Annotated in this window: 54 protein-coding genes and 1 tRNA gene (1 of these 55 running past the window's edge); 25 read left to right on the top strand and 30 right to left on the bottom strand. The window is 64.5% G+C overall.

Going from position 1 to position 55,101, the window contains the following annotated elements; genetic code table 11:
- Positions 1–202 precede the first annotated feature (202 nt).
- Positions 203–1,087 carry a bestrophin family protein gene (locus tag SPBM01_RS10885; protein WP_188065670.1) on the bottom strand — a complete coding sequence of 295 codons (885 nt, stop codon included), beginning with the start codon at positions 1,085–1,087 and terminating at the stop codon, positions 203–205.
- A gap of 195 nt (positions 1,088–1,282) precedes the next feature.
- Between SPBM01_RS10885 and SPBM01_RS10890 the strand changes: the two genes are divergently transcribed.
- Positions 1,283–1,882 carry a Pr6Pr family membrane protein gene (locus SPBM01_RS10890; protein ID WP_262504131.1) on the top strand — a complete coding sequence of 200 codons (600 nt, stop codon included), beginning with the start codon at positions 1,283–1,285 and terminating at the stop codon, positions 1,880–1,882.
- On the opposite strand, the gene SPBM01_RS10895 is transcribed toward SPBM01_RS10890, so the two are convergent.
- From SPBM01_RS10895 to SPBM01_RS10920, 6 genes are all read right to left on the bottom strand, one after another.
- Complete coding sequence (locus SPBM01_RS10895; protein ID WP_188061852.1) at positions 1,879–2,061, bottom strand: hypothetical protein; 183 nt, start codon at positions 2,059–2,061, stop codon at positions 1,879–1,881. The two genes, SPBM01_RS10890 and SPBM01_RS10895, sit on opposite strands and share 4 nt — an antisense overlap.
- Before the next feature lie 70 nt (positions 2,062–2,131).
- Positions 2,132–3,421, bottom strand: a complete 1,290-nt coding sequence (locus SPBM01_RS10900; protein ID WP_188061853.1) for an adenylosuccinate synthase — start codon at positions 3,419–3,421, stop codon at positions 2,132–2,134.
- Positions 3,422–3,772: 351 nt separating this feature from the next.
- Complete coding sequence (locus SPBM01_RS10905) at positions 3,773–4,903, bottom strand: ATP phosphoribosyltransferase regulatory subunit (protein ID WP_188061854.1); 1,131 nt, start codon at positions 4,901–4,903, stop codon at positions 3,773–3,775.
- A 3-nt stretch (positions 4,904–4,906) separates the two neighbouring features.
- The gene (locus tag SPBM01_RS10910; RefSeq protein ID WP_188061855.1) at positions 4,907–5,290 is read right to left on the bottom strand and encodes an endonuclease domain-containing protein; all 384 of its coding nucleotides are present in this window, start codon (positions 5,288–5,290) and stop codon (positions 4,907–4,909) included.
- 53 nt (positions 5,291–5,343) lie between these two features.
- A complete protein-coding gene (gene serA / locus SPBM01_RS10915; protein WP_188061856.1) occupies positions 5,344–6,924 on the bottom strand; it encodes a phosphoglycerate dehydrogenase in 1,581 nt (526 codons plus the stop codon).
- 127 nt (positions 6,925–7,051) lie between these two features.
- Positions 7,052–8,212, bottom strand: a complete 1,161-nt coding sequence (locus SPBM01_RS10920) for a phosphoserine transaminase (RefSeq protein WP_188061857.1) — start codon at positions 8,210–8,212, stop codon at positions 7,052–7,054.
- Between the two features lie 173 nt (positions 8,213–8,385).
- Here SPBM01_RS10920 and SPBM01_RS10925 point away from each other — a divergent pair, with 173 nt between their 5' ends.
- The 8 genes from SPBM01_RS10925 to SPBM01_RS10960 all read left to right on the top strand — a co-directional run bounded on the left by SPBM01_RS10925 (position 8,386) and on the right by SPBM01_RS10960 (position 15,972).
- The gene (locus SPBM01_RS10925; RefSeq protein WP_188065672.1) at positions 8,386–9,051 is read left to right on the top strand and encodes an extensin family protein; all 666 of its coding nucleotides are present in this window, start codon (positions 8,386–8,388) and stop codon (positions 9,049–9,051) included.
- Between the two features lie 193 nt (positions 9,052–9,244).
- The gene (locus SPBM01_RS10930) at positions 9,245–10,120 is read left to right on the top strand and encodes an LOG family protein (RefSeq protein WP_188061858.1); all 876 of its coding nucleotides are present in this window, start codon (positions 9,245–9,247) and stop codon (positions 10,118–10,120) included.
- A gap of 126 nt (positions 10,121–10,246) precedes the next feature.
- Positions 10,247–10,918 (top strand): pyrimidine 5'-nucleotidase, encoded by a 672-nt coding sequence (locus tag SPBM01_RS10935; RefSeq protein WP_188061859.1) that lies wholly within the window; start codon positions 10,247–10,249, stop codon positions 10,916–10,918.
- Entirely contained in the window at positions 10,915–11,751 is an 837-nt protein-coding gene (gene dapD, locus SPBM01_RS10940) for a 2,3,4,5-tetrahydropyridine-2,6-dicarboxylate N-succinyltransferase (protein WP_188061860.1), read from the top strand. The genes SPBM01_RS10935 and dapD overlap by 4 nt, the downstream gene beginning before the upstream one ends.
- A 213-nt stretch (positions 11,752–11,964) precedes the next feature.
- On the top strand, positions 11,965–13,173 hold the full coding sequence (locus SPBM01_RS10945) for a glycosyl transferase (RefSeq protein WP_262504132.1): 1,209 nt from the start codon (positions 11,965–11,967) through the stop codon (positions 13,171–13,173).
- A complete protein-coding gene (locus SPBM01_RS10950) occupies positions 13,166–14,287 on the top strand; it encodes a glycosyltransferase family 4 protein (protein WP_188061861.1) in 1,122 nt (373 codons plus the stop codon). Before SPBM01_RS10945 ends, SPBM01_RS10950 begins: the two co-directional genes overlap by 8 nt.
- 1 nt (position 14,288) lies before the next feature.
- A complete protein-coding gene (locus SPBM01_RS10955) occupies positions 14,289–15,302 on the top strand; it encodes a sulfotransferase family protein (RefSeq protein ID WP_188061862.1) in 1,014 nt (337 codons plus the stop codon).
- On the top strand, positions 15,265–15,972 hold the full coding sequence (locus SPBM01_RS10960; protein ID WP_188061863.1) for a winged helix-turn-helix domain-containing protein: 708 nt from the start codon (positions 15,265–15,267) through the stop codon (positions 15,970–15,972). The genes SPBM01_RS10955 and SPBM01_RS10960 overlap by 38 nt, the downstream gene beginning before the upstream one ends.
- Before the next feature lie 22 nt (positions 15,973–15,994).
- On the opposite strand, the gene SPBM01_RS10965 is transcribed toward SPBM01_RS10960, so the two are convergent.
- The 7 genes from SPBM01_RS10965 to SPBM01_RS10995 form a co-directional block, all read right to left on the bottom strand.
- Positions 15,995–16,903, bottom strand: coding sequence for a DUF2891 domain-containing protein (locus tag SPBM01_RS10965; RefSeq protein ID WP_188061864.1), 909 nt, complete (start codon positions 16,901–16,903; stop codon positions 15,995–15,997).
- Between the two features lie 55 nt (positions 16,904–16,958).
- Entirely contained in the window at positions 16,959–17,897 is a 939-nt protein-coding gene (locus tag SPBM01_RS10970) for a DUF979 domain-containing protein (RefSeq protein ID WP_188061865.1), read from the bottom strand.
- A complete protein-coding gene (locus SPBM01_RS10975; protein WP_188061866.1) occupies positions 17,894–18,577 on the bottom strand; it encodes a DUF969 domain-containing protein in 684 nt (227 codons plus the stop codon). Before SPBM01_RS10975 ends, SPBM01_RS10970 begins: the two co-directional genes overlap by 4 nt.
- 1 nt (position 18,578) lies before the next feature.
- Positions 18,579–19,166, bottom strand: coding sequence for a PAS domain-containing protein (locus SPBM01_RS10980; protein WP_262504133.1), 588 nt, complete (start codon positions 19,164–19,166; stop codon positions 18,579–18,581).
- Positions 19,167–19,304: 138 nt separating this feature from the next.
- The gene (locus SPBM01_RS10985) at positions 19,305–19,898 is read right to left on the bottom strand and encodes a nitroreductase family protein (protein WP_188061867.1); all 594 of its coding nucleotides are present in this window, start codon (positions 19,896–19,898) and stop codon (positions 19,305–19,307) included.
- 72 nt (positions 19,899–19,970) lie between these two features.
- Positions 19,971–20,141 (bottom strand): hypothetical protein, encoded by a 171-nt coding sequence (locus SPBM01_RS10990; RefSeq protein WP_188061868.1) that lies wholly within the window; start codon positions 20,139–20,141, stop codon positions 19,971–19,973.
- 409 nt (positions 20,142–20,550) lie between these two features.
- Positions 20,551–20,640, bottom strand: a tRNA-Ser gene (locus tag SPBM01_RS10995).
- 135 nt (positions 20,641–20,775) lie between these two features.
- Here SPBM01_RS10995 and hspQ point away from each other — a divergent pair.
- The 3 genes from hspQ to SPBM01_RS11010 are packed head-to-tail and all read left to right on the top strand — an operon-like array spanning position 20,776 to position 23,929.
- Positions 20,776–21,147 carry a heat shock protein HspQ gene (hspQ, locus tag SPBM01_RS11000; RefSeq protein ID WP_188061869.1) on the top strand — a complete coding sequence of 124 codons (372 nt, stop codon included), beginning with the start codon at positions 20,776–20,778 and terminating at the stop codon, positions 21,145–21,147.
- A complete protein-coding gene (locus SPBM01_RS11005; RefSeq protein ID WP_188061870.1) occupies positions 21,147–21,938 on the top strand; it encodes a GDSL-type esterase/lipase family protein in 792 nt (263 codons plus the stop codon). Before hspQ ends, SPBM01_RS11005 begins: the two co-directional genes overlap by 1 nt.
- 50 nt (positions 21,939–21,988) lie before the next feature.
- Entirely contained in the window at positions 21,989–23,929 is a 1,941-nt protein-coding gene (locus SPBM01_RS11010; protein ID WP_188065675.1) for an OPT family oligopeptide transporter, read from the top strand.
- Positions 23,930–23,998: 69 nt separating this feature from the next.
- On the opposite strand, the gene SPBM01_RS11015 is transcribed toward SPBM01_RS11010, so the two are convergent.
- Positions 23,999–26,788 carry a TonB-dependent receptor gene (locus SPBM01_RS11015; protein ID WP_188061871.1) on the bottom strand — a complete coding sequence of 930 codons (2,790 nt, stop codon included), beginning with the start codon at positions 26,786–26,788 and terminating at the stop codon, positions 23,999–24,001.
- A gap of 200 nt (positions 26,789–26,988) precedes the next feature.
- Here SPBM01_RS11015 and SPBM01_RS11020 point away from each other — a divergent pair, with 200 nt between their 5' ends.
- Positions 26,989–28,071: a phytase gene (locus tag SPBM01_RS11020; protein ID WP_188061872.1), complete on the top strand. Its 1,083-nt coding sequence runs from the start codon at positions 26,989–26,991 to the stop codon at positions 28,069–28,071.
- A gap of 87 nt (positions 28,072–28,158) precedes the next feature.
- Here the strand turns inward: SPBM01_RS11020 and SPBM01_RS11025 are convergent, their stop codons facing one another.
- Positions 28,159–30,810 (bottom strand): M1 family metallopeptidase, encoded by a 2,652-nt coding sequence (locus SPBM01_RS11025; RefSeq protein ID WP_188061873.1) that lies wholly within the window; start codon positions 30,808–30,810, stop codon positions 28,159–28,161.
- Positions 30,811–30,985: 175 nt separating this feature from the next.
- The gene (gene queF / locus SPBM01_RS11030; RefSeq protein WP_188061874.1) at positions 30,986–31,447 is read right to left on the bottom strand and encodes a preQ(1) synthase; all 462 of its coding nucleotides are present in this window, start codon (positions 31,445–31,447) and stop codon (positions 30,986–30,988) included.
- A gap of 90 nt (positions 31,448–31,537) precedes the next feature.
- Here queF and SPBM01_RS11035 point away from each other — a divergent pair, with 90 nt between their 5' ends.
- The 5 genes from SPBM01_RS11035 (at position 31,538) to SPBM01_RS11055 (ending at position 36,723) form a co-directional block, all read left to right on the top strand.
- Positions 31,538–32,746, top strand: coding sequence for a hypothetical protein (locus SPBM01_RS11035; RefSeq protein WP_188061875.1), 1,209 nt, complete (start codon positions 31,538–31,540; stop codon positions 32,744–32,746).
- 77 nt (positions 32,747–32,823) lie between these two features.
- Positions 32,824–33,669 carry a sulfurtransferase gene (locus SPBM01_RS11040; protein ID WP_188061876.1) on the top strand — a complete coding sequence of 282 codons (846 nt, stop codon included), beginning with the start codon at positions 32,824–32,826 and terminating at the stop codon, positions 33,667–33,669.
- Positions 33,666–34,892, top strand: a complete 1,227-nt coding sequence (metC, locus tag SPBM01_RS11045; protein WP_188061877.1) for a cystathionine beta-lyase — start codon at positions 33,666–33,668, stop codon at positions 34,890–34,892. The genes SPBM01_RS11040 and metC overlap by 4 nt, the downstream gene beginning before the upstream one ends.
- A complete protein-coding gene (locus SPBM01_RS11050) occupies positions 34,892–36,172 on the top strand; it encodes a mechanosensitive ion channel family protein (protein WP_188061878.1) in 1,281 nt (426 codons plus the stop codon). The genes metC and SPBM01_RS11050 overlap by 1 nt, the downstream gene beginning before the upstream one ends.
- A gap of 44 nt (positions 36,173–36,216) precedes the next feature.
- Positions 36,217–36,723: a sterol desaturase family protein gene (locus SPBM01_RS11055; protein WP_188061879.1), complete on the top strand. Its 507-nt coding sequence runs from the start codon at positions 36,217–36,219 to the stop codon at positions 36,721–36,723.
- 3 nt (positions 36,724–36,726) lie between these two features.
- Here SPBM01_RS11055 and SPBM01_RS11060 read toward each other — a convergent pair whose 3' ends face one another.
- A complete protein-coding gene (locus SPBM01_RS11060) occupies positions 36,727–38,058 on the bottom strand; it encodes a dihydroorotase (RefSeq protein WP_188061880.1) in 1,332 nt (443 codons plus the stop codon).
- Positions 38,059–38,209: 151 nt separating this feature from the next.
- On the opposite strand from SPBM01_RS11060, the gene SPBM01_RS11065 reads away from it, so the two are divergent.
- Together SPBM01_RS11065 and SPBM01_RS11070 are read left to right on the top strand one after the other, a co-directional pair.
- Complete coding sequence (locus SPBM01_RS11065; RefSeq protein ID WP_188061881.1) at positions 38,210–38,950, top strand: YgfZ/GcvT domain-containing protein; 741 nt, start codon at positions 38,210–38,212, stop codon at positions 38,948–38,950.
- Positions 38,947–39,690 carry a glutaminyl-peptide cyclotransferase gene (locus SPBM01_RS11070; RefSeq protein ID WP_188061882.1) on the top strand — a complete coding sequence of 248 codons (744 nt, stop codon included), beginning with the start codon at positions 38,947–38,949 and terminating at the stop codon, positions 39,688–39,690. The genes SPBM01_RS11065 and SPBM01_RS11070 overlap by 4 nt, the downstream gene beginning before the upstream one ends.
- Positions 39,691–39,825: 135 nt before the next feature.
- On the opposite strand, the gene SPBM01_RS11075 is transcribed toward SPBM01_RS11070, so the two are convergent.
- The 10 genes from SPBM01_RS11075 to coxB form a co-directional block, all read right to left on the bottom strand.
- Positions 39,826–40,695: a class I SAM-dependent methyltransferase gene (locus tag SPBM01_RS11075; protein WP_188061883.1), complete on the bottom strand. Its 870-nt coding sequence runs from the start codon at positions 40,693–40,695 to the stop codon at positions 39,826–39,828.
- A gap of 5 nt (positions 40,696–40,700) precedes the next feature.
- On the bottom strand, positions 40,701–42,101 hold the full coding sequence (gene thrC / locus SPBM01_RS11080) for a threonine synthase (RefSeq protein WP_188061884.1): 1,401 nt from the start codon (positions 42,099–42,101) through the stop codon (positions 40,701–40,703).
- 44 nt (positions 42,102–42,145) lie between these two features.
- The gene (locus SPBM01_RS11085; protein WP_188061885.1) at positions 42,146–42,781 is read right to left on the bottom strand and encodes an SURF1 family protein; all 636 of its coding nucleotides are present in this window, start codon (positions 42,779–42,781) and stop codon (positions 42,146–42,148) included.
- Positions 42,778–43,176 carry a DUF983 domain-containing protein gene (locus SPBM01_RS11090; protein WP_188061886.1) on the bottom strand — a complete coding sequence of 133 codons (399 nt, stop codon included), beginning with the start codon at positions 43,174–43,176 and terminating at the stop codon, positions 42,778–42,780. Before SPBM01_RS11090 ends, SPBM01_RS11085 begins: the two co-directional genes overlap by 4 nt.
- Before the next feature lie 88 nt (positions 43,177–43,264).
- Complete coding sequence (locus SPBM01_RS11095; RefSeq protein WP_188061887.1) at positions 43,265–44,092, bottom strand: cytochrome c oxidase subunit 3; 828 nt, start codon at positions 44,090–44,092, stop codon at positions 43,265–43,267.
- 37 nt (positions 44,093–44,129) lie between these two features.
- The gene (locus SPBM01_RS11100) at positions 44,130–44,705 is read right to left on the bottom strand and encodes a cytochrome c oxidase assembly protein (RefSeq protein WP_188061888.1); all 576 of its coding nucleotides are present in this window, start codon (positions 44,703–44,705) and stop codon (positions 44,130–44,132) included.
- A complete protein-coding gene (locus SPBM01_RS11105) occupies positions 44,705–44,842 on the bottom strand; it encodes a hypothetical protein (RefSeq protein WP_188061889.1) in 138 nt (45 codons plus the stop codon). Before SPBM01_RS11105 ends, SPBM01_RS11100 begins: the two co-directional genes overlap by 1 nt.
- Complete coding sequence (locus SPBM01_RS11110) at positions 44,839–45,747, bottom strand: heme o synthase (protein WP_262504134.1); 909 nt, start codon at positions 45,745–45,747, stop codon at positions 44,839–44,841. The genes SPBM01_RS11105 and SPBM01_RS11110 overlap by 4 nt, the downstream gene beginning before the upstream one ends.
- A gap of 88 nt (positions 45,748–45,835) precedes the next feature.
- Entirely contained in the window at positions 45,836–47,533 is a 1,698-nt protein-coding gene (gene ctaD / locus SPBM01_RS11115) for a cytochrome c oxidase subunit I (RefSeq protein WP_188061891.1), read from the bottom strand.
- Positions 47,534–47,551: 18 nt separating this feature from the next.
- On the bottom strand, positions 47,552–48,568 hold the full coding sequence (gene coxB, locus SPBM01_RS11120) for a cytochrome c oxidase subunit II (protein ID WP_188061892.1): 1,017 nt from the start codon (positions 48,566–48,568) through the stop codon (positions 47,552–47,554).
- A gap of 284 nt (positions 48,569–48,852) precedes the next feature.
- Between coxB and pyrE the strand changes: the two genes are divergently transcribed.
- The 5 genes from pyrE (at position 48,853) to SPBM01_RS11145 (ending at position 52,709) form a co-directional block, all read left to right on the top strand.
- Positions 48,853–49,431, top strand: coding sequence for an orotate phosphoribosyltransferase (pyrE, locus tag SPBM01_RS11125; RefSeq protein ID WP_188061893.1), 579 nt, complete (start codon positions 48,853–48,855; stop codon positions 49,429–49,431).
- Between the two features lie 8 nt (positions 49,432–49,439).
- The gene (locus tag SPBM01_RS11130; RefSeq protein ID WP_188061894.1) at positions 49,440–50,177 is read left to right on the top strand and encodes a pyridoxine 5'-phosphate synthase; all 738 of its coding nucleotides are present in this window, start codon (positions 49,440–49,442) and stop codon (positions 50,175–50,177) included.
- Between the two features lie 109 nt (positions 50,178–50,286).
- Complete coding sequence (acpS, locus tag SPBM01_RS11135; RefSeq protein WP_188061895.1) at positions 50,287–50,688, top strand: holo-ACP synthase; 402 nt, start codon at positions 50,287–50,289, stop codon at positions 50,686–50,688.
- A 35-nt stretch (positions 50,689–50,723) separates the two neighbouring features.
- A complete protein-coding gene (gene lepB, locus SPBM01_RS11140) occupies positions 50,724–51,599 on the top strand; it encodes a signal peptidase I (protein WP_188061896.1) in 876 nt (291 codons plus the stop codon).
- A 24-nt stretch (positions 51,600–51,623) separates the two neighbouring features.
- Positions 51,624–52,709 (top strand): AI-2E family transporter, encoded by a 1,086-nt coding sequence (locus SPBM01_RS11145; protein ID WP_188061897.1) that lies wholly within the window; start codon positions 51,624–51,626, stop codon positions 52,707–52,709.
- 9 nt (positions 52,710–52,718) lie between these two features.
- Here SPBM01_RS11145 and SPBM01_RS11150 read toward each other — a convergent pair whose 3' ends face one another.
- A complete protein-coding gene (locus SPBM01_RS11150; protein WP_188061898.1) occupies positions 52,719–53,117 on the bottom strand; it encodes an acyl-CoA thioesterase in 399 nt (132 codons plus the stop codon).
- A protein-coding gene (locus SPBM01_RS11155) for a S9 family peptidase (protein WP_188061899.1) crosses the window boundary here: on the bottom strand, positions 53,117–55,101 show its 3' portion. The gene runs 76 nt beyond the window's last position; 1,985 of the gene's 2,061 nt are visible here — the last part of the coding sequence; the start codon falls outside the window, past its right edge; the stop codon is at positions 53,117–53,119. The genes SPBM01_RS11150 and SPBM01_RS11155 overlap by 1 nt, the downstream gene beginning before the upstream one ends.

A 55,101-nucleotide genomic window follows, 5' to 3' on the forward strand; every position in this document is an offset into this window, starting at 1 on the left:
TTGCAGGGGGGGTGGCTATCGCATATGACCTTTTCTTATCCCTACAAAGTCATCCTGAATTTATTTCAGGATCCATCATGCCCAAAAAGCCGCCGTTCGCGACGAGAAATGGATGCTGAAACAAGTTCAGCATGACGATTAAAAGTAGAACAATTTCATATGCGATAGCCCTGCCTTGCAGGGGGAGGATTCTAAGCCGACTTCACCACAGCACGCCCTTGACCGGCTGAACCGGGGACGGTGCAGGGTCGCCGATGGACTGGAGCAGGTCGATTTCGATCGTGCGGCACATGGCGTTGAGCGACACGTCGTGAACGCTGTTGGCGAACGGATCGACCAGATCGTCACCGATGCGCAGGACGGCCAGGAACATGAGGCCCGCGACGGTCGAGCCAAGCGGCGTCGCCAGCCCCAGCGTTTCGACCAGCCCGATTGGCAGCAGCACGCAGAACATGTGCGTGAACAGGGTCGGCAGGAAGCGATATTGATTGGGCAGCGGCGTGTTCTTGAGCCGCTCCATGCCGCCCTGCGCATTGGCGATGTCGACCAGCACGGCTTCCATCTGCGCCTGCTGGATCGTGTCGATCCACCCTTCGCGCCGGGCGATGTCGATCCGCCGCCCGGTGCTGTCGAGCAGGCCGTTGGCCGGGTTGGTGCGGGCCAGCGCATGTTGCTTGTCCCGTTCCAGCAGAAATCCGGTGACAGCGTCGTCGATCGGCAGGCGGCGCAACTGGCAGCGCAGCGCGTTGACATAGGCGATCTGGCGCTTGACGATTTCGCGCTTGATGTCGCGGGCGTCGGGATCCGGCAGGAAGTTGCGGGTGGCGCGCGCCAGGCTGCGCGAGGCGTTGATCATCGCGCCCCACAGCACGCGCCCTTCCCACCAGCGCTGATAGGCCGAATTGGAACGGAAGCCCAGAAACAGCGCCAGCGCCGAACCGAAGATGGTCAGCGGCAGCGATGGCGCCTTGAAGGGCAGCACATAATAAGTGATCGTGACGACGCAGTCCCACACGAACAGGGCCGTCAGCGGCCGCCACACTTCGGCAGCGATCTGGCGCAGGCTGGGGACGGGTTCGACGATCATGGGCTTCTCCGAAAGGTAACGACCCCGCCAACGCAGGCCCGGCGCAAAGGCTCCACCGATGCTATAGCGAAACGACCGGCGCGGCCATGACGCAACTTGTGCGCAGGGCGGGTCGGCAGGGTCGACCGGCTGCTGGACATGCGCCACGCCGCGCGTAACGTGACCGGCGAGCGCGGCGGGCGAGGAGGCGGGCATATGGGCATGACACGGGCAGGTGCGGGAATCGTGGCGCTGGTCGCACTGGCGGGGCTGGTGGTGCAGTTTGCCGCGACGCTGGCGCAGACCGGATCGGTCGTGGAGACGGTGTGGACGCTGCTGCGCTTCTTTACCGTGCTGGCCAATATGCTGGTGGCGATGGCGTTTGGCGCAGTGGCGCTGGGCGGGGCGATCCGTCCGCGCCGGTTGGCGGGCGTGGTGCTGGCGATCCTGCTGGTCGGGATCGTCTATGGGCTGTTGTTGAACGGGCTGCTGGACCTGAGTGGTGGGGCGTTGCTGGCCGACACATTGCTGCACAAGGTGACGCCGGTGCTGGCGCCTTTGTGGTGGATCGGCTTTGCGCCACGCGGGCAGCTAGGCTGGCGCGACCCGTGGCGGTGGGCGCTGTTTCCCGCGCTCTATCTGCCCTATGCGTTGCTGCGCGGGGTGGCGGAGGGCCGCTATGCCTATCCGTTCATCAATGTGGCAAAGCTGGGCATCGGCCCGGTGCTGGTCAACGCCGCGCTGATTGCGGTGAGCTTCGTCGCGGCGGGCCATGCGCTGGTCTGGATCGACCGGCGCATGGCGCGGCGCGGTTAGCGCAATTTGGCGATGTTCAGGCCATCATCCTTGGCGCGGGCCTTGGTCGATTCCTCGGTCCGGGTCAGCGCCTTGGCAATGGATTTAAGGCCCATGCCCTTCTTGGCCAGCGTGTGCAGCTTCTGGATCTCATCCTGAGTCCAAGCTTGCTTGTGCCGTTCGAATTTTTCCTGCGCCATCACATTTCCTTTGGAAAGACCGCACCGGCCCGCTCCCGAACGGTTCAGGCCATGCCTGAACCCGACACAATCAATCCGCGAACGGATCGCGGACCAGGATGGTGTCCTCGCGTTCCGGGCTGGTGGAGACGAGGGTGACGGGGCAGCCGATCAGTTCTTCGATCCGGCGGATATATTTGATTGCCTGCGCCGGGAGTTCGGCCCAGCTGCGGGCGCCCGCCGTGGTTTCGTGCCAGCCTTCGATCGTTTCGTAGATCGGCTGTGCCTTGGCCTGATCCTGCGCATGGGCGGGCAGATAATCGTAGGTCTGGTCGCCGATCGTGTAGCCGACGCAGATGTTGAGCGTGTCGAACCCGTCCAGCACGTCCAGCTTGGTCAGCGCGATGCCGGTGACGCCCGATACCGCGATCGATTGACGCACCAGCACCGCGTCGAACCAGCCGCAGCGGCGCTTGCGCCCGGTGACGGTGCCAAATTCATGGCCGCGCTCGCCCAGCCGCTGGCCGGTGGCATCCTCCAGTTCGGTGGGGAACGGGCCGGAGCCGACGCGGGTGGTGTAAGCCTTGACGATGCCCAGCACGAAGCCCGCCGCATTGGGACCAAGGCCGGTGCCGCTGGCCGCCGTGCCAGCGACGGTGTTGGAGGAGGTGACGAAGGGATAGGTGCCATGGTCGATGTCGAGCAGGGTGCCCTGCGCCCCTTCGAACAAAATGCGCTTGCCCGCTGCCTTGGCGCGGTTGAGCGTCAGCCAGACCGGCTTGACGAAGGGCAGGATGAAACTGGCGATTTCGGTGAGTTCCGCCATCAGCGCGGCGCGGTCGATCGGCGGTTCGCCGAAACCGGCGCGCAAGGCGTCGTGATGGGCGGTCAGGCGGTCGATCTGAAGGTCGAGATCGTCGAGGTGGAACAGGTCGCACACGCGGATGGCGCGGCGGCCGACCTTATCCTCATAGGCCGGGCCGATGCCGCGCCGGGTGGTGCCGATCTTGCCCGCGCCGCTTGCATCTTCGCGCAGGCCGTCGAGGTCGCGGTGGAAGGGCAGGATGAGCGGGCAGGTTTCGGCGATCTGGAGATTGTCGGGGGTGATCGACACGCCCTGCCCTGTCAGCTTGGCCACTTCGTCGCGGAAATGCCACGGGTCCAGCACCACGCCATTGCCAATGACCGACAATGTGCCACGCACGATGCCTGAGGGAAGCAGCGAGAGTTTATAGACTTTTTCGCCGACGACGAGGGTGTGGCCGGCATTGTGGCCGCCCTGGAAGCGGGCGACGACATCGGCCCGTTCGGACAGCCAGTCGACGATCTTGCCCTTGCCTTCGTCGCCCCACTGAGCGCCGATCACGGTAACATTTGCCATGGATATAGTCCTTCGCCCCGCCGCGCGAACCGGACATGCCCTTCGACGGGACTCGACATGCCGGCGGGATAGGGTGGACACGGTGCGCCCTGTGCGAGCGGCGGTTAGCCGGGCGGGACCGGCGCGTCAAGACATGGTGGGCGCGGTAACATGGACAGCAAGATGGACATAGAGTCGCGATTTGCGCGCGTGAGGGGGCAAAATCCTATTTTTTGCGACAGTGGACCCTGCGCAAAATTCCAGAATAGCTGTTTTATATCAATATGTTATTCGATTATCGCGCGGACATGGCTTTTGGCCGCGACGGGCCACTGTAACGCGCGTTGTAGTTTTTCGTGCAAAAAGCGCGGTTCAGTAGGCGCGCGGTTCGTCGCCGTCGAGCCAGTGGGTGCAGCGTTGGGCGACGCCATCTTCCCCTGCCCCAAGCGCCGCGACGGTGTGCCAGCCTTCGGCGCGCAGCATGGCGGCGCGGGCGGGGTCGGCGGTCAGTGGCACGAACAGGCGGCGGGGGGTTTCCGCGCCGAAGCCTGCGTCGATCAGCGGGTCGGGATAGAGCGAGAAGCCCATGGCCGGTTCGTCCTGCCCGTCGGCGCGGCGAATGGCATAGCTGCCGCCGCGCCCGATTTCGCCGATGAACCCTTCGGCAAAGATCGAGAAGCCGAACCAGTTCTGATATTCGAAACCATGCCGTTCGGTGGGGTCGAGCGTCAGGGTGATGTCCCAGCCGATCGGCTTTGCGATGGCGCGCAGGCCCGCGATGCGGCTGTCGATCGCGCCGCCAAGCTGGGCGTTGAAGGCTTCGAGCCGGTCCATCGCGGCGTGAAAAGGCCCGGTCGCTTCGATCAGGGGGAGATAAGCCGCCGCTTGCGGGCCGAGGGCGACGAGCGCGCCGGCATCCTTGGCGTCCAGTTCGGTGCGGACGGATTCGACCTCATGTGACGCCAGCGGCAACGGCCCGGCGGCGAGCATGTCGATCAGGTCGGGCAGCGTGAAGTCGATGGTGAGACCCGTGACGCCCGCTGCCTGCAACGCTTCGATCGCGACATTGACTATTTCGACCGCCGCGGCGACGCTGTCCGTGCCGATCAGTTCGGCCCCGACCTGCAATTTTTCGCGTTCGGGGCGCAGCTGGTTGGCTTTCAGGCGAATCACTGGCCCGGCATAGGAGAGGCGCAGGGGGCGCGGGGCGGCGGCAAGGCGGGTGGCGGCGATGCGCCCGACCTGCGCCGTCATGTCCGGGCGCAGCGCCAGGCTGCGTTGCGAGACGGGATCGACGGCGCGGACCAGATCCTGCGCGCGCATGGATTTGAGGCGCTGGGTCAGCGTATCCTCAAACTCCGCGAGCGGGGGCATGACTCGTTCATAACCATGCGTCGCCACCGTATCAAGGACGCGGCGCGCAAGCCGGGCGGAGGCTTCGGCCTGCGGCGGCAGGCGGTCGGACAATCCTTCGGGAAGAAGGCCGGGCGGGATCATGGTCATCCTTTACTCCCTCTCCCCTTGGGGAGAGGGCTGGGGAGAGGGGGAAACGCGCAATGCTTCGGCAATCACGCTCAGCACGCCCTCCACATTCCCCGTCACATCATGATTGGCAAAACGGATCACGCGATACCCCAGCGATTCCAGAAACTCGGTTCGCCGGGCGTCATAGCGATCTTTGGCGGAATGTGTATCCCCATCGACTTCGATGATGAGGCGCGCGGCCTTTGCGGCGAAATCGACGATGTAAGGCGCGACGATCGTCTGGCGCGTCAATTGCCGGTTTTCGAAGCGGTTGGCGCGCAGCGCGAGCCAGAGTTTCTGTTCGGCGGGGGTGGGGTTGGCGCGCATATGTTTGGCGCGCTGTTTGAGCGTTGGGTCTAGCCGCATGGTTGCTCCCCCTCTCCCAACCCTCTCCCCAGTGGGGAGAGGGCTTTACAGGCTTACGCGAAGCGGAGCAGTTTCACCGTCTTCACGCCGGTCAGGTTGCAGATTTCCCAGCGGAGCGGTTCGGTGACGGTGCCGTCGACGGAGAGGAGGAGGACCGCTTCGCCGCCCTGGTTGCGGCGGCCAAGGTGGAAGGTGCCGACATTGACGTCGGCTTCGCCCAGCGTGGACCCCAGGCGACCGATGAAGCCGGGCGCGTCCTGGTTGACGATGTAGAGCATGGTGCCGTCCAGATCGGCCTCCACCTTGATGCCGAACAGTTCGACAAGGCGCGGGCTGGCCGCGCCGAACAGCGTGCCTGCGACCGATTTGTCGCCATTTTCGGTGGTGACGGTGACGCGCACCAGCGTCTGGTAATCGCCTTCGCGGTCGTGGCGCACTTCGCGCACGTCGAGGCCGCGTTCCTTGGCGAGGAAGGGGGCGTTGACCATGTTCACCGTGTCCGAATAGACGCGCATCAGGCCCGCCAGAACGGCAGCGGTGATGGGCTTCTGGTTCAGTTCGGCGGCATGGCCTTCGACTTCGACGGCTACGCCGGTGATCGCGTCGCCTTCAAGCTGGCCGATCAGGCTGCCGAGCTTTTCGGCGATCGCCATATAGGGCTTGAGCTTGGGGGCTTCTTCGGCGGACAGGCTGGGGACGTTGAGCGCATTGGTGATGCCGCCGTCGAGCAGATAGTCGGACAGCTGGTCGGCGACCTGGAGCGCGACATTGACCTGCGCTTCGTCGGTCGATGCGCCCAGATGCGGGGTGCAGATGAAGTTGGGAGTGCCGAACAGCGGCGAATCCTTGGCCGGTTCGGTCTGGAACACGTCGAGCGCGGCGCCCGCCACCTGGCCCGAATCGAGCGCGTCCTTGAGCGCGGCTTCGTCGATCAGGCCGCCACGCGCACAGTTGACGATGCGCACGCCTTTCTTGGTCTTGGCCAGATTTTCGCGGCTGAGGATATTGCGGGTCTGGTCGGTCAGCGGCGTGTGCAGCGTGATGAAGTCGGCCTTGGCCAGCAGCGTGTCGAGATCCGCCTTTTCCACGCCCATTTCGATGGCGCGTTCGGGGGTCAGGAAGGGGTCGAACGCGACGACCTTCATCTTGAGGCCCAGCGCGCGGCTGGCGACGATGGAGCCGATATTGCCCGCGCCGATCAGGCCCAGCGTCTTGCCAGTGACTTCCACGCCCATGAAGCCGTTTTTGGGCCACAGACCCTGCTGGGTTTCGGCATTCGCCTGCGGAATTTGGCGCGCGAGGGCGAACATCAAGGCGATGGCATGTTCGGCGGTGGTGATGGAGTTGCCGAACGGGGTGTTCATGACGATCACGCCCTTGGCCGAGGCATAGGGGATGTCGACATTATCGACGCCGATGCCCGCGCGACCAATGACCTTGAGGTTGGTGGCGGCGTCGAGGATCGCCTTGGTCACCTTGGTCGAGGAACGGATGGCCAGGCCGTCATAGTCGCCGATGATGGCGATCAGTTCTTCGGGGGTCTTGCCGGTGACGACGTCGACTTCGACGCCGCGTTCACGGAAGATCGCAGCGGCGCGGGGGTCCATTTTGTCGCTGATAAGAACTTTTGGCATGACGAATTGCCTTTCTGTGCAATTCGTCATCCTGACGCAGGTCAGGATCTCAGGAGGCTATGCTTGTGCCTGGAGGCCTGAGATCCCAGCCTTCGCTGGGATGACGGGTAGTGATGGGGAAGAAAGTTCAGGCGGCCTTCACGGTCGCATAGGCCCAGTCGAGCCAGGGGCCGAGCGCTTCGATATCGGCGGTGTCGACGGTCGCGCCGCACCAGATGCGCAGGCCAGCAGGGGCATCGCGATAGCCCGCGATGTCGAGCGCCGCGCCTTCCTTTTCGAGCAGGGCGGCGAACGCCTTGATAAAGGCTTCATCGGCACCCGCGACGGTCAGGCAGACGCTGGTTTTCGAGCGGGTGGCTTCATCGACCGCGAGATGGCCGAGCCAGTCGCGGTCGGCGACGATCTTGTCGAGCGCGGCGGCGTTGGCGTCCGAACGGGCGATGAGGCCTGCCGCGCCGCCGATCGACTTGCCCCATTCCAGCGCGAAGATGGCGTCTTCGACCGCCAGCATGGAGGGGGTGTTGATCGTTTCGCCCTTGAACACGCCTTCGGCCAGCTTGCCCTTCGACACCAGGCGGAAAACCTTGGGCAGGGGCCAGGCGGGGGTGTAGGTTTCGAGGCGCTCGACCGCGCGGGGACCAAGGATCAGCACGCCATGGCCGCCCTCGCCGCCCAGCACCTTCTGCCAGGAGAAGGTGGCGACGTCGATCTTCGCCCAGTCGATGTCATAGGCGAACACCGCGCTGGTCGCGTCGGCGAAGGTCAGGCCTTCGCGATCCGCCGGGATGAAATCGGCGTTGGGGACGCGCACGCCCGACGTGGTGCCGTTCCAGGTGAACAGCACGTCGTTGCTGAAATCGACGGTGGTGAGGTCGGGCAACTGGCCATAGTCGGCGCGGATGACGGTGGGGTCGAGCTTCAACTGCTTGGCCGCGTCGGTCACCCAGCCTTCGCCGAAGCTTTCCCAGGCGATCGTGGTGACGGGGCGCGCGCCCAGCATCGTCCACATCGCCATTTCGAACGCGCCGGTGTCGGAACCCGGCACGATGCCGATGCGGTGGGTGTCGGGCAGGTTCAGCAATTCGCGCATCAGGTCGATGCTGTACTGAAGGCGAGTCTTGCCGATCTTGGAACGGTGCGAGCGGCCGAGCGAGTCGGTGGCAAGCGCAGCAGCGCTCCAGCCGGGAGGCTTGGCGCAGGGACCGGACGAGAAAAAGGGACGGGCCGGAAGAGTTGCGGGCTTTACGGCAGGCGCAACGGTGGCATCAACGGCAGTCAAATCAGTCATGTAGCTTCTCCTTACAGAGAGCAGCGCGGCGTTGGGACCGCGTGGCCCGCTGGCTCCACTAAAGCGTTCAGCGGGCCTGTCAAGGATGTTGCGAAAATGGGACGAGCCGTTGCCGCTGTTAACCATGCGCAAGATTTGCCCTGTTAGGATGCGTCCCCTTGGCAAAGCGGGCGATGGACATGGTGATGTTTCGCAGCGTGGCGATGGCCGCGTTGATGGCGATGATGGTGAGTGCGTGCGCCGGCGACCTGGTGCCACGCGGACGGGTGGCGCGCGCGTCGAAGCCGGTGCGGGCTGCGCCCATTCCCACCGTCGATACGCGGCAATGTTTCGCGAAATTGCAGGCGCAATCGGTCGCCTTCACCCCCCTGCCCGACCGGACGTTCGGTGGCGGGTGCAGCGCGCTGAACAGCGTGAAGCTGCTCGACATCGGCGTGCCAGCGACCAATTTGGGGGCGATGACCTGCACATTGGCGGCGAATTTCGCGGCCTGGGCGCGCTATGGCGTGCAGCCTGCGGCGCGGGCGGTGCTGGGCGCGGAAATCGTGCGGATCGACACGTTCGGCACCTATAATTGCCGCCCGATCGCAGGCAGCGCGAAATTGTCCGAACATGCCCATAGCAATGCGATCGACATTGCCGCCTTCGTACTGGACGACGGGCGCAGGATTACGGTGGAACAGGGGTGGAGCGGCGACCGCAAGACGCAGCAATTCCTGAAAATCGTCCATGCCAGCGCGTGCAAGCGGTTCAACACCGTACTTAGCCCCGATTATAATGCGGCGCACCGCGACCATCTGCATTTCGACATGGGCGGCAAGGGGGGATTTTGTCGGTGAGGGCTGTTTGAAAAATGCGCGAAAGAGCGCATTTTTAGCCGCACCGGCCCTCTCCCCCACCCGGCCACCCACAGAATATCCTGAATGGGAGGCCGGGTGGGGGAGAGGGCCGGTGCGGCGCGAATATGCGAAAGCATATTCGTCAATCATCCAAAGCCTTGGCAATGTCGTCCGCGCCCCTTAAATCATTGCGATGACGAAAAAAGAGATTGAGGAACGCAAGTTCCGTCCGGCCCGGCAAGAGGCCGACGACGCCCGCAAGACTGTCGGCACCCCGCAAACCCGCAGCGCGGCCTATCGGCTGGCCTTTCAGGATACCGAATTCCTGTTGCGGGAAGATTTGCGCCCGGTGCGGTTCCAGCTGGAATTGCTCAAGCCCCAATTGCTGATGGACGAGGCGCAGATCGAGTCGACCTTCGTTTTCTATGGGTCAGCGCGGATTCCCGAGCCGGAACAGGCGCAGGCGCGAATCGACGCCGCGACCACGCCGCAGCAGCGCAAGATCGCCGAAAATCTGGCGGCCAAGGCGGTCTATTATGACGAAGCGCGGGCGCTGGCGCGGATTGCAGCGCAATATCCGGTGAATGCGGAAGGCGGCCGCCATTTCGTGGTCTGTTCGGGCGGTGGTCCGTCGATCATGGAAGCGGCCAATCGCGGCGCGATCGACGTCGGGCAGACGACGATCGGCATGAACATCGTGCTGCCGCACGAACAGGCACCCAACCGATTCGTGACGCCGGAACTCTCGTTCCAGTTCCATTATTTCGCGCTGCGCAAGATGCACTTCCTGCTGCGCGCGCGGGCACTGGCCGTGTTTCCCGGCGGGTTCGGCACGTTCGACGAGATGTTCGAATTGCTGACGCTGATCCAGACCGGCAAGATGAAACCCATCCCTATCCTGCTGTTCGGCAAGGATTTCTGGAACAAGGTGGTCGATTTCGAGGCGCTGGCCGACGAGGGCGTGATTTCGCACGCTGACCTCAACCTGTTGACCTGGGTGGAGACGGCGGAGGACGCCTGGCAGGCGGTGCAGGCTTTCTATCATGACAGCGAGCCGCTGGGCTGTTGAGGGTGGCGGCCCCCTCTTCCAACTTCGCCTAACCGGCTATGCCGGTAAGGCTGCGTATCCTTCTCCCCGGCGGGGAGAAGGTTTAGAGGCCTTGCCCTTCAACCCTTAGCGGATTAGGGCGCGGCCATGCTTGGCGACCTGGATCATGTCGACACCTGGATCTTCGATCTGGACAATACGCTCTACCCGGCGAAGGCGGACCTGTTCGCGTTGATCGACGTGAAGATGGGCGAGTTTATTCAGGGGTTGCTGGGGTGCGACCCGGTGATCGCTCGCGAAACGCAGAAGCGCTATTTCATGGAGCATGGCACGACATTGTCGGGGCTGATGCACCATCATGGCATCGAGCCGCACGCTTTCCTTGATTATGTCCATGATATTTCGATGGATCGGCTGGAGGTCGATACCGAATTGAACGCGCTGATCGCGACGCTGCCGGGGCGGCGGCTGATCTTTACCAATGGCGATGCGGCCTATGCCGGGCGGGTGCTGGACAGGTTGGGATTGGGCGACATGTTCGAGCTGATCCACGACATCCACGCCTGCCAATATATCCCCAAGCCCGATCCGTCGGGCTATGATGAATTATGCCGGGTGCATGATGTCGACCCGACCCGCGCGGCATTTTTCGAGGATATGGCGCGCAATTTGCGGCCCGCCAAGGCGATCGGCATGGCGACCATCTGGGTCAATAATGGATCCGAAGCGGGCAATCACGACCATCATCCCGATTTCATCGATTTCGAAACCGACCATCTACGGCCTTTTCTGGCCCGCATCCTTGGGGACAATGCATGACCGACCTGCAAAGCACGATCGACGCCGCCTGGGAGGACCGGGCCAATGTGAGCCTGAACACCCAAGGGGCCGTGCGCGATGCAGTGAACGCGGCATTGGCGCTGCTGGACAGCGGCAAGGGGCGCGTGGCCGAGCCGGTGGACGGCGGGTGGCAGGTCAATCAGTGGCTCAAGAAAGCCGTGCTGCTCTCGTTCCGGCTCAATGACAATGCGCTGATCGAAAACGGGCCGGGCGGCGGTTTCTGGTGGGACAAGGTGCCGAGCAAGTTCGCCGGATGGGGCGAGGCGGAATTCCGTGCCGCCGGTTTCCGCGCGGTGCCGGGAGCGTTCGCGCGGGCGGGCGCCCATATCGCGAAGAATGCGATTTTGATGCCCAGCTTCGTCAATATCGGCGCGTTCGTCGATGAAGGCACGATGGTCGACGCCTGGGTCACGGTGGGCAGCTGCGCCCAGATCGGCAAGAATGTCCACCTGTCGGGAGGTGTCGGCATTGGCGGCGTGCTGGAACCGTTGCAGGCCGACCCGGTGATCATCGAGGATGACTGCTTCATCGGCGCGCGGTCCGAAGTGGTGGAAGGCGTGCGCATCGGCAAGGGTTCGGTCCTGTCGATGGGCGTGTTCATTGGCCAGTCGACCAAGATCATCGACCGGGCGACCGGCGAAATCTTCATGGGCGAAGTCCCGCCCTATTCGGTGATCGTGCCGGGCAGCCTGCCGGGCAAGCCATTGCCCGACGGCACGCCGGGGCCGAGCCTCTATTGCGCGGTGATCGTCAAGCGGGTGGACGCACAGACGCGGTCCAAGACCGGGATCAACGAGTTGCTGCGGGATTGATTCGCACGGGGGGTGTCGCGCCCACGAAAGGGTGACACCCCTCCACCACCCGCTATGCGGGCGGTCCCCCTCCCCTTGCAGGGGAGGATTTTCCCTGTGCCTGCCCCCATGTCCGGTTTGTTGCAGTCGTGCGTCGCGGGTGTCGCATGGTGAAATTCGGTCGCGACAATGGTTGCGCATGTCTTCGTTCGGGTCTGTCGAACGGAGAATATCATGGGACGTGCCTGGTTCGTTCATCGGGACATGCCGCCGCAGCCGTTGCGTCCGGCGCAGCGTGTCTGCTTCTTCTTCAATGCGCAGATCCACCAACTGCTCCATGCGTTGCCGATCGCCATCGCACTGTCGCGCGACCCGGCATTCGCCATCGACGTGATGGCGGCGGCGCAGGGTGCGGGGCCGATCCGGTTTGTGCGCTGCGGCGGGCGCTGGCTGGACGGGCTGGCCCGGCTGAACGGCGGAGCGACGCCGCCCAAGCTGGCGGTGTTGCTGGCCGCGCGGCGGCAGTTGCGCGATTATGACGCGATCGTCGTGCCGGAACGCACGTCCCTGCTGCTCAAGCGGCTGGGCCTGAGCAAAGCGAAGTTCGTCCATACCTGCCATGGCGCGGGCGACCGGGCAGTGGGATATGACAAGCGGATCGCGCAGTTCGATTTCGTGCTGCTGGCAGGCGAAAAGCAGCGGCAGCGGATGCTGGCCGAAGGGCTGATCCGCGAGGGTCATTATGCCATTGCGGGCTATAGCAAGTTCGACCTGACCGCGCGGCGCAGCGGCGGTCGTAGCCTGTTTGCCAACGACCGGCCGGTCATCCTCTACAACCCGCATTTTTCCGACAAGCTGTCGTCCTGGCCAACGATGGGGGAAGCGATCATCCGGCAGTTCGCGCGGGACGACCGGTTCAACCTGATCGTCGCGCCGCACATCCGCCTGTTCGACAACCGGCGCAAGCGCGCGGCGATGGAGGCGCGGCTGGCCGATCTGGCGCGCCTGCCCCATGTCCATATCGACCTGGGCAGCCGGGCCAGCGTGGACATGCGCTATGTCCATATGGCGGCGCTTTATGTGGGGGACGTGTCGAGCCAGGTGTATGAATATCTGGCGCGGCCCCGCCCCTGCCTGTTCCTGAACGCCCATCGCGCCGCATGGCATGACGATCGCAGCTATGGCCATTGGCGCTATGGCCCGGTCCTGGATAGTTCGGTGCTGGACAGCGCAGACGGCATCGTCGGCGCGGCGGCGGACGCGATTGCCAGCCATGATGCCTATGCCGATGCGCAGCGGCAGGGCGTGGCGCATACGTTCGACGACGGCGCGATGCCCGCGTCGATGCGCGCGACGCAGGCGCTGGCCGCGTGGCTGGCGCGCACGCAGCCCCGTGCTGCCGTTACACCTGCACCCTATCGGGAGGTGCTGGCCCATGGTTGATCATGTCTGGATGGTGGCGCGCGTGGCGATGCCCGACGAAGGCGGGGTGCAGACCTATGTTCGCGAAGTGGCCCACGCCTATGCCGCGCAGGGGCGGCGGGTGACGCTGTTCGCCAAAAGCTCCGCCGGGCCGCGCCGGGAGCGCGCGGATGGGGTCGAACTGATCGACGTCGGCGCGGCGGCGATGTGGATCGTCTATTGGCGGCTGTTCCGGGCGATGTGGGGGGCTTGGCGCGCGGGGGACCGGCCCGATCTGATCCATGCCTGCACCTGGCGCGCGGGATTGCCCGCCTTGTTCTTTGCCCGCCCCATGATCGTGACGGTGCATGGCCGGGAAGTCGGGCGACCGCGCGGCATCGCGTTTGCGCTGCTGCGGCTGACGCTGGGCCGGGCGCAGCGGATCGTGGCGGTGAGCGATGTGACGCGCGCGCTGTTGCTGGACCGGCTGCCGGGGCTGGACGCGCGAACGGTGACGGCGTGGAACGGGGTAGTGATGCCGCCGGTGCGGGCGGCGACGCCCTTTACGCTGGGGCAAGGGCGCGCGCGGTTGCTGAGCGTGTGCCGGTTGGTGGCGCGCAAGAATATCGTCGCTGTAGTGCGGGCGCTGGCGGAGCGAGACGAAACGCTGCCGCTTAGCATCGTCGGGCGCGGGGTGGATGGCGTGCGGATACGCGGCGCAATTGCCCATGCCGGGCTGGAGGCGAGCGTGACGATGGCGGGTTATGTCAGCGCGCAGGCGCTGGCCGACCATTATGCCGCCGCCGATATTTTCGTGCATCCGCAGATGGCGCTGGAAGATGGCGCGGAAGTGGAAGGGTTCGGCCTGTCGGTCGCCGACGCCATGGCGCAGGGGATTGTGTGCATCGTCGGGCGCGATGGCGGCCCGGCCGAACTGGTGCGCGACGGCGTGACTGGCTTTGTCGTCGATGGCGGATCGGTCGACGCGATCCGGGGCGCTATCGACCTGCTGGCGCGCGACCCGGCGCTGTGCGCGCGTGTCGGCGAGCGCGCCCGTGCCTTTGCGCAGGCGCAGTTCAGTTGGGACCGGCATTGCCGACTGGCGCTGGGCGAGGCGGCGGCGGTCGCCGCGCCAGCCTTTGCACGGGCCGCCTGAGATGGGGGCGATCGTCCATATCGGCTATCATAAGACCGGCACGACCTGGTTTCAGGATATATTCTACCCCGCCGTGCGCAACCGGCCCTATCTGCCCCGCGCCACGGTGCGCGCGGCGTTTCTGGCAAGCGGGGCGCTGCATTTCGATGCGGCGCAGGCGCGGACAACATTGGGTTCGGCGTGCGACAATGCGCTGCTGTGCGAGGAAAATCTGACCGGCGGGCTGCATAATGGCGGGCTGGCGGGCAATTTGAGCAAGGATGTCGCGCAGCGCATCCATGCCGCTCTGCCCGATGCGCAGATCGTGATCTTCGTGCGCGATCCGGTGGCGGCGATTGCGTCGGCCTGGCTGCAATATGTCAAAGGTGGCGGCACGTTCGGGCTGCGCCGTTACCTGTTCGGGCGAGACAGGCTGAGCGCGGTCGCGCCGGAACGGGACGAGGCACCGGGATTTTGCCTGGAGCATTTCGACTATCACCGGCTGATCGCGCATTATGATGCGCTGTTCGGCGCGGGACGGGTGCATGTGTTCCGCTATGAGGATTTTCGCGCCGACCCGCGCGGTTTCGCGTCCGCCTATGCGGCGCGGTTCGGGCTGGAGGTGGACCTGAGCCAGATTGACTGGGGGGCGCGCAATCCATCGCTCAGCCGACCGTTGTTGGGCATGGCGCGGGCGATGAACCTGTTCACCCGCCGGGCGGTGGCGGACAAAGACTGGCTGGTGCATGTGCCGGGCTGGTATCGGTTGAGCCGCACCCTGTTGCGCTGGGCCAATGGGATGGGGCGATTTGGCCGACCGTTGCGCCCCGGCGACCTGATCGAGCCGGATCTGACGGCGTGGCTGCGCGCTCATTACGCGCCGGGCGCGCAGGCGTTGCACACGCGGCTGGCGTGGCAGGCGCGGCATGATAGCGTCAGCGTCCCGTCCAGTAGCGGGGGCGGGACGGTTATCCGCTGGCGGCAGCGTCCTTTGGGGCATGACGCCATCGCACAGACACCTGCTCATCGTCGATGACGACGCCCCGCTGCTCGAAGCACTGACGGCGCGATTTGCCTGTTACGGCTTTGCGGTGGAAGGCGCGTCCACGCCCGCGATGATGCGGACGCGGCTGGCCCAGGCGGAATGGGCGCTGGTGGTGCTGGAACCGCTGGTGCAGGCGCAGCCGGGCCATGGCTTGCTGCGCGAACTGGTGGAACGCGGGTTGCCGGTGATCGTCCATTCGCGCGCCGGGAGCGACGCGGAGCGGATCGCCGCGCTGGAAATGGGGGCGGAGGATTGCCTGGCCAAGCCCGCCCATCCGCGCGAATTGCTGGCGCGCATCCGCACGGCGTTGCGCGGGCGGACGGCGGACGTTGTGCCATCGCGGCGCGACAGCGTGCGGTTCGACGGGTGGCGCGTGGACCTGATGACCGGGCAGTTGTTCACCCCCACCGGGTCGGCCGTGCCTTTGTCCGATGGCGAGTTTCAATTGTTGCGAGTGTTCGTCGAACATCCCCGGCAGGTGCTGGACCGGGCGCGACTGCTCGACCGGGTCTATGGCGGGGCGAGCGATTATTTCGACCGTTCGATCGACGTGCAGCTATGCCGGTTGCGGCGCAAGCTGGCCGCGTTCGGCCTGAAAGGGCCAGTCATCCGCACGATCCGCAACGAAGGCTATATGTTCGTGCATTCTGTGTTGGGATAAGGCCGCACCGGCCCGCACCTTCCTATTCCAGCGCCAGCAGGGCGAAGGTCGCCAGCCAATGTTCGCCCATATAGTCGCCCGCGACATGGGGCAGGCTGGCGGCGATGTGGCGGTTTGCCGCATCATGGGCCAGCGGCGTGACGGGATCGCCCTGCCCCAGCTTTGCCGCGATTGCGCGCCAGCACCAGGCGCGGCTGAGATTGAGGCCGTCGAGATGGGCGATCTTGCCATCTGAGCGGTCCGACACGGTGGCGGGGGTGAACAGAGTGGCGGGTTCGCCCGCCGCCAAATGCGGCAGGAAGGCGTGGAACCAGTCGGCAAAGGGCTGGGGTTCCAGCAGGCGGCTCATCAGCAGCGCTTCGCACAGAGCGGGGGACAGAAATTCGTCGCCGCCCGGCTCCCACGCCTGACAGGCGCGGTCCTGCCCGAACCAGTCGAGCGCGCGGTCATGGATCAGGGCGACGAGGGCGGGATCGCGATCCTGCGCCCATTCCAGCGTCAGGGTGAGGGCAAAGGCGATGTTAAAATGCGTGCCGACCCGCAAGGGGTAAGTGAGCCGGGGCAGGAAGGCGTGGAAACGCGCGGCAAAGGCCAGTGCGAGCGGTTCGAGCGCGGCGGCCCATGGCGCATCGTGCTGGGCCGCTTCGCCATGCAGCGCAAGCAACCACGCCCAGCCATAGGGCCGTTCGAAGCCGCTGGCGGTCGGGCGGGCGAGGAAGGCGCGTTCGCCCGCCACCTTGTCCGGCACCAGCATTTCGTCGGCACGCGCGCGGATGGCGGCGGCCTGCGCCATGGTGGGGTAGAGGCGCAACAGGCGCAGCACCTGCCACCAGCCATGGACGCAGCTATGCCAGTCGAAGCTGCCGTGGAAGATCGGGTGATGATCGGCCGGTTCCCGCGCATCTTCCGGTCCGGCCAGCACCAGATCCATCTTATAAGGGTAGCGCCGCCCCAGATGGGAAAGGGTGAGGCGGGGGTCAGGTGCGTCATGGAAAGGCCAGCCAGTAGATAAGGGCGATGCTGACGGCGAGCAGCGGCAGCGCGGTGCCGACCTGCTGCCGGATCACGCCGTTGCGGTCTTTGAGTTCCAGCAGCGCGGCGGGGACGAGGTTGAAGTTCGCCGCCATGGGCGTGAGCAACGTACCGCAAAAGCCCGCCAGCATCCCGATGGCGCACACGATCGCGGGATCGCCATGATAGGTGCGGATCAGCAGCGGCACGCCGATCGCCGCAGTCATCACCGGAAAGGCGGCAAAGGCATTGCCCATGACGATGGTGAACAGTGCCATGCCCAGACCATAGGCGATGACCGCGCCAAGCAGGCTGCCGTTCGGGATCGCCTGGCTGACCAGTCCGCCGACGACTTCGCCGACCCCGGCGAGCGCGAATACTGCGCCCAGGCTGGCGAGCATTTGCGGCAGGATGGCGGCCCAGCCGACCTGATCCATCAATCGCCGCCCCTGCTGCAACGGCACGGTGGCCCCGGCGCGCAGCCACAGGCAACCGACGGCAAGTGCGATCAGGACGCCGAGCGCAAGGGCGATCAGCGTCGCCTGTTTGGGATCGACCCAGCCGGGCAGCCCCTTGAACAGGAAAGTGCCTGCCAAGGCAGTGACGGGGATGATGAGGGCAATGGCGAACAGGCGGTTGCCGAAGCGATCGGCCCGCGCCTGACGCGCCGGTGCCGGCACTGCGCCGTCGCCCCGGCCAAGGCCGCCAAAACCGGCGAGCGCGACGAGGCCCAGCACCAGCACGCCATTGCCGATGTCGCCCAGCGCGTCGCCCGCCCACATCGAGAGTGCAAGCAGCGCCCAGAAGGCAGCGGTGGTGCGCGCACGCGGATTGGTGGCATCGCGCAGACCCAGCAGCGCGAAAGCCGCAAAGATCGCGCCCGCCAGCGCATAGACCCAGTGGAGCGTGATCATGGCGCCGGCTCCCCCCTGTTACGTTTAGCGTTAAGGCGACGGTCGAGCCGCCACAGACGAAAACCGTGGATCAGGAAAGCGGCAATCGCGGTCGGAATCGCCCAGACCGATAGCTGGAGCGGTTCGAGGATGATGCCATATTGTTCCAGCAGCCCCTTGATCAGCAGGATGGAGCCGATGGCGAGGAAGATATCCTCCCCAAAGAACAGCCCGACATTGTCGGTCGCCGCCGCCATGGCGCGGACCTCCTCCCGCTCGTCATCGTTCAGCCCGCCCGATTGCGCGTCGGCAGCGGCTTCGGCAATCGGGGCGACCAGCGGGCGGACGGTCTGTGGGTGACCGGCCACCGATGTCAGGCCGATGGCGGACAAGCCCTGCCGCAGCAGCAGGTAGAAGGTGAGGAAGCGCCCGGCGGTCGCGCCGCGCATCGCGCCGATCAGGCCGCGCGCCCGTTCCTGCAAGCCATGGGCCTCCAGCAGGCCGACGACCGGCAGGACGATCCAGATGATGCTGACATAGCGGGCGTCGTTGAACGCCTTGCCAAAGGCGGCGAGGATGGCGAGCGGATCCAGCCCGGCGGCGATGCCCGTAACGATGGCCGAAGCGAGGATCACGAGCAACGGGTGGAAGCGCAGCAGGAAACCCGCGACGATGATCGCGATTCCCAGCAGCACCCACACTCTAGAATCCCGCCTCTATCGCCATGCGGATGCCTTCCGCCCCGGTGCGGACGCCCAGCGATTTGAGCATCGCGGCGCGGTGCATCTTAATCGTGCGTTCGGTCAGGCCCATGTCCCAGGCGATCTGCTTGTTCAGCTTGCCCGCCGCCATCGCGACCAGCACGTCGCGCTGGCGCGGGGTCAGGGCGGCGATCTTTTCCCGCGCGCCCGATGCGCGTTGCCCGACGCTGGCCTGTTCGTCGCCGACCGCCATTTGCGACCCCAGGAAATATTCCAGCGCCCCGTCCGCCCCAAAGATCGGCGCGACCATCACCGCGTTGCGGAACGGCGTGCCATTTTTGCGATAGTTGATGAGTTCGACCAGCACGGGCCGCCGTTCGCGCACGCCCGCGCGGATTTCTTCGGTCTGTTCCGGTTCGGTTTCAGGCCCGGACAGGAAGCGGCAATTGCGCCCGACGATTTCGTCGCGGCTATAGCCGGTCAGTTCCAGAAACGCGATGTTGCAATCGACGATCGGATTGTCGGGCAGGCGGGGATCGCTGATGACGGCGGGGATCGCGCTGCGGGCGATCATTGTGGACAGGGACATGGACACTCACGATTTGCCGGGGATCGACCCTTGCCAAACCCCTCGACCACACCCTGCCCCATTACCCCCGGCCGCCGCAAGCGTCCTGACGGGCAACGGGTTTGGGACCGATGCCCCGCGCCCGTTGCCCGGCACGGGTCAATCGACGAAATTGCCCTGCCGCGCGATGCTTTCCACCGGCTTGCGGTCGCTGGGGATTTCGCGCGCGGCCAGTGCTTCGGGCAGGACGGACGTGTCGCCCATCCGCCCGATCGCCACGGCCGCTTCGATGCGGAAGCGTTCGGGGACGGCCAGTTGCGCGCGGGCCTTGTCGAAATCGACGCCGGTCATGGCGTGGGTGTGATAGCCAAGGCGCGTCGCCTGCAACGCCAGCAGCGCCCAGGCGGCACCCGCGTCGAAACTGTGGCTGTGCGATGGCTTGGCCTCGTCCGACCCCGGCGCGGAGGAGAGCGTGTCGGACAGGACGAAGATCAGCGCGCCCGCATTGCGCACCCAGCTCTGGTTGAAAGGCAACAGCACATCGAGGAAGCGCGCCCAGTCGGCGTCATCGCGATGGGCGTAGAGAAAGCGCCATGGTTGATAGTTGAACGCGGACGGCGCCCAGCGCGCACCGTCGAAAATCGTGTCGAGATCGGCCTGCGGGATGGCGGACGAATCGAACGCGCGCGGCGACCAGCGATCAAGAAAGAGGGGTTCGACGGGACGGGTAACGGTGCGGGATGTAACGGTCATGGAGTCTCCTGAACGAAAGGGAAAGTCTGTCCAACCGTTGCTATATAGGCATGATTTTGCAGTTGCGAAGAGTCAGCGTGGCGCTTCGCCGGGCTGCGCCAGCGCGTGGCCGGATTCGCGCGGGAAAGCAAAGGCCTCTGCATTGCGTTCCAGCAAAGTGATACTGGGTTCGCGCAGCAGCGCCTGCGTCAGACGGGCGCGCAACCGGGTAAAACGGCCGTCATGGCCATGCTGCTTCATCATCCATCCTCCCTGCCGACTCATGCAGCCTGTCTACCGATGGTATAGACAAAAATCGCTCAAGCAATGCTGGGCCGCTCAACAGAAATGCTTGGGCGCAGTTGGGAGGGTGCCGCGACAGAAAGCGTCCGTTAACCCGGCATAGGCTATGCGTTTATTTCCGGCCCGCCAGAACGGCGCGGAACAATGAACGCCTTGTCGGATTGAATAAGCATAAGGAGAGGATCATGACACAAGACCGCACTGCGCCCGCCCTCAAAGGCCTGGTCATCGGCGTGCCGATTTCACTGGCGATCTGGGCCATGATCGGCGCAACCATGATGGCGATCGCCTGAACCTGTATCGCCCTTAACAGGATATGCGCGGGTAGGGGTGGCCAAGGGCCAAAGCGTGATGTCTGTCAGATGTTTAGTGGCGGAGAGGCAGGGATTCGAACCCTGGGTACCCTCTCGGGCACGCCGCATTTCGAGTGCGGTGCATTCGACCACTCTGCCACCTCTCCGCAGAAGGTTCGCAGCGCCAAAGGCGTGATGCGTTCCCGGTCGAGGGGCGGCCATTAGCGAATGAAATCGTCCTTGCCAAGCACCATCCGGGGTATTTTTCTTGTGTCCGCGCCCAACCATCCTAAATTGGCGCCATGAGAGACACGATTCCGAATTTCGGCACGCCCATCACTGCCCCGCCGATCGTCCATGCCCGTTTCAGCATCGGCGACGTGGTGCAGCACCGCATGTTCGGTTTTCGCGGCGTCATTTTCGACATCGACCCCGTCTTTGCCAATAGTGACGAATGGTATGACGCGATCCCCGAACATGCCCGGCCCGACAAGCAGCAGCCCTTTTATCATCTGCTCGCCGAAAATGGCGAATCCAGCTATGTCGCCTATGTCAGCCAGCAAAATCTGATCGCCGACGACAGCGACGAGCCGGTCGATCATCCCGCGATCACGGGCATGTTCGGCGCCTATGCGGATGGCAAATACCGGCTGCGGCCGATGCACCGCCATTGATGACGGGCGCGGCAGCAGGGATGCGCGCAGCCTGTGCGCCCATCCTGCTGATCGCGGCCATGGCGCTGCCTCTGGCCGTAGCGGCCCAGCCTGCCCCCACTGCCGACCCCGCCTTTCCCTTTGCCCGCGAAGTCGAGGCGTTCGCCCGCGCCAATGCCAGCGGCCCGGCGCTGCGCGACGCGACTTTGTTCATCGGCAGTTCCAGCATCCGCCTGTGGGACATAAAGGGCAGCTTCGCGCCGATCGCCACGGTCAACCGGGGCTTTGGTGGCGCGACCACGCCCGATGTGCTGCGCCATTATGACCGGCTGTTGCCGCCGGCCCCGCCGCGCGCCGTGGTCGTCTATGTCGGGGAAAATGATCTGGCGGGCGGCGCGTCGCCGCAGGATGTGGCGCGCGACCTCAATACGCTGCTACGACGGTTGCGGGCCGATTATCCGCGTGCGCGCATTGCCTGCCTGTCGCTCAAGCCCAGCCCGATCCGCTGGACACTGTGGCCCAAAATGGCGCAGGTCAACCGCATCGTCGCCACCCGCGCGGGTGCGCTGCGCGTCGACATGATCGATGTCGGCACCGTCCTGCTCGCCCCAGATGGCCTGCCCGATGCGTCGCTGTTCAACCCCGACGGATTGCACATGAACCCGGCCGGTTACCGGCGCTGGACGCGCCTTGTGACAGGCTGGCTGCGGCAGGACGACACAAAGCCAGCCAACTTTCCGATTGATCCAAAATCAAGCAACATTATTACAGACCGCAAGACGGTAAAAACGGGCCAAGGGGATTTGGGGTGACGAAGGACGCAAAGGCAGACGGCGCACAGGGGCCGCGCACGACCGGCGCGATGGCCGAACTGACGCTGCGGGGCGTCATCCTTGGCGCGCTCATCACGCTGATCTTTACGGCGGCGAATGTCTATCTGGGCCTCAAGATCGGCCTGACCTTTGCCACGTCCATCCCCGCTGCGGTCATTTCCATGGCCGTGCTGCGGCTGTTTTCGACCGGCACGATATTGGAAAATAATATCGTCCAGACCATCGCGTCAGCCGCAGGCACGCTGTCGGCGATCATCTTCGTCCTGCCCGGCCTGGTCATCATCGGCTGGTGGCAGGGCTTTCCCTATTGGCTGTCGGCCTGCACCATCGCGCTGGGCGGCATATTGGGGGTGATGTATTCGGTGCCGTTGCGCCGTGCGCTCGTCACCGGATCCGACCTGCCCTATCCCGAAGGCGTCGCGGCGGCCGAAGTGTTGAAAGTCGGCGCGGGATCGCGTGAGGGACTTGAGGAAAACCGCCGTGGCCTGGCCGCCATCGTCGCCAGCGCGCTGGCCGCTGCATCCTTTTCCATCGTCGCCAAGACGAAGCTGATCGCGGAGGAAGCCGCGACCTTCTTCACGTTCGGCGGCGGCGCGACGTCCGTCTCCACCAGCTTTTCGATGGCGCTGATTGGTGTCGGCCATCTGGTCGGGCTGTCCGTGGGCGTCGCCATGTTCATTGGCCTGCTGATCAGTTGGATGGGCATCGTCCCCTACCTGACCACGCCGGTCCCGTCGGGCGCGGATCTGGAGGAGCTTGTCGGCACGACATTCCGCATGAAGGCGCGCTTCATTGGCGCGGGGACGATCGGCGTCGCGGCGATCTGGACCCTGCTCAAGATTCTCGGCCCCATCGTCAGCGGCATCCGCTCCGCGCTGGTCGCCAATGCCACGCGCAAGTCGGGCAATGCCGCAAGCCTGGACATTACCGAGCGCGACCTGCCGATTGGTATCGTAGGTGGCACCATATTGGCCGCGCTGGTGCCGATTGGCGTCCTGCTGTGGATATTTGCGCAGGGCGGGCCGATCGCCGCCAATCCGGTGCCGATCATTGGCCTGACTTTGGCCTATGTGCTGGTCGCCGGGATCATCATCGCGTCGGTGTGCGGCTATATGGCGGGGCTTATCGGCGCGTCGAACAGCCCGATTTCGGGCGTCGGCATCCTGGCCGTGCTGGGTGCGTCGCTGATGCTGGCCGCGATCTACGGGTCGGGCGGCGATGATCCGGGGCAGACGCAGGCGCTGATCGCCTATGCCCTGTTCACCACCGCAATCGTGTTCGGCATCGCCACCATTTCCAACGATAATCTGCAAGACCTGAAAACCGGGCAACTGGTCGGTGCGACGCCGTGGAAGCAGCAGATCGCGCTGATTCTGGGCGTGTTGTTCGGGTCGCTGGTGATCCCGCCGGTGCTGGACCTGCTCAACAGCGCGTTTGGTTTTGCCGGCGCGCCAGGCGCCGGGCCGAACGCCCTGCCCGCGCCACAGGCGGCGCTGATTTCCGCCCTGGCCAAGGGCGTGCTGGGCGGCGATCTCGACTGGGGCTTGATCGGCATCGGCGCGGGGATCGGCGCGGTCGTGGTGCTGATCGACGAACTGCTGGGCAAGGCGGGCAAGCTGCGCCTGCCCCCGCTGGCCGTCGGCATGGGCATCTACCTGCCGATGGCGCTGACGCTGCTGATCCCGGTCGGTGCGCTTATCGGCCATCTCTATAACCGCTGGTCGTTGCGTCAGACTAACCCGGAATTTGCCGAGCGTATGGGCGTGCTGATGGCGACCGGCTTCATCGTGGGCGAAAGCCTGTTCGGCGTCGCCTTCGCCGGGATCGTCGCCAGCACGGACAGCGATGCGCCACTGGCGCTGGTGGGCGAAAATCCCTGGGCGGTGCCGCTGGCCATCCTGATCTTCGCAGGCGGCATTGCGGGCCTGTATGCCAAGCTCAAGCGCTGGGCGTCCGATCCGCTGACGTGATAAGCGCCACGCAAAAGGGGGCGGGAAGTCGATGCTTCCCGCCCCCTTTTTGTTTGCGTCAGTGCCGGATCAGAAGTTGAACCGGATGCCGCCTGCATAACGGCGACCGAAACGTTCCCATTCGATTGTCCGGCCGCTGCTGGCCGAAGTCGGCGTGCCAGTGGCCGTCAGCAGGCTGGCGGGATCGACATAGCGGCGGCCCGGCTGGTTCAGCACGTTCGACACGTCGAAATAGATCTCGAAATTCTTCGTGACCGCATAGCGCGCCGAAATGTCCATTTCCTCGTCCGCTGCCCAATAGGTGTCGCCCGCATCGGTCAGGTCGTCGGCGATCGTGTCCAGCCAGGCGCTGCGGCGCTGATATTGCACGCGCAGCGACAGGCCGTATTTCTCATAATAGCCGCCCAGATTATAGACGACGTCCGACGTGCCGGGCAGGCGCACGTTGCGGGCGGGTATGCCGCTCGCAGCGAAAGCTGGCTTTTCGACCTTGCTGTCGTGCAGCGTGACGTTGGCCGAGATACCAAAACCACCCATCCATTCGGGCAGGCCCAGCCCGTCCGTCCATGGCTCCAGCTGCAACTGCGCAGCCGCTTCCATGCCAAACACGCGACCTGTGCCGCCATTGGTGATACCTGAAAATGTGTAGTTCGACCGATCATTGGTGGCAGTGTTCAGCGCGCTCGATCCGAAGGTGCGACGCTGGGTGTACAGCACATCCTCCACCTTCTTGTAGAAAGCGCCGATCATCAGATAGCCCTGTGGCCGCAGATACCATTCAAAATAGGTATCGACGCCATAAGCACGTTCCGGCTTCACGGCCGGATTGCCACCCGAAATGGTTTCGTTGGTGTCGTTGATGACGACGTTGGGGCGCAACTGGTCATAGTCCGCCCGCGCCGCGCCGCTGTTGAACGATACGCGCAGCTTCTTGGTATCGTCGATATTGTAATTGATATGCATACTGGGGAAGGCCAGCGTCTGGCTGTCGTCTGCGATCACAAGGCTGCTGGTCGTGCCGACGGTCGCAATCGCGCGGCCATGATTTTTGATATGTTCGACCCGCACGCCGCCCACGACCGAACCCCAGTCATAACGGAACGTGCCCATCAGGAAACCGGCGAACACTTCTTCGCGCACATTGTAATTATTGCCGGTGACGGGAGTGAAGGCATAAAGTTCCTGCGCCTTGGCCGACGCCGCTTCCATCTTGCTCGTGTCGAAATAGCGGAACGTATAACCCATGGGCAGCGCGCCCTGGAACGCATCGCCGATCGAAAACTGGCTATAATCTGTGGGCAGGCCGACCGCAGCATATTGGGCCGCTGTATTCAGGACGATGTTGCGTTCATTGGCGATCTTGTTGCGGCGATCATACTGAAAACCGCCCTTGAGCGTCGCATGTTCCAGTTCCCGTTCCAGCACGATGCGGCCGGTATAGGCCTTGGTCGTGTCGACCGCGTCCAGCACGGTGAAGGACGACAGCGGCTTGCTGAAATCGTCGATCGCGGTGACGGCAGTGCCGGCCGAATAGCGCAGCGCGCTGCCCGTGCCGGTTGCCAGCGTGCGGAACAGGAAAGGGGTCGACTGGTTGGGATTGGAGAAATCATAGCTGACGGTCGGGCGCAAGGTCCGCGTGCTGGGGCTATCCCATGTCGTTTCGCCGGTAACCGAACGATCGTCCTTTGATTCGGTGTAGTTACCGATCCAAGACAGTTTCCAACCATCAGCAATGTCATGATCGCCTGCGATCGTATTTGTGAAGATCGACTGGCGGAACGCGCGCAGCGTCGAACGCTGGCGAATGTCCACGCCATAGACGGTGCCTTTTTCCGGCGTATTGCCGATGCACACGTCGCCATAGCCGCTGGTGGGAACCGACGTGCTGACGGCAGGGGTGCAGGCCGCTGTATTGGCGACCAGATCGCTTTGGCGGTCGTCCAGATCGAAACGATAATTGTCGCGCGCCTCGTCATCGCTGAAAATCGTGTAGACCGACCGCAGCGAGATGGTGTTGGCGTCGTCGGGCTTCCAGTCGACCCGGCCGGATACCGACCAGTTCTTGCGGGTCAGGCGATACAGTTTGTTTTCCGCCTCATGCGCCCAGAAGCGCGTGCCGTTGCCGGGGCGGGTATCCTGGCTGACGCGCTCATAATCCACCTCGAAATTGTCGGTGACCATGTTGCGTTCGTAATAGCTGCCCGCCAGCAGCACGCCGATTTCGCCGATGCCGGTGTTGAACCGGTTCGACAGGACCAGCGCGCCTTCATATTCGCGCTTGTCATCGCCCAGTTCGGCAATGCCCATCCCGCCCTTACCGGCCAGATGGAAACCGTTATAATCGAATGCGGACCGGGTGATGACGTTGACGTTGCCCGCCACCGTTTCGCCCGGCATGTCCGGCGTCACTGCCTTGGACACGATGATCTTGCCCGCAATCGCCGAGGGAATGGAATCGAAGCGAGCGTCGCGGCCTTCGGGGCTGACCACGTTGATGCCGTCGAACGACAAGGTGGTCCAGCTCTTGGGCGCGCCGCGCAGGTTGACGTAACGGGCCTGACCCTGGTCACGCTCGACGCTGACGCCGGGCAGGCGGCTGGTGGCCTGGGCGATATTCTGATCGGGCAGGCGGCCGACCGAATCGGATGCGACGACCGCGACCAGCGAATCGCTGTTCTTCTGCACGGTCAGCGCGGCGGCTTCGGATTCGGCGATCGGGCGTGCGCCGGTGACGACGATCGTGCCAGCGTCGTCCTCTGCAGCAGGCGTTTGGGCATAAGCCGTGATCGGCGCGGCGGTCGCGGCGAGCAGGCACAGCGTCAGGCGGCGGCGATTGCGCCGCGCGAAAGAAATGGTCATGTTATCCCCCTTGGACAAGCGCGGCTGTTGCGCGGCGTTGGGGGCCAGTTAGGCGGCGTGGCTTACAGCAAGATGACTTTTTCATTGCATTTTCATGTCATTAACGACGGCTAATGTGACAGCTTGCTTCATCAATCCGTCATCATAACGTCATGATGTGCCGTCAGCAGAGCCGCGCTATCAAATGGGGGAATGGCGCAATGACGAACGACTTGGTGAAACCGCGCCTTATGATGGTCGGCGCGCTGGCACTGGCATTGTCTGCCTGCGCGACGGCACCTGCCGAAATTCCCGTCGCCGTCCGCATCGCCAATGCGACCCCGGCAGTCAGCGTCATCGCGCGCGGCGAAACCACGCCGGTCGGCACGGCCAATGCCGATGCGGCGGACGATCCGGCGATCTGGCGCAACGCCGCCGATCCCGCCGCCAGCCTGATCGTGGGGACCGACAAGAAAGCGGGCCTCTATGTCTATGACCTCGACGGCAAGGTGCGCGATTTTCTGGACGCGGGTCGGGTCAACAATGTCGATTTGCGCGAAGGCGTCCTCATCGGTGGCCAGCGCGCCATTCTGGTCGCCGCGTCCGACCGCAACGATGTTGCCAACGCAAAGATCGCGCTGTTCCGGCTCGACCCCGTTACCGCGAAACTGACGGCGCTGGGCAAGGTCGATGGCGGCGCGGGCGAAGCCTATGGCATTTGCATGGGGTCCGACGCCGCCGGACTATATGCGTTCATCGTGCTGAAAGATGGCACGATCCATCAGGTCGCGCTCGACACGTCGGGCGCCACCCCCACGGGCCGCACCGTGCGCACGATGAAGCTTGGCACCCAGTCGGAAGGCTGCGCCGTCGATGACCGCACCAGCCGCCTCTATGTGGCGGAGGAAGATGTCGGCCTGTGGCGGTTCGATGCGCGCGCCAGCGGATCGACCATTCCGGTCAAGGTCGCGGCCGCCGACGGCAAGAATATCGTCATGGACGCCGAAGGCGTGGCCATCGCGCCGATGGGCGAGAAGGATGGCTATGTCCTCGTTTCCAGTCAGGGCGACAATGCCTATGTCGCCTACCGCATCAGCGACGACAGCTATGTCGGGCGGTTTCGCGTGGTGGACGGGACCATTGGCGGGTCGGAGGAAACCGACGGTATCGACCTGATGCTCGGCGATTTCGGTCCCGGCTATCCCGGCGGGCTGTTCGTGGCGCAGGACGGGCATAATGCGGCGGCGGCGCAGAATTTCAAGCTGGTGCCGTGGGATGATGTGGTGAAGGCGTTGGGGCTTTAAGCAACCTTAGGTGGGGTGGGCATATGCAACATTGCGCAGGCCCACCCCCTAGCCCCCTCCCGTTGACGGGAGGGGGAACAGGTTCGCTTAGTTCTTCGCCGCGAACCACGCCGCCAGTGGTGCCTTCAGCCGGTTGCGGGTTTCGATCCGCGTCTTGATCGCGGCGATCGAGCGATCCACCACCTTGCGCGATTCGGGCGTCAGATATTGGGTGGCATAGGCGTCCAGCTTGGTCGCCATCGCCGGGTCCGCCGATCCGCCGCCCAGCCGCGCCAATGCTTGGCTACGCGCCGACACGTCGATCATCGCTTCATATTGCGCGCGGTGCGCCAGCACATAATCGACCGCCAGCATCGGATGCTCGGCCCCGACCTGCGCGATGATCGCTGCGCTGGTGGTCTTGCCCGGCTCGTCGGTCAGCGCCAGGTCGAGCGCCTTGGCGCCCAGTTTCTCATCCTTCGCCGCGCCCAGCAGCGCGTAAAGCGTGCTTTTCTCCAGATCGCTCTTGGCCCCCTTGGCCAGTGCGCGCAGCCGGTCCCATGTCGCCTGATCGGCATTTTTGGCGATGATGCCCATCCACACATTGCGCAACGGCCCGTCGAGCGCGGCGGGATCGGTCGCCAGCGCGGCAAAGCGCCGGTTCGCCTCGGCCACCACGGCCTTGTCACCCATATCGCCCAGCGTGGACACCAGCGCGGAACGCAGCACCGGCACCTGCGGGCCTTCCCCGGCCTTGGCATCATAACCGATGCCCGCCAGCACCGGCGTCAGCTTGGCCGACGCATAGGCCGCGCCCCGGCCCTGCGCCGCCTTGTCGCTTTCCAGCATGACATAGGCGCTGCCCAGATATTCCGGCACTTCGGCCAGCACGGCCGGGGTCGCGGACGCAGGCACTGCATCCACCAGATCGAGCGCCAGCCCGATCGGCTGATAACCGCCCAGCCCCAGCTGGAAATTATCCGCCAGCAATCCGGTCTGGTCGATCGAGGCGAGCTTGGTGAAATCCTTCGCCAGCGCCTTCACATTGGCTTCGGGGTAGAGCGAGCGATAATAGCCCGTCTGCCCGGCATTGACGACATAGGCGCCGCATCCCGGCACGCTCACCTGCCCCTTGCCCTGTAAGATCAGCCGTTGCGGCGCGCCGCCGATCGTCTGCGCCATCACCGGCACGTTCCACGACAGCGGTGCCTTGTCCTTCTTGTCCCGGCTGAATTCACCCTGGCTCAGCGTCAGCACGGTCTGCCCGCCCTGACATACAGCGCTTTCCACCTTCACCAGCGGGATGCCCGGCTTCGACGTGAAATCATGCGCGATGGCGACCAGCCCCTTGGCCCCTGCACCCTCGACGGATTTCCACAGATCGTCGGTCACGGTGTTGCCATAAGCATGGGCCTTCATATAGCTGCGGATGCCGTTCTTCCACACATCCTCACCCGCATAGCCTTCCAGCATGGTGATGACCGCTTCACCCTTTTGATAGGTGATGGCGTCGAACGCCTGATTCACCTGATCGACGGTGGTGATTTTCTGCACCACGGCATGGGTGGTGGCGAGCGAATCGAGGCTCATCGCGGCTTCGCGGCCATCCACGCGGGTCAGCAGCATTTCCCATGTCGGTTGCAGCGTGTCGGTGACCTTGGTCGCCATCCAGCTGGCAAAGCCTTCGTTCAGCCACAGATCGTCCCACCATGCCATCGTCACCAGATCGCCGAACCATTGATGCGCCATTTCATGCGCCACGGTTTCATAGATGCGCCGCTTGGTCGCTTCGGACGTGAAGCGCGGATCGACGATCAGCGCGCGCTCAAACGTGAAGATCGCGCCCCAATTTTCCATCGCGCTGAAAAACTGGCTCTGGCCCGGCCCGGCGACATTATCCAACTTGGGCAGCGGATAGGGGACGCCGAAATAATCGTTGAAATAGGGCAGGATGCTGGCCGACGCATCCAGTGCCAAAGTCGCCTTGCCGCTATTGCCCTTGCCGGTGATGACGCCCACTTCGGTCGCGCCAGCCATCTTGGTCGCGCGCTCCAGTTCGCCAAGGCCGAAGAACAGCAGGTAGGACGACATTTTGGGGCTGGTGCCGAACGTCACCCGGCTTTTGCCGCTGCCCAGATCCTTGGTCGCCTTGACCGGCATGTTGCCGACCGCCAGTTGCCCTGTCGGGATGATGGCCGACAGGTCGAACGTCGCCTTATAGCTTGGCTCGTCCCAGCTCGGCACGAAACGGCGGGCGTCGGGCGCTTCGAACTGGGTGAACAGCGCGCGTTTGGCTGCCCCTGCATTGTCGGTATAATCGAGCGCGAACAGCCCGTTCGCCTGCGTGTTGATGACACCGGCATAGGCGATGTCCAGCTTATAGCTGCCGGGTGCGAGCGGCTTGCCGAAATCCAGCGTCACCGTCTGCGCAGCAGCATCCACCTTCGCCGCACCCTTGATCGCCTTGCCCTTGGCGGGCGTCAGGGTCACTGCGCCAAAGCTCAGGTCCGCCGCGTTCAGCACCAGCGCGGGCATGGCCGTGCCGACCGTCACGTCGATCGTCACCTTGCCGGTGAATTTCAGGTTGGCCGCATCGGGCGTGACTTCGATCGCATAGTGGCTCGGCGCTGCGCCGCGCGGCAATTGGGTGGTGATGCCAGCGGCGGGGCCAGAGGGTGCAGCGCCCTGCGCCAGCGCGGGCGTGGCAAGGGCGATGGGCGCAGCCGCGATCAGCAGCGGCAGGATTTTGGCAAGCGACATAGGGCTACAGACTCCGACACGTCTTTATGGCGCGGCTCAATCGAACCGCCACCGTGATGAACGTTGGATCACCCGTTTGGCTGCATCGGTCAAGCGATGTGACGGTATCTCAATGTCATTGGTCGAACGCTGTTGCCCGTTCGTCAAACAAAGCGGGATGCCGCCCCCCGAAAACTCAGCCGCGCCCGCGATAGCCCGGCACATCCTGCGACGGCAGCCACAGGTCGGCAGGCGGCGCGCCCGATTGCCAGAACACGTCGATCGGTATACCGCCGCGCGGATACCAATAGCCGCCGATGCGCAGCCACACCGGCTTCATTTCGTCGAACAGCCGTTCGCCAATGCCGACGGTGCAATCCTCATGAAACCCGGCATGGTTGCGGAACGATCCCAGAAACAGCTTCAAGGATTTGGATTCGACGATCGTGTCGCCGGGCGCATAATCGATCACCAGATGCGCGAAATCGGGCTGGCCCGTCACCGGGCAGAGCGAGGTGAATTCCGGCGCGGCAAAGCGCACCAGATAGAGGCGGCCAGGGCGCGGATTGGGGACATAGTCCAGCACGGCGTCCTGCGGACGGGCGGGCAGCGCACTGGTCTGGCCCAGGTGCAGCGGGGTGGTGGGAAGGTCGGTCATGGCGCTTTCCCTACGCGATTGCACGGCTGATGTCATCGGGCCTTCATTGTTCACTTGCGGTTCAGCGCCGCTTGTGCCTTGAGATCGGGCATGGGGTATCATCGTTTTTTGCGGCGCAGCCTGATCCTGTCGCTGTCGGTCATCGTCGCCACGCCTGTGCTGTCGGCCTATGCGCAGGAGGCGCAGCCGGGCTTTTCCCTGCCGCCCGCCGCATCCCCGCCGCCGCCTGCCGATACCCGGCAGCAAGGACCGGAACTGGACGTGTTCCGCGCGCCTGCCACGCCGCCTGCTGCGCCCCCGCCCGTCGTCGCGCCGACCGTGACGCCAGTGCCGACACCCGTGCCGACCCCCGTTCCCACGCCAATGCAAAGGCAGGCGCAAAGGCAGACGCCCGCGCGCGTCGCCCCCGCGCCGCGCGCGCCTGCCCCGGCGGCCCCGACAGACGATCCGGCAGAACGCACGCCCGAAACGCCATCGCCCGCCATCGTCGCGCCGCCGCCACAGGCCGAAGCTGCGCCCGAAGCCGTCGCGCCGCAGGACGCACCGCCAGTCCCTTCCGATTCAGCCCCCTCCGACTCCCTGCCCTGGGCGTGGATCATCGGCGGTGCGGTTGCGCTGATCGCGTTGGCCGCCGCCTTCCTGCGCACGCGCCGCCGCCCGGATCCGGTGCTGGACGAAGCCTCCGCTGCGCCGATACCAGCGCCGCGCCCCGCCCCGCCTGTCCCAGCGCCCGCGCCCGAACCTGCCCCCGTCGTCGCGCCGCCCCCGGCATCCGACCGCCCGTGGATCGCCGCCGACATGGTCGTGACGCAGGCGCGCTATGCGATGATGGGCGTGACCATCGCCTATGACCTGCTGCTCCATAATCACGGCGATCATCCCGCGCAGGACGTGCTGGTGCGCGGCATTATCGGCAATGCAGGGGCGCAGCAGCAAGCGCTGCTCGACGCTTTCTTCACCGGGCAAAGCGGCCTGCCGCTTCATTCCGCCGTCGCCATTGCGCCGGGCGAAACCGCGCGCCTGTCCGGCGAGTTGCGCCTGTCGCCGGACGAAATCGTCCCCGTCGCCATGGGCCAGCGCAGCCTGCTGATCCCCATCATCGCGTTCGACACGGCCTATCGCTGGGGCGCGGAGGGGGAGGATGCGCCCGACAGGCAGGGCCGCACCGCCCGCGCCTTTATCGTGGGGCAGGATCAGGAACCGCCCGCCGACCGGCTCGCGCCCTTCCGCCTGGATCAAGGTGCGCGCCACTATCGCCGTGCCGCCGCCCGCGCGGTGGCGGAACTCACGCCAGCCTGAGCGCGACCTTCTTGTCCCCATCGCCTCCTTCCGTCAAAGAGGGGCAAGGGCAGCAGGACAGGCATGAAAGGACAGGCATGGACATTCTCGTTTCCACCGAATGGTTAGCCGGCGAAATCGGCAAGCCGGACCTGCGCATTCTGGACGCCAGCCTGTTCCTGCCCGGCACGCCGCGCGACCCGCGCGCCGAGTTTGAGGCGGCGCATATCCCCGGCGCGGCCTTCATGGACCTGCCGACGCTGGCCGACCCGGACGATCCAACGCCGGGAATGCTGCCATCCGACGCGATGATGACGCAGCGGGCGCAGGCTTTGGGTATCGACCCCGACAGCCGCATCATCGTTTATGACAACAGCCCCACGCACAGCGCGGCGCGCGGGTGGTGGATGATACGCCTCTATGGCCTTGGCGCGTCGGTCGCCATCCTTGACGGCGGCCTGCCCAAATGGGTGGCGGAAGGGCGCGCGACGCAGAGCGGCGCGGCGACGCCCGCACCCGGCAATGCGATTGCCCGTCGCGCGGGCGGGCAGGTGGCGACCAAAGCGGACGTCCTCACCAATATCGCGTCGAGCGAGGCTCAGGTGCTGGACGCGCGCGGCGCGGGGCGATTTACCGGCGCGGAGGCAGAGCCACGCCCCGGCATGGTGTCGGGCCATATCCCCGGTTCCCGCAACCTGCCATCATCCGCGCTGTTCCATGCCGATAACAGACTGAAATCTAAAGACGAACTGCGCGCCTTGTTCACCAGCGCGGGGATCGACATCGGCCGCCCGGTCATCACCACCTGCGGCAGCGGCGTCACCGCCGCCATCCTGCTTGCGGGGCTGGAACTGGTCGGCAATCGCGATGTGACGCTGTATGACGGCAGCTGGTCGGAATGGGGATTCGATCCCGCCACGCCCAAGGCGACGGGCGCAGCATGAGCGAGAGCGAGTCCGGCAAGGATGAGCGCAGGCCGCTGACGAAGCTGGCGCAGGCCGGGCGCAAGCCGGAATGGACGGGGATGCCCGGCCAGCCCGGCGCGATCGTCAGCCCCCCGGTCTGGCGCGCGTCCACCATCCTCTACGACGATGTCGCCCATCTGCGCCGCGCGGCGGGCAGCAGCACCCACGAACGGCTGTTCTACGGGCGCAAGGGGACACCGACGGCATGGTCCCTGGCCGACGCGCTCACCGAAATGGAGCCGGGCGCGGAAGGGACGATGCTGTTCCCGTCGGGCGTCGCGGCCATCGCCTGCGCGCTGATGGCGGTGCTGAAACCGGGCGACACGCTGCTGATGGTCGACAGCGCATATGACCCGACCCGCAATTTTTGCGAGCATATCCTGCGTCCTTACGGTATCGAAACAATCTATTACGATCCGCGCGACACTGTCCATCTCGCTGTCCATCTTAGCGATGAAAAAGTGCGCGCGATTTTCCTCGAAAGCCCCGGCAGCCTGACGTTCGAGGTGCAGGACGTTCCCGCCATCACCGCCATGGCGCGCGATCGTGGCGTCGTCACTCTGCTCGACAATACATGGGCGACACCGCTGTTTTTCCCGGCTTTGTCGCACGGCGTCGACATCAGCATATTGGCCTGCACCAAATATATCGTCGGCCATAGCGACGTGATGATGGGCAGCGTCACGGCCACCCCCGACTGGTTCGGCAAGCTGCGCCAGACCGCCTATCTATTCGGCCAGATGGTCAGCCCCGACGATGCCTGGCTTGCCGCGCGCGGGCTGCGCACGTTGGGCGTGCGCCTGAAACAGCATCAGGACAGCGCGCTTGCCATTGCCCATTGGCTCAAGGATCGCCCCGAAGTCGCGCGCGTCCTCCACCCCGCTTTGCCCGACTGCCCCGGCCATGACCTGTGGCGGCGCGACTTTAGCGGATCGACCGGCTTGTTCAGCTTCGTCCTGAACGGCGGCGATGATGCGGCGCGCGCGGCGCTGATCGACGGTCTGGCCCATTTCGGCATTGGCTATAGCTGGGGCGGGTTCGAAAGCCTTGCCCTGCCCATCGACCCGGCCCGCTACCGCAGCGCGACGAATTGGGAAGCGGAAGGTCCGGCCATCCGTCTGCATATCGGGCTGGAGGATACAGACGACCTGATCGCCGATCTGGACGCGGGGCTGGCCCGCTTCGCCCAAGTGCGCGGTTGATGCCCGGTTTTGCTACCCTGCTGGCCCGCGTGCCTGATGAAGGCGGCATCGTCCATCCGCTGCTCGCGCTCGCGCTCGCGCTGCTGCTTCATCTTGCCGCCGCAGGCCTTGCCCGCTTCGCTGCCCCGCGTTTGGCCGTCCACGCCCATGTCCTGGGGGAAGGCTTTGCCCAGCGGCTCCGCGCCATGCTGCGCTATGCCATTTCCGCCCTGCTGATCGGCATCGCCACGGCCTTCTGGCCCCATGAATCGGTCGGCCACCTCATCCTTGGCATTGGTCTTGGCCTCTCCATAGCCTTGCTGGCGGCGCTGGCGTTGCGCGCTCTAGCCATTCCGCGCTGGGCCGTGCTGCCGCTGGCGCTGCTGCTGTTCCTCAGCATCGTGTCAGGGACCAGCGGCGGGCTGGCCCCGGTCGGTGCGATGCTCGACACGGTCGGCATCAGCCTGGGCAAGCGGCGCGTCACTGTGCTGGGCATATTGTCGATTGCGGCCACTTGTGTCGCGCTGTTCGCGCTGGTGCGCCTGGCCAACCGGCTGATCGGCCGTTCCATTGGGCGCGCAGACGGTTTCGACCCGACGCAAAAGCTGCTGGCGCAGAAACTGGCCGCCATCGTCGTGATCGTCGCGGCCTTCTTCATCGGCGTCGACCTGCTGGGCATCGACCTGACGGCCTTTGCCGTATTCTCCGGGGCGCTGGGTCTGGCCGTGGGTTTTGGCCTGCAAAAAACCTTTGGCAATCTGATCGCGGGCATCATCCTGCTGATGGACCGTTCGATCAAGCCGGGGGACGTGATCGTCGTGGGCGACAGTTTCGGCTGGGTGAACAAGATCGGCGTGCGCGCCGTCAGCGTCATCACCCGCGACGGCAAGGAACATCTGATCCCCAACGAAAATCTGATGACGCAGGAAGTGGAAAACTGGTCCTATTCCGACCGCAACGTCCGCGTGCGGATTCCCGTGGGCGTGGGCTATGACAGCGACCTGACGCTGGCGCAGGATCTGATGCGGCAGGCGGCGCTGGACTGCAAGCGGGTGCTGCGCGAACCCGAACCCAATGTCTGGCTGACCGGCTTTGGCGAAAGCCGGATCGAACATGATATATTGGTGTGGATCAGCGACCCGGAAGGCGGCGTGGGCAATGTGAAGTCGGACGTGCTGAACCGGCTGTGGCATTTGTTCAAGGATGCCGGGATCACCATCCCCTACCCCCAGCGCGTGGTTCATGCCGCGCCGGTGGCGATGGTGTCGCCGCCCACCCCCGACCTTTCGGCCACTCCATAGCTTTACGGGTCGCGCCGCCGCGCGCTTGTGCCTATATCGGCCCCATGTCGATGCTGCTGCCCGTTCTGGTCTTTCTCGTCACGCTCGCGGCGATGGAGGGGTTCGCCTATGTCATGCACCGTTGGGTCATGCACGGCCCCGGCTGGTTCCTGCACGCCAGCCACCACCGCCCGCGGTTGGGCTTTTGGGAAGCCAACGATCTCTATTTCGTGATCTTTGCGCTGCCGTCCATCATCCTGCTGCTGGGCGGCGTGCAATGGGGCTGGGGCAGCCTGGCCACGGCCTGTGGCGCGGGGATCGCGGCCTATGGCGCGATCTATCTGGGCTTCCACGACATCATCGTGCATCAGCGGGTGAGGAACCGCTACGTCGCCCGATCCCCCTATATGAAGCGGATCGTGCAGGCGCACCGGCTGCACCATGTGGTCGAGACGAAGGAAGGCACGGTCAGCTTCGGCTTCCTCGTCGCACCGCGCCCGGAGGATCTGAAACGCGAACTGGCCCGCCGCAATCGCGCCGGGGTACGCGCGGCGCGCCCCGGACGCGAGTGAGGATCAGGAAAACTGCGTCGATTCAAACCGCACCGGCTCGCCGATGGCGGCGCTGGCCAGCGCATCTTCCCACATCACGCGATGGCCGCGAATGATGGTGCCGATCGCCTTGCCGGTCAGTTCATCCCCCTCATAGGGCGACCAGTTGCAGCGCGACGACAGCCAGTCGCTGCCCACGGTCCAGCGCTTCTTCAAATCCACCACGGTGAAGTCGGCGTCATAGCCCAGCGCGATGCGGCCCTTGCCGGTCAGGCCGAACACACGCTGCGGACCCGATGAGGTCAGTTCGATGAAGCGACGCAGCGACAGCCGCCCTTCCGCCACATGGTTGAGCAGCAACGGCACCAAAGTCTGCACGCCGGGCATACCGCTGGGGCTGGAAGGATAGGGCTTGGCCTTTTCCTCGATCGTGTGGGGGGCATGGTCGCTGCCCAGCACGTCGGGGACGCCCTGATTGAGCCAGTGCCACAGGCCGTCGCGATGCGCCGCACTGCGGATCGGCGGGTTCATCTGCGCATAGGTGCCAAGGCGCGGATAGGCGTCCTCCCCCGCCAGCGTCAGATGCTGGGGCGTGACTTCGCAGGTGGCGATGTCCTTGTTCTGCGCGATATATTCCAGCTCGGCGGGCGTGGTGATGTGCAATATGTGGATGCGGCGGCGCGCCTTGCGGGCCAGTGCGATGATGCGTTTGGTGGCGATCATCGCGCTTTCATCGTCGCGCCAGACCGGGTGCGTCGACGGGTCGCCCGCCAGCGCATGGACCTTGCGCGCGTTCATCCGCGCCTCATCCTCGGCATGGATGGCGACGCGGCGAGTGCCGCTGGCCAGCACGCGCGACAGGGCGTCGTCATCGTCCACCAGCAGGCTGCCGGTCGACGCGCCCATGAAAATCTTGACCCCCGACGTGCCGGGGATGCGTTCCAGTTCCCGCAACTGTTCGGCATTGTCCGCCGTCGCGCCGACATAGAAAGCATGGTCGCACCACATGCGATGATGGGCGCGGGCCAGCTTGTCATGCACCCGCTCCGCCGTGTCGGTATTGGGATTGGTGTTGGGCATTTCGAAAACGGCGGTGATGCCGCCCAGCACAGCGGACCGGCTGCCCGATTCGAGGTCTTCCTTATGTTCCAGCCCCGGTTCGCGGAAATGGACCTGGCTGTCGATGCAGCCGGGCAGCACGTCCAGCCCCGTGCAGTCGATCACTTCGCCCGCATCGCCTAGGCTGATGCCGATCGCTACGATTTTGCCGCCGCGCACGCCTACGTCCACTTGCTCCGCGCCGCCCGGCGTATGGACGGTGCCGTTTTTGAGGATCAGGTCGTAGCTCTGGGTCATTGGGCGCTCCGTCAAAATGTCCGTTCGCCCTGAGCGAAGTCGAAGGGCCGTGCCGAACGCAGTGAGGCCTTCACGATGTTCAGGCAAGGGCTTTGACTTCGCTCAGCCCGAACGGGTTGGTAATTGGGCGCTTCTGTCCTACCTAAAGCCGATGACCGGCACCACCCTAACCGACCGCGCGATCCTGAGAATTTCAGGGGAAGAAGCGCGCCCCTTCCTGCAAGGCTTGCTGACTCGCGATGTTTTGACGCTCAAAACAGGGGAGGCGCGCTGGACCGGGCTGCTGACGCCGCAGGGCAAGGCGCTGTTCGATTTCATCCTGTGGGGTGATGACGACGCCGTGCTGATCGATTGCGAAGCGGCGCAGTCGGGAGCGCTGGCGCGGCGGCTGACCCTCTATCGGTTGCGGCGCAAGGTCGTGGTTGCGCGCGACGAGTCGCTGGCGGTGCATTGGGTGCCAGATGCAGCGGACAAGCCGACCGATCCGCGCCTGCCTGCGCTCGGCCATCGCTGGATCGCGGCCCCGGATGGTGGCGACGCGGCGGCGGCGTTTCGCGCGCATCGGCTGGCGCTGGGCGTGTTCGAGGGGGCGGCGGAGTTGGGGCAGGACCAGACATTGTGGTTGGAAACCAATGCCGGGGAACTGGCCGGGGTCGATTATGACAAGGGCTGCTATGTCGGGCAGGAAAATACCGCGCGGATGCATTATCGCGCCAAGGTGAACCGGCGGCTGGTCGCGGTGCCGCTGGCCCAGGCGGACGAAAAGCGCCAGCGGGCGGCATGGCCGGACATGGACCTGTCGATCGAATTGCGGCGTGTCGAAACGCTCGACCCCGCTACCCTGCCCGGCTGGCTGGCGGCGGCCGTCGCGGCGCAGGCGACGGCGGAATGAGGCGGCTCTGGATTGCGCTGCTGGGCCTGACGCTCGCCACGCCGGCGCTGGCCGATACGCCATGGAAGCTGATCGCCACCTACCCCCATGACGCGACTGCCTTTACCGAGGGGCTGTTCGTGCATGATGGCGCGCTCTACGAAAGCACGGGGCTGGAGGGGCAATCGGAGATACGCAAGGTGCGGCTGAAGGATGGCAAGGTGATCCAGCGGCGCGTGCTGGAACCGCGCTATTTTGGCGAGGGGATCGTCAACTGGGGAGACCGGATCATCAGCCTGACCTGGCGGCATGGTCAGGGCTTCGTCTGGAACCTCAGGGCTTTTTCGCCGGTCGGCCGCTTTCGCTACGATGGCGAAGGCTGGGGCATGACGCAGGATGGCCGTAGCCTGATCATGAGCGATGGGACGGCGCAATTGCGCTTCCTCGATCCAGTGAAGCTGACCGAACAACGCCGCATCACCGTGACATGGAACGGGCGCGCGGTGGAACGGCTCAATGAACTGGAATATGTGCGCGGCGAGATATGGGCCAATATCTGGTACGAAACCAAGATCGCGCGGATCGACCCGGCCACCGGCGCGGTGATCGACTGGATCGACATCGGCGCGCTGCGCAAGGCGGCGGGGGTCCGTGATACGGAGGCGGTGGCGAACGGCATCGCTTATGACGCGGCAAAGGACCGGATCTTCGTGACGGGCAAGAATTGGCCCAAGCTGTTCGAGATACGGGTGGGGAAGTGACCCACTGATCCTCCCCTTGCAGGGTAGGGGGACCGTTTGCGTAGCAAATGGCGGAGGGGTGTCGCCCTATCGACAGGGTGACACCCCTCCGTCTGGCCTGCGGCCATCCACCTCCCCTTGCAGGGGAGGATTATTTTAGCGCTTCCACCGCGCCCAGATGGCCGTGGGCAATAACAGCCCGCGCGCTTCTTCCCGCACCGCCAGTTCGCCCACTTCGACTTCGCCGGGCAAATCCGCGAACGCCTGACGCAACAATTCGCCGATCGCCAGCGCCGACATGCGCACGGCATAGACGGTCAGGAACAGGAAGCGGCTGTCGGCGTCGAGCAGCTGACGGCAATTGGCGATGAGTGCGGGGAGGTCTTCCTCCAGACGCCAGATTTCGCCATCGGGACCGCGCCCATATTTGGGCGGGTCGAGCAATATGCCGTCATAGCGGCGATTGCGGCGCACTTCGCGGGCGACGAACTTGGCGGCATCCTCGACGATCCAGCGGACGGGCCGGTCGGCCATGCCCGACAGGTCGGCATTGGCGCGCGCCTGCGCCACCGATTTCTTCGACGCATCGACATGGACCATGCGCGCGCCGCTGGCCGACATGGCGAGCGTGCCGACGCCGGTATAGCCGAACAGGTTCATGACTTCGGCGTCTGGCTTGTCGGCGGTGCGTTCCCGCATCCAGTCCCATACCGGGGCCATGTCCGGGAAAAATCCCAGATGGCGGAAGGGGGTGCAGCTCGACTGGAACGTCACTTCGTTCCATTTGAGCGGCCAGCCATCGGCCGGGACGGGCGTGTCATAATACCAGCGACCGCCGCCTTCATCGTCCGATCCGGGGACGAATTCGCCATCCGCTTTCCAATCGTCGGCCGCGGGCGCCCACATCGCCTGCGGTTCGGGGCGAATGAAGCGGTAGCGGCCATAGTGCTCCAGCTTGCGCCCGTTACCCGAATCGATCAGGCCATAATCGGCCCAGGGTTCGCCGATGAGGGTTTGCAACTGCACGACGCTCAGCCGCGCGGCGTCGCGCGTTCGGCGACATAGGCAGTCACCGCCTCGAACGTGCCGGGCAGTTTGACATAATGTTCCTCACGCGCAAACAGGTCGCCCACGCGCGCGGGCAGCGGCGGCCGGGTGCCGGTCGCCCGTTCCACGGCGTCGCGGAACTTGGCGGCATGGGCCGTCGCCAGCGTGACGACGGGGATGGAAGGGTCCAGATCGGCCGCGCGCGCGGCGGCCAGGCCAATGGCAGTGTGCGGATCGATGATCTGCCCCGCGCCATCATAGGCCCAGCGCATCGCCATGGTCATGCCATCGGCGTCGATCCGGGCGGAGGTGAACAGATGGCTTGCGCCTTCGCGTTGCGCATTGGTCAGGCGCATCGCCCGGCTGGATTCGAAACCGCCCATCTGCGCGGCCAGCGCCAGCCCGTCGCGCCCGCCCGCGTCGAACAACAACCGCTCGAAATTGGAGCTGACCTGAATGTCCATGCTGGGGGTGGCAGTCGGCACCACCTGCCCCTGGCTATAATCGCCATCGGACAAGGCACGGTGCAGGATGTCGTTGACGTTGGTGGCGACGATCAGCTTTGCAACCGGCAGGCCCATTTTCGCGGCGACATAGCCGGCGAACACGTCCCCGAAATTGCCGGTCGGGACCGCAAAGGCGATGGGCCGTTCGGGCGCGCCCAGGCGCACGGCGGCGTAGAAATAATAGACCACCTGCGCCATCAGCCGCGCCCAGTTGATCGAATTGACGGCGGACAGGTTGAACCGGCGCTTGAAATCCGCGTCGTTGAACATGCGCTTCACCATCGCCTGCGCATCGTCGAAGCTGCCCTCGATCGCGATATTATAGACGTTGGGCGCGCGCACGGTGGTCATCTGCCGCCGCTGCACGTCCGACACCTTGCCTTCGGGATGCAGCATGAAGATGTCGATCTTCTCCCGCCCTGCCACTGCGTCGATCGCCGCCGATCCGGTATCGCCCGATGTCGCGCCGACAATGGTCAGATGATCGTCGCGGCGCGACAGGAAACGTTCGAACAATTGTCCCAGCAATTGCAGCGCCACATCCTTGAACGCCAGCGTGGGACCATGGAACAGTTCCAGCATCCAGTGCTGATTGTCCATCTGGACCAGCGGAGTCACGGCCTGATGACTGAAGCGGCCATAGGCGGCCACGCATAATTCACGCAGTTCGTCGGGCGTCAGCGATCCCGCGACGAAGGGGGTCATGACCCGGACCGCCGTTTCGACATAGGACAGGCCCGCCAGCGCGGCTATTTCCTCGGCGGAAAATTGCGGCCAGCTTTCCGGCACATATAGCCCGCCATCGGACGCCAGCCCTGCCAGCGTCACATCCTCGAAACCGAGCGACGGCGCGCTCCCCCTGGTGCTTTGATATTGCATAATGGGATGGTGCGGTAGCGACCCGTGCGCCCATGGGCAAGTATTTACGGGGCTTTGGGCGCGTTCCGGCGGCGCAGGGCCAGAATATAGATGATGATCGCCACCCCCGCGAAGAAGAACCATTGCACGGCATAGGCCAGATGGTTGTTTGGCACGTCAGCGGCGCTGGGCGGTGCGCTGGGTTTCAGGCCTGCGGGCGCGGCGCGGGCAATGAGCATCGGGCGCAGCGGCATGGCCTTGCCGCCGATGCGGGATATGAGGGCGCGGTGGTCCGGCTCCTGGCTGATCCAGCCTGTGACCTGCCCGCCGGTCCAGTTCGGCTTCGCGTCCGGTCGCTGGGTCACGCCGACCGCGACCAATGCACCCGGCCCTTCTGCGCCGGTGTTGCATTGGGCGATATGGCGATAGCCGGTCGATCCATCAGCGGCGCGGCCTGCCTCCACCTGCCAGCCCACGACACGCAGGCAATGGAGCGAGGAAGGGCGAAACAATATGTCGGCAGTAACCGGCGGCAATTTGGGGAAAGCGACGGGTGGTTTGCCGGGATTGCTGGCGGCCAGCGCAAGCGCCTGCGCCTTTTCATCGCGGCGCTGGAACTGCCAGAAACCAAGCCCGATCATCACCAGCACGGCAAGGGCGACGATGATGGTCGGGATGAAGGGGATGCGCGCCTTGTTCATGCGTCCAGGCCTTTGCTTGCGATACGCCCTTCGCGTGCGCGGTTGCGATATTCCAGGATCAGCAGCGCGCCCTTGGCCACGCGCAGGCTGGCGACGACCGCAAGCGTGGTGAGCGGGGTCCATAGCAGGATATGCAGCCAGAGCGGCGGATGCGCCTTCAGCTCCAGCGTCAGGGCCAGCGCGACCATCACCGCGCCGACGATCAGCGTCAGGAAAGCGGCGGGACCGTCGCCGACGTTGAACTGCTCATAATCGAGCGCGCAGCCGGGGCAGGTGCGCGCGAATCGGACCGGCCCGTCGAACATGCCGCCCACGCCGCAACGCGGGCAGGCACCCTTTGCGGCATCGAGCAGCAACGGCGCGGCCGGGCGGGCAGTATCTGGGGGGCTGGTCATGACGCCACGCATAGCGCCCGGTGGCACAAAAGAAAACGGCCGGGGATGATGTCCCCGGCCGATATGTCTTTTGAAACTGTCGCGGTGATCAACCGTGGGTCGCTGCGCCCCAGCCACCCCAGACATAGATGGCGACGAACAGGAACAACCACACCACGTCGACGAAATGCCAATACCAGGCGGCCGCTTCGAAACCGAAATGCTGGCGCGGGGTGAAGTGGCCCTTATAGGCGCGGATCAGGTTGACGATCAGGAAGATCGTGCCGACCAGAACGTGGAACCCGTGGAAGCCGGTCGCCATGTAGAAGGCCGAACTGTAGGGGGTGCCGCCGAACGGGAACGGGGCGTGGGCATATTCATAAGCCTGCACGCAGGAGAAGATCGCGCCCAGAATGATGGTGCACCACAGACCCTTGATCATGCCGTCACGGTCGCCATGGATCAGCGCATGGTGCGACCAGGTGATGGTGGTGCCGGAGCAGAGCAGGATCAGCGTGTTGAGCAAGGGAAGCTCGAACGCATTCATGACTTCCACGCCCTTTGACGGGAACAGGCCATCAATGGGGGGCAGCGCGCTGGGGAACAGCGAGAAGTCGAAAAAGGCCCAGAACCAGCCGACGAAGAACATGACTTCCGACGCAATGAACAGGATCATGCCGTAGCGCAGATGGAGTTGCACCACGGGGGTATGGTCGCCCGCATGGGCTTCGGCCACGACATGCGCCCACCAGCTGTAGAAAGTGAACAGCACGCCAGCGAGGCCGAGCAGGAATACCCAGCCACCGCCCGCAGGCAGCGCGTCGGGGTGCATCCACATGATGCCGCCAAACGCCATGATCAGCACCGACATCGAACCGAACAACGGCCAGATGCTGGGCGGGAGAATGTGATAATCGTGGTTCTTGGCGCCTGCCATGACGTGCTCTTCCCTGTTCGCGTTATCGTTGCTTGCCTTAGCTTGCCTTCTTGCCCGGCTCAACCGGGTAGAATGTGTAGCTCAAGGTAATCTGTTGCGTGTCCTTGTTATCGGGATCTTCGAGGATCTTGGGATCGACGAAGTAGAGGACGGGCATCCGCACCTCCTGCCCCGGTTGCAAGGTCTGCTCGGTAAAGCAGAAACACTGGATCTTGGTGAAATAGGCGCCCGCCTGAGACGGCGTGACGTTGAAACTGGCGGTGCCGGTCACGGGCTTGTCCGACATGTTCTTGGCAATGAAGATCGCCATGTCCTTGCGCCCGACGGTGACGGTATCGGTCCGATGTTCGGGATAGAATTGCCACGGCATCCCCGGCTGGACATTGGAATCGAAGCGGATCGACATGGTATGGCCAGTCGCTTCGCGCACCTGCACATTCGCTGCTGCGCGCATGGTCGTGCCGCCAAAGCCGGTCTGTTCGCAAAAGATGCGATAGAGCGGCACCGACGCGAAGCCGAGCGCCAGCATCGACAGGCCCACGCCCGCCATCGCAACGAGCGTGCGGCGGTTGCGCCGGTCCCGGTCGAAGGGCGAAGGGGGCAATGTCGCCATCAGATATTATGGCTCACGCCGATCTTCGCCAGCGTAATGGCAAAGAAGAGAATGACGAGAAGGCCCAGGATCACGCCGGTGACGAGCGAACGCGATTTCTGGCGCGCGCGGATGATCTTTTCGTCTTCGGGGGTCATGCCAGCATCCAGCGGTCAACGACCACCGCTCCAAAGAGAAGGAAAAGATAGAGGATCGAATATTTGAACAGACGCCGTTCCGGGGTCATCCGCGCGGGGTCGCTTTCGCGGCGGCGATAGACCTGAAAGGCGAAGACCGCGAACAGCGCAGTGCCGAGCAGCGCGACCGTGCCATATAGCAGCCCGGTCAGGCGCAACAGCACGGGGGCCATCGCCGCGACCGCCATGATCGCGGTATAGAACCAGATCTGGCGACGGGTGGCGACTTCACCCGACACGACAGGCAGCATCGGAATGCCCGCAGCGGCATAGTCCGGCTTGGCGAACAGGGCGAGCGCCCAGAAATGCGGGGGCGTCCAGAAAAACACCAGCATGAACAGCGCAACCGGCAACGCGGACACATCGCCCGTCACCGCTGCCCAGCCGATCACGGGCGGAAAAGCCCCTGCCGCGCCTCCGATGACGATATTCTGCGCCGTCCGGGGCTTGAGCCAGATGGTGTAGACGAACACATAGAACAGGATCGACACGGCCAGGATGGCGGCGGCAAGGACGTTGGTCGCCATACCCATCAGGATGACCGAGAAGAAAGACAGGCCCACGCCGAAATGCAGCGCCGACGAACGGTCCATGCGCCCGGCGGGCAAGGGCCGGTTGGCGGTGCGCTTCATCTTGGCATCGACATCGACCTCATACCATTGGTTGAGGCTGGCCGCCGCACCCGCGCCCAGCGCGATGCACAGGATGGCCGTGAAGCCCAGGACCGGATGGATATGACCGGGCGCGGCCAACATTCCGCACAGGCCGATGAACACCACCAGCGTCATGACGCGCGGCTTGGTAAGCGCGAGGAAGTCGCGCCAGTGGGCCGTGATCGGGGCGGATGTCATCATCGCGGTCGTCATATCGGTTCCGGCCTCACCATGGAGGCATATAATAGGAGGGGGCGGGTTGTGGCACCCGCCCCCTCGATCATGTCAGTCGATGGCGCGATCAGTGATGCGCGGCATCGTCGATCACGGGCAGGGTTTCGAACTGGTGGAAGGGCGGCGGGCTGGACAGCGTCCATTCCAGCGTGGTCGCGCCTTCGCCCCAGGGATTGCCAGCCGCCTTCTTGCCGGCCGCAAGCGACCAGAAGATGTTGATGAAGAAGATCACCATGCCGGCAGCCATGATCTCATAGCCATGGGTGGCGAGCTGGTTCCACTTTTCAAAGGCGGCAGGATAATCGGGGTAGCGACGCGGCATACCCGACAGACCCAGGAAATGCATCGGAAAGAACAGCAGGTTCACGCCGACGAAGAACACCCAGAAATGCAGGTGACCCAGGAATTCATTATACATCCGCCCCGACATTTTGGGGAACCAGTAATAGAAGCCTGCAAACAGCGAGAACACAGCGCCCAGCGACAGGACGTAGTGGAAATGCGCCACGACATAATAGGTGTCGTGCAGCACGTCGTCCACGCCGCCATTGGCCAGCACAACGCCGGTCACGCCGCCCACGGTGAAGAGGAAGATGAAGCCCAGCGCCCACATCATGGGCGTTTTATAGGACATGGAACCGCCCCACATGGTCGCGATCCACGAAAAGATCTTGATGCCGGTGGGGACGGCGATGACCATCGTGGCGGCCGTGAAATACATCTTCACGTTCACCGACATGCCGGTGGTGAACATGTGGTGCGCCCACACGACGAAGCCGACGACACCGATCGCGACCATGGCATAGGCCATGCCGAGATAGCCGAACACCGGCTTGCGGCTGAAGGTCGAGATGATCTGGCTGACGATACCGAAGCCGGGCAGGATCATGATGTAGACTTCGGGGTGACCGAAGAACCAGAACAGATGCTGGTAGAGTTCAGGATCGCCGCCACCGGCCGCGTCGTAGAAGGTGGTGCCGAAGTTGCGATCGGTCAGCAGCATGGTGATGGCAGCGGCCAGCACGGGAAGCGCCAGCAGCAGCAGGAAGGCGGTGACCAGCACCGACCATACGAACAGCGGCATTTTGTGCAGGGTCATGCCCGGCGCGCGCATGTTGAGGATGGTGGTGATGAAGTTGACCGCACCCAGGATCGAGCCTGCGCCTGCGATATGCAGCGACAGGATCGCCATGTCGACCGCCGGGCCAGCCGAACCGCTGGTCGAGAGCGGGGCATAGACCGTCCAGCCCGTGCCAGCGCCATAGCCGGTGCCGCCAGGCACGAAGGCCGAGCCGAGCAGCAGCAGGAAGGCGGGGATGAGCAGCCAGAAGCTGATATTGTTCATGCGCGGGAAGGCCATGTCCGGCGCGCCGATCATGATCGGCACGAACCAGTTGCCAAAACCGCCGATGATCGCGGGCATCACCATGAAGAAGACCATGATGAGGCCGTGCGCGGTGATCAGCGCGTTCCACAGATGATAGGCCTGGTCGAGGCTGGCAGGCTCGGCACCCAGCAGCGAATGCTGGATATTGGCCCAGCCCTGGAGATACTGGATCCCCGGCTGCGCCAGCTCGACGCGCATCAGGCCGGAAATGGCACCACCCACGACCCCTGCGAAAATCGCGAAGATCAGGTAGAGAGTGCCGATATCCTTGTGGTTCGTGGACATGAACCAGCGCTGGAAGAAGGCCGGCTTGTGATCGGCGTCATGATGATCGTCATGAGCATGATCGCTATGATGATCTGCGGTAATGGTGGTCATGGCGTATCTGCCCTTACATCAAAGCTTGGCGTCAGCGGCGGGAGCGGCGGTGGCCGCAGCGACCGGCGCCGGTGCGGCAGGCGCCGCGCCTGCGGGCTTGCCGCCCTGCGACAACACCCACTGGTCGAACTGCGCGGGCGGCAATGCCTCGATCGCGATCGGCATGAAGCCGTGGCGCGCGCCGCACAGTTCCGAACACTGGCCGTAATAGACGCCCGGCTTTTCGATGGTGAAGCTCTTTTCATTGAGGCGGCCGGGGACCGCATCCATCTTCACCCAGAGCGAAGGCACCGCAAAGCTGTGGATCACGTCGGCGGCGGTGATGATCAGCTTGATCGGACGCCCGGCGGGCAGGACCAGACGGTTGTCGGCGGCCAGCTGATAGGGTTCGCCACCGGCCTTGGCCTGTTCGGCGGTCAGCATGTTCGACACGAATTCGGGGATGCCCGCGTCGGGATATTCATAACCCCAATACCATTGATATCCGGTGACCTTGACGGTCAGCGCATCCTTGGGTGCGGGCTTATACTGGTCGGCCAGCAGGCCGATGGACGGCACCGCGACGATCAGCAGGATGACGACGGGCGCTACGGTCCAGATCACCTCGATAAAGGTGTTGTGCGCGGTTTTCGACGCCACGGGATTCGCGCTGCGGCGGAAACGCACCATCGCATAGAGCATCAGCAGCAGAACGAAGATCGAGATTGCGAAGATCAGCGGCAGCAGCATCACGTCATGCAGCCAGCGTGCGGTATGCCCCGTGGAGGTAAACTGCTCCTGAAGGGTATATTCGCCCGGCTTTGGCATACCGATGCCTTCGGTCGGGCGCATACGCGGCGGCGCGGCGACCTTGGCCGCTGGCGCAGCTTCGGCAGCGTTCGCCGCCGAATCGGCCGGTGTGGCAGCCGCTGCTGCGTTCTCCGCAACCGGCGCAGCGAGCGCAGCATTGTCCTGCGCCTGCGCCTGACCGTTCATCGCGAGGGCTGGCGCAAATGCCAGCATCCCAGCGAGAACGAGCGATTTCACCTTTTTCATAGCGTCTTCTTACCCCGTAACCCCTTGGCGCCGCTGCAACGAAGACGCGCGTCATGCACGTCGTCCTCGCCCGGTCGGTTCTGCCGCGGCTTATAGGCATGGTTTTACCCCGCCTCAAGCTTCCATGACCAGATTTTCTTCGCTGTTGCAACGCCCCCTTTGGCCGCCTATTTCGCAGCAGCGCGCACAGGGGCGCGTTCATGGCGCATAATGACGCGCCATGATGACAGGCAAGCGGCCCGCGCGCGACAGGTGCAGGCCGCATGACAGGATATGTGAACGGCATGACCGAAGAAGACGTATTGGCCGAATTCCGTGCAGCGGGGGCGCTGCTCGAAGGACATTTCATCCTGTCGTCGGGCCGACGCAGCGCCAATTATCTGCAATGCGCGCGCGTATTGATGAATGCGGACCGGGCCGCGCGCCTGGCCCGCGCGGTGGTACAGAAATTGCCGCGCGAATTGCGGCAGGAGATCGATCTGGTCGTTTCGCCCGCCATGGGTGGCCTGATCATCGGTCATGAAGTGGGCCGTGCGCTCGAAAAGGACGCCGTTTTTCTCGAACGACCCGAAGGGACATTCGAACTGCGCCGGGGCTTTGCCATATCGCCGGGACAGAAAGTGCTGATGGTCGAGGATGTCGTGACCACTGGCCTGTCGTCGCGCCAGGCGATCGAAGCCGTCGCGGCGGAAGGCGGCATCGTCATCGCCGAAGCGGCTCTGGTCGACCGTTCGGCTGGCGAAGTGGACCTTGGCGTGCCTTTCTACCCGCTCGTGTCGATCAACTTCCCGGTCTATGAAGCCGATGCGGTCCCGCCCGAACTCGCCGCCATCCCCGCGATCAAGCCCGGCAGCCGGAAGTAGCAGAACTTATGCCCCACAGCCCCGCTCCGCTCCGCCTTGGCGTCAATATCGACCATGTGGCGACCATTCGCAACGCGCGCGGCGGGGATCATCCCGATCCGGTCAAGGCGGCGCTGCTGGCGGTGAAGGCGGGTGCGGACGGCATCACCGCGCATCTGCGCGAGGACCGGCGGCATATCCGCGACGAAGATGTCGCCACGCTGATGGCGGCGCTCAGCGTGCCGCTCAATCTGGAAATGGCGGCAACGGCGGAGATGCTGGACATCGCGCTGCGCTACAAACCCCATGCCGCCTGCATCGTACCGGAAAAGCGCGAGGAGCGCACGACCGAGGGCGGGCTGGACGCAGCGGGACAATTCGAGACGCTGCGGCCCATCGTCGCGGCGCTCAATGATGCGGGCATCCGCGTCAGCCTGTTCATCGAGGCCGACGCCGCCCAGATCGACGCGGCGATCCGGCTGAACGTGCCGGTGGTGGAATTTCATACCGGCGCCTATGCTCATCTGACCGGCGAGCCGCGCGCCGCCGAACTGCGCCGCATCGCCGACGCCTGCGCCCTGGCAGCCAAGAATGGCATCGAACCCCATGCGGGCCACGGCCTGACCTTCGACAATGTGGGACCAATCGCCGCCATCCCGCAGGTCGCCGAACTTAACATCGGCCATTTCCTGATCGGCGAGGCGATCTTCGGCGGGCTGGAAGGCAGCATCCGCGAAATGCGCAAGCAGATGGATCTCGCGCGGTGACGACCCAAAGTCGTCACCCCAGCGAAGGCTGGGATCTCAGGCGAACGGCGTCCGCCCTTGCCGCACCAGACCCCAGCCTTCGCTGGGGTGACGCCCTGGGCGGGGCGTCATGATCATCGGCCTCGGCTCCGACCTCTGCAATATCGAGCGTATTCAAAACTCGCTCGACCGCTTCGGCGCGCGGTTCGAGAGCCGCGTATTCACCGATGTCGAGCAGGCCAAGGCCAATCGCCGCCCCTTTACCAAGGCAGGCACGCTGGCCAAGCGTTTCGCCGCCAAGGAGGCTTTTTCCAAGGCGGTCGGCACGGGTTTCAAGGCAGGCGTGTTCATGAAGGATATCGGCGTCGTCAACGCGCCGTCCGGCGCACCCACCCTCGCCCTGACCGGCGGCGCGCTGACGCGCCTCGAATCGCTGATCCCGGCGGGCCATCGCCCGGTCATTCACCTGACGCTCACCGACGATCATCCATGGGCGCAGGCTTTCGTCATCATAGAGGCGCTACCGTTGTGACGCTGCCTCCTCCTCACGCCAGCGAGCAGACCCAAATGACGGCAGCCGACCTGACCGACGAAACGCCCCCGATGCCGCAACCCGTCGAGCAGGCGGCATGGATCAACTGGTGGCAGGAGCTGAAAAGCATCCTCCTGCTGATTCTGGCCGTGCTGGCCTTCCACAGTTTCGTCGCCAAGCCGTTTTATATCCCGTCCGAATCGATGATGCCGGTGCTGTTGACGGGCGACCGGCTGGTGGTCAGCAAATTTCCCTATGGCTGGTCCTATGTCTCGCCCAGCTTCCATCCCCTGCCCTTCCTGAAAGGGCGCGTGCTGGGTCGGCTGCCCGAACGGGGTGACATCGTCATCGTGTCGCCGCAGAACCGGCGCGAAGATTATATCAAGCGGGTCATCGGCCTGCCCGGTGATATCGTCGAAGTGCGCGGCGGTCAGGTGGTGTTGAACGGCGTGGCGATTAAACAGAAGGCGTTGAAGCCGCTGCGTATCCCCGTCGACGGCAATGCCCCCTGCCCGCCGATGCAATTTCCCGGCGCGCTGGTGACGGGCAAGGACGGCAAAGACTATTGCGAATTGCCGGTGCGGCAGGAAATCCTGCCCAATGGCAAAACCTATGTCACCATCGACATGGGGCCAAGCGCGCTCGACTGGTATGGGCCGGTGCGGGTGCCGGAAAACCATGTGTTCCTGATGGGCGACAATCGCGACAACAGCGCCGACAGCCGTGCGCCGTTGGAAGAAAATGGCCTGGGCGGCCCGGTGCCATGGGAAGCGATTGGCGGGCGCGCGGAGTTCATCACCTTCAGCCTGGACGGCGATGCGACCTGGAATCCGCTGACATGGCTCCACGCGCTGCGCAGCGGCCGGGCCGGGAACAGCCTGCGCCCGCAGAGCGTTACACCCCCGAAATAGAGCGCGTAAAAAGGGGCAAGGGTTTTGAGCGAAGCGACGCAGCCGCATATTGAAGAACCCGGTCCCAGCGAAGTGCGCAGCCCGCTGGTCCAGCAGGAGCTGAAACGCGCGGGCGTGTGGTTCGCACTGGCCATTGCCGTCGGGCTGGTGACGCTGCTGGCGCAACCGATATTGCTGATATTGGGCGCTTTGGTGCTGGCGACCATGATGGATGGCGGCACGCGGCTGCTCGGCCGGGTCTTGCCCATATCGCGCGGCTGGCGGCTGACCATCGTGCTGCTGGGCGCAGTCGCCTTCATGGCCTACACCTTCTACCTCACCGGATCGAGCCTGGCCGCGCAGGCGCAGGCGATGCGCACCATCGTGGAAACGCAGGTCGCGCGGATCGGCGGGTGGATGCAGCAACTGGGCATTTCGACTACGCCCGAAGACCTTAAAGGCCTGGCCACACAGGCAATGAGTTCGATGGGGCGCGTCACCGCAGCGGTCGGCACGGCGGTCGGCGCGATCACCAGCGGCGTCATGATGCTGGTGCTGGCGATTTTTCTGGCGGTCGAACCCAAGCTGTACGAGCGCGGCGTCGCATGGATGCTGCCGATCGAAAAGCGCGCCCATTTCTACAGGATCGCCGACAAGATGGGCTGGACGCTGCGGCGGCTGATGTTCGGGCGGTTGATCGGCATGGGCGTAGAGGGGGTTGGCACATGGCTGCTGCTATGGGCGGGCGGCGTGCCGATGGCGGGGCTGCTCGGCATCCTCACCGGCCTGTTCGCTTTCCTGCCCAATATCGGGTCGATCATTTCGGGCGTGCTGATCATTCTGGTCGGCTTTTCCGCCGGGACCGACACGGGCCTCTATGCCTTTGGCGTCTATATGGTGGTGCAGATCGTCGATGGCTATCTGATCGTGCCGATGGTGGCGAAGAAGGCGACCGATCTGGCCCCCGCTCTGGTGCTGGCGGCGCAGATATTGTTCGGCGCGCTGTTTGGCATCATGGGGCTGTTCCTGGCAGACCCGATCGTCGCGATGATCAAAGTCTATCTGGAGGAACGGTCCAAGGGGCTGGAGGAGAAGCGTGCGGCACAGATGGCGGACAAGCTGAGAATTTGACCGGGGTTTTCAGGGCGCGGCAAATCGCGCTGCGACCTCGGCCGGCACGCGCATGATCCGCCCGGTCGCCTTGTCGATGATTGCCCAGGTGGATTTGGCCGCGACCTTCACCTTGCCATCCGGCCCGGTAAATTCGATATGCCGGTCGAAGCGCGCACCACGCGGCGCGTCCGCGATCCAGGTGCGGGCCGTGACCGTTTCGCCCTCCTGCACATTGCCGCGATAGTCGATTTCATGCCGGGTCACGACCCACACATAAGCGTCGACATGGGCCGGGTCCGCATCCCGGTTCCAATGCTCGACCGACACCTGCTCCATCCACCGGACCCAGACCGCGTTGTTGACATGGCCAAGGATGTCGATGTCGGCGGGGGTGGCGGTAATCGCGCAGGTGTAGGTCGCTGCCATCAGCCCGCGACCCCCAGCTGCCACAGCATGAACGCAAATTCCTCCGCCGTTTCGTGCAGGCTTTCGAACCGCCCCGACTTGCCGCCATGACCCGCGCCCATATTGGTCTTGAACAACAGCAGGTTCCGGTCGGTCTTGGTCGCGCGCAGTTTCGCCACCCATTTGGCCGGTTCCCAATAAGTGACGCGCGGATCGTTAAGGCCCGCCGTCACCATCATGGGCGGATAGGTTTGCGCCTTGACGTTGCTGTATGGGTCGTAGGACAGGATGTTTTCAAACGCTGCCTTATCCTCGATCGGGTTGCCCCATTCTGGCCATTCGCCCGGTGTCAGCGGCAATGTTTCGTCCAGCATCGTATTCAGCACATCGACAAAAGGCACATGTGCGACGACCGCGCCCCACAGGTCGGGGTCGCTATTGACGACCGCGCCCATCAGTTCGCCGCCTGCCGATCCGCCCGAAATGCCGATCCGGCCCGCAGACGTATAGCCCAGCTCGATCAACCCCTTGGCCACATCCACGAAATCGGTGAAGGTGTTGACCCGCTTGTCCAGCTTGCCATCCAGATACCATTGCTGGCCCAGATCATCGCCGCCGCGAATATGGGCGAGGGCAAAGACGACGCCGCGATCCAGCAGCGACAGGCGGCCAGTGGAAAAGCCGGGGTCCATCGCCATGCCATAGGCGCCATAGCCATAGAGGTGGAGCGGCGCGCTGCCATCGCGCGGCAGGCCGGCGGGATAGACGATCGACACCGGAATCTGCGTGCCGTCGCGTGCGGCGATCATCAACCGCTGCGTTTCGTAGCGGCTGGCGTCGTAACCGGACGGAATTTCCTGCACTTTGAGGACTTCGAGCCGCCCGTCATCCAGATGATAGTCGTAGATGGTGTCGGGCGTGACCATGGATTCATAGCCGATGCGCAACGTCGTCACATCATATTCGGGATTGTCGTCCAGCCCCGCCGAATAGCTGGCTTCGGGAAAGGGGATGCGCTTGGGGCTGTGGGTGGCATAATCGCGCAGTTCGATCTGGTCGAGGCCGTCCTGACGCCCTTCGGTGACGTAGAAACGCTGGAACAGGGTGAAGTCGGTCAGGTAGAAATGGTCGTCCGGGGCAATGACTTCGCTCCACTGGTCGGGCGCGTCCAGCGTCGCCTTCACCAGCCTGAAATTGGGGTGGGCGTCGTTGGTGCGGATGTAGAGCGTGCCGTCATGTTCATCGACATCATATTCGCGGCCCGGCTGACGCGGGGCGACCAAAATGGGCGTCGCGGTGGGATCGTTCGCCGGGACCAGCCAGGCTTCGGTCGTCACATGGTCGCCGGTCGAAATGACGATATATTTTTCCGATGAGGTCAGGCCCACCGACACGCGGAAGCCCTCATCATCCTCATGAAAGATTTCGACGTCGCTTTCGACCCCCTGCCCCAGCCAGTGCAGCCGCGCATTGTCGGTGCGCCAGTTTTCATTGGCGATGCCATAGATCAGCCCCTTGCTGTCGCTGGTCCATACCAGCGAGGACAGGGTGTCGGGAATGACTTCGGGCAGGATGTCGCCGGTGAACAGATCCTTGATCCGCGCTTCGAACCGTTCGGACCCGTTGGTGTCGATCGCATAGGCGAGCAGGCGGCCGTCCGGGCTGACCGACATCGCGCCCAGCCGGAAATAGTCATGGCCGTCTGCCAGCGCCGTTTCGTCCAATATCAGTTGGTCGGGACCGCCCGCCACCGGCTTGCGATACCATTTGCGATATTGCGCCCCGGTTTCGAACGCCCGCCAGTAGATATAGTCGCCGTCCTTTTGCGGCACCGACTGGTCGTCTTCCTTGATGCGGCCCTTCATCTCGGCAAACAATGTGTCGGTCAGCCCCTTGTGCGGGGCCATCGCCGCATCAAAATAAGCGTTTTCCGCCGCCAGATGATCCAGCACCGCCTTGTCCGTGACCTCCGGGTAACCGGGGTCGCGCAGCCAGGCATAATCGT

Origin of the sequence: Sphingobium sp. KCTC 72723, from assembly GCF_014280435.1 — a bacterium.
GTDB lineage: Bacteria > Pseudomonadota > Alphaproteobacteria > Sphingomonadales > Sphingomonadaceae > Sphingobium.

What these genes read in the sequence shown, in the direction of transcription:
- SPBM01_RS10885 (WP_188065670.1), bottom strand. Translation starts at nt 1,087, where the DNA reads ATGATCGTCGAACCCGTCCCCAGCCTGCGCCAGATCGCTGCCGAAGTG.
- SPBM01_RS10890 (WP_262504131.1), top strand. Translation starts at nt 1,283, where the DNA reads ATGGGCATGACACGGGCAGGTGCGGGAATCGTGGCGCTGGTCGCACTG.
- SPBM01_RS10895 (WP_188061852.1), bottom strand. Translation starts at nt 2,061, where the DNA reads ATGGCGCAGGAAAAATTCGAACGGCACAAGCAAGCTTGGACTCAGGAT.
- SPBM01_RS10900 (WP_188061853.1), bottom strand. Translation starts at nt 3,421, where the DNA reads ATGGCAAATGTTACCGTGATCGGCGCTCAGTGGGGCGACGAAGGCAAG.
- SPBM01_RS10905 (WP_188061854.1), bottom strand. Translation starts at nt 4,903, where the DNA reads ATGACCATGATCCCGCCCGGCCTTCTTCCCGAAGGATTGTCCGACCGC.
- SPBM01_RS10910 (WP_188061855.1), bottom strand. Translation starts at nt 5,290, where the DNA reads ATGCGGCTAGACCCAACGCTCAAACAGCGCGCCAAACATATGCGCGCC.
- serA (WP_188061856.1), bottom strand. Translation starts at nt 6,924, where the DNA reads ATGCCAAAAGTTCTTATCAGCGACAAAATGGACCCCCGCGCCGCTGCG.
- SPBM01_RS10920 (WP_188061857.1), bottom strand. Translation starts at nt 8,212, where the DNA reads ATGACTGATTTGACTGCCGTTGATGCCACCGTTGCGCCTGCCGTAAAG.
- SPBM01_RS10925 (WP_188065672.1), top strand. Translation starts at nt 8,386, where the DNA reads ATGGACATGGTGATGTTTCGCAGCGTGGCGATGGCCGCGTTGATGGCG.
- SPBM01_RS10930 (WP_188061858.1), top strand. Translation starts at nt 9,245, where the DNA reads ATGACGAAAAAAGAGATTGAGGAACGCAAGTTCCGTCCGGCCCGGCAA.
- SPBM01_RS10935 (WP_188061859.1), top strand. Translation starts at nt 10,247, where the DNA reads ATGCTTGGCGACCTGGATCATGTCGACACCTGGATCTTCGATCTGGAC.
- dapD (WP_188061860.1), top strand. Translation starts at nt 10,915, where the DNA reads ATGACCGACCTGCAAAGCACGATCGACGCCGCCTGGGAGGACCGGGCC.
- SPBM01_RS10945 (WP_262504132.1), top strand. Translation starts at nt 11,965, where the DNA reads ATGGGACGTGCCTGGTTCGTTCATCGGGACATGCCGCCGCAGCCGTTG.
- SPBM01_RS10950 (WP_188061861.1), top strand. Translation starts at nt 13,166, where the DNA reads ATGGTTGATCATGTCTGGATGGTGGCGCGCGTGGCGATGCCCGACGAA.
- SPBM01_RS10955 (WP_188061862.1), top strand. Translation starts at nt 14,289, where the DNA reads ATGGGGGCGATCGTCCATATCGGCTATCATAAGACCGGCACGACCTGG.
- SPBM01_RS10960 (WP_188061863.1), top strand. Translation starts at nt 15,265, where the DNA reads ATGACGCCATCGCACAGACACCTGCTCATCGTCGATGACGACGCCCCG.
- SPBM01_RS10965 (WP_188061864.1), bottom strand. Translation starts at nt 16,903, where the DNA reads ATGGATCTGGTGCTGGCCGGACCGGAAGATGCGCGGGAACCGGCCGAT.
- SPBM01_RS10970 (WP_188061865.1), bottom strand. Translation starts at nt 17,897, where the DNA reads ATGATCACGCTCCACTGGGTCTATGCGCTGGCGGGCGCGATCTTTGCG.
- SPBM01_RS10980 (WP_262504133.1), bottom strand. Translation starts at nt 19,166, where the DNA reads ATGTCCCTGTCCACAATGATCGCCCGCAGCGCGATCCCCGCCGTCATC.
- SPBM01_RS10985 (WP_188061867.1), bottom strand. Translation starts at nt 19,898, where the DNA reads ATGACCGTTACATCCCGCACCGTTACCCGTCCCGTCGAACCCCTCTTT.
- SPBM01_RS10990 (WP_188061868.1), bottom strand. Translation starts at nt 20,141, where the DNA reads ATGATGAAGCAGCATGGCCATGACGGCCGTTTTACCCGGTTGCGCGCC.
- hspQ (WP_188061869.1), top strand. Translation starts at nt 20,776, where the DNA reads ATGAGAGACACGATTCCGAATTTCGGCACGCCCATCACTGCCCCGCCG.
- SPBM01_RS11005 (WP_188061870.1), top strand. Translation starts at nt 21,147, where the DNA reads ATGACGGGCGCGGCAGCAGGGATGCGCGCAGCCTGTGCGCCCATCCTG.
- SPBM01_RS11010 (WP_188065675.1), top strand. Translation starts at nt 21,989, where the DNA reads ATGGCCGAACTGACGCTGCGGGGCGTCATCCTTGGCGCGCTCATCACG.
- SPBM01_RS11015 (WP_188061871.1), bottom strand. Translation starts at nt 26,788, where the DNA reads ATGACCATTTCTTTCGCGCGGCGCAATCGCCGCCGCCTGACGCTGTGC.
- SPBM01_RS11020 (WP_188061872.1), top strand. Translation starts at nt 26,989, where the DNA reads ATGACGAACGACTTGGTGAAACCGCGCCTTATGATGGTCGGCGCGCTG.
- SPBM01_RS11025 (WP_188061873.1), bottom strand. Translation starts at nt 30,810, where the DNA reads ATGTCGCTTGCCAAAATCCTGCCGCTGCTGATCGCGGCTGCGCCCATC.
- queF (WP_188061874.1), bottom strand. Translation starts at nt 31,447, where the DNA reads ATGACCGACCTTCCCACCACCCCGCTGCACCTGGGCCAGACCAGTGCG.
- SPBM01_RS11035 (WP_188061875.1), top strand. Translation starts at nt 31,538, where the DNA reads ATGGGGTATCATCGTTTTTTGCGGCGCAGCCTGATCCTGTCGCTGTCG.
- SPBM01_RS11040 (WP_188061876.1), top strand. Translation starts at nt 32,824, where the DNA reads ATGGACATTCTCGTTTCCACCGAATGGTTAGCCGGCGAAATCGGCAAG.
- metC (WP_188061877.1), top strand. Translation starts at nt 33,666, where the DNA reads ATGAGCGAGAGCGAGTCCGGCAAGGATGAGCGCAGGCCGCTGACGAAG.
- SPBM01_RS11050 (WP_188061878.1), top strand. Translation starts at nt 34,892, where the DNA reads ATGCCCGGTTTTGCTACCCTGCTGGCCCGCGTGCCTGATGAAGGCGGC.
- SPBM01_RS11055 (WP_188061879.1), top strand. Translation starts at nt 36,217, where the DNA reads ATGTCGATGCTGCTGCCCGTTCTGGTCTTTCTCGTCACGCTCGCGGCG.
- SPBM01_RS11060 (WP_188061880.1), bottom strand. Translation starts at nt 38,058, where the DNA reads ATGACCCAGAGCTACGACCTGATCCTCAAAAACGGCACCGTCCATACG.
- SPBM01_RS11065 (WP_188061881.1), top strand. Translation starts at nt 38,210, where the DNA reads ATGACCGGCACCACCCTAACCGACCGCGCGATCCTGAGAATTTCAGGG.
- SPBM01_RS11070 (WP_188061882.1), top strand. Translation starts at nt 38,947, where the DNA reads ATGAGGCGGCTCTGGATTGCGCTGCTGGGCCTGACGCTCGCCACGCCG.
- thrC (WP_188061884.1), bottom strand. Translation starts at nt 42,101, where the DNA reads ATGCAATATCAAAGCACCAGGGGGAGCGCGCCGTCGCTCGGTTTCGAG.
- SPBM01_RS11085 (WP_188061885.1), bottom strand. Translation starts at nt 42,781, where the DNA reads ATGAACAAGGCGCGCATCCCCTTCATCCCGACCATCATCGTCGCCCTT.
- SPBM01_RS11090 (WP_188061886.1), bottom strand. Translation starts at nt 43,176, where the DNA reads ATGACCAGCCCCCCAGATACTGCCCGCCCGGCCGCGCCGTTGCTGCTC.
- SPBM01_RS11095 (WP_188061887.1), bottom strand. Translation starts at nt 44,092, where the DNA reads ATGGCAGGCGCCAAGAACCACGATTATCACATTCTCCCGCCCAGCATC.
- SPBM01_RS11100 (WP_188061888.1), bottom strand. Translation starts at nt 44,705, where the DNA reads ATGGCGACATTGCCCCCTTCGCCCTTCGACCGGGACCGGCGCAACCGC.
- SPBM01_RS11105 (WP_188061889.1), bottom strand. Translation starts at nt 44,842, where the DNA reads ATGACCCCCGAAGACGAAAAGATCATCCGCGCGCGCCAGAAATCGCGT.
- SPBM01_RS11110 (WP_262504134.1), bottom strand. Translation starts at nt 45,747, where the DNA reads ATGACGACCGCGATGATGACATCCGCCCCGATCACGGCCCACTGGCGC.
- ctaD (WP_188061891.1), bottom strand. Translation starts at nt 47,533, where the DNA reads ATGACCACCATTACCGCAGATCATCATAGCGATCATGCTCATGACGAT.
- coxB (WP_188061892.1), bottom strand. Translation starts at nt 48,568, where the DNA reads ATGAAAAAGGTGAAATCGCTCGTTCTCGCTGGGATGCTGGCATTTGCG.
- pyrE (WP_188061893.1), top strand. Translation starts at nt 48,853, where the DNA reads ATGACCGAAGAAGACGTATTGGCCGAATTCCGTGCAGCGGGGGCGCTG.
- SPBM01_RS11130 (WP_188061894.1), top strand. Translation starts at nt 49,440, where the DNA reads ATGCCCCACAGCCCCGCTCCGCTCCGCCTTGGCGTCAATATCGACCAT.
- acpS (WP_188061895.1), top strand. Translation starts at nt 50,287, where the DNA reads ATGATCATCGGCCTCGGCTCCGACCTCTGCAATATCGAGCGTATTCAA.
- lepB (WP_188061896.1), top strand. Translation starts at nt 50,724, where the DNA reads ATGACGGCAGCCGACCTGACCGACGAAACGCCCCCGATGCCGCAACCC.
- SPBM01_RS11150 (WP_188061898.1), bottom strand. Translation starts at nt 53,117, where the DNA reads ATGGCAGCGACCTACACCTGCGCGATTACCGCCACCCCCGCCGACATC.